This window comes from Streptosporangium sp. NPDC049644 (assembly GCF_040675205.1).
Taxonomy (GTDB): domain Bacteria; phylum Actinomycetota; class Actinomycetes; order Streptosporangiales; family Streptosporangiaceae; genus Streptosporangium; species Streptosporangium fukuiense.
Window position 1 is genome coordinate 57,672 of sequence record NZ_JBFAOJ010000003.1, and the last position, 57,671, is coordinate 115,342.

The following is a 57,671-nucleotide window of genomic DNA, read 5'->3' on the forward strand; positions in this document are numbered from 1 at the left end:
GCGTCGTTGCCCATCGACTCCAGCACCCCGAACAGCACGGTGGAGACGGCGGAGGCGAGCAGGTAGAGGGCGATGACCGAGGCCACGCCCAGACCGCGTCTGGGGGTGAACGAGGCGATGGCGATGCCGAGGCAGGCCAGCAGCAGCGCGTAGCCGGCCGCGCCGGCCATGCCGGTGAGGTATTCGACGGTGTGCGTGTCGCCGGGCAGGTCGATGACCACCTCGCCGATGAACAGCACGGTGAGCGGCACCGCCAGCAGCAGGAACATCGCCGCGGTCATCGCCGCCAGCTTCGCCCCGACGTAGTCCCAGAGCGTCACCGGGCGCGACAGGTAGAGCGGTAGCACCCGGAAGCGCAGGTCGGGGGCGACGGCGTACGGCGACTGCGAGGCCAGGAAGATCGCGAGGACGGCCTGCATGATCACCGCGTACTCGGTGTAGCGCATCCCCTCCTGCTTGATCAGCGCCATGACCGCGATGGACACGACGGCGGGCAGGAGCATGACGCCCACCAGCATGAAGGGAATGATCTTGGAGCGGGCGGTGCGGCCGAGTCCGAAGATCCCGCGCAGGCTGTGCACGGCCAGCGCGGCGGTGGCGTGGCCCCGGCCGAGCCGCGCCCCGTCGTAGTGGCGGTATCCGATGTCGTGGATGACACCCGTGGGTTCAGACATTGGCCGGCTCCCTGAAGACGTCCTCGATGCGCTGGCGCCCCTGCTCCAGGCGGACGAGGCAGAGGTCGAGCTCGCAGACGGCGTCGCGGAGGACGTCGAAGGTCTCCGGTGCGCGGACGTGGACGAGCAGCATCCTGCCGTGCGGGGTCACGGTCTCCCCCAACTCGGTCAGCCGGGCCGCGAGCGCGTCCTGGCCCTCCTCCACCTCGACGGTCACGCTCTGGGTCTGCTGGGTGAACTCCCCGATGGCCGAGGAGCGCAGCAGCTTGCCGCCGTCGATCACGATGACGTGGTCGCAGACCCGCTCAAGCTCGCCCAGCAGGTGGGAGGTGACCAGCACGCTGATGCCGAACTCCGAGCCGATCCTGCGGATCAGCGCGAGCATCTCGTCACGGCCCTGCGGGTCGAGGCCGTTGGTGGGCTCGTCCAGCAGGACCAGGCGCGGGTCGTGCACCAGGGCCTGGGCCAGCTTGACCCGCTGCTTCATGCCGGTGGAGTAGCCGCCCATCGCGCGGTAGCGCTCCTCGTAGAGCCCGACGTGGCGCAGCACGTCGGCGGCGCGCTCGCGGGCCGCGGTGCGCGGCAGGCCGGACATCTGGGCCATGTGCACGGTGAACTCGGTGGCGGACAGATCGGGCGGCAGGCAGTCGTGCTCGGGCATGTAGCCCACGATCCGGCGGATCTCCGCGCCCCTGGTCGCGGTGTCCATGCCCAGTACCTGGGCGCGGCCGGCGCTGGGTTCGAGCAGGCCGAGCAGGATCTTGATCAGCGTGGACTTGCCCGCGCCGTTGGCGCCGACCAGACCGGTCACGCCGGGGCCGACGGTGACGGTGAGCTGGTCGAGCGCCGTCACCCGGGGGAAACGTCTGGTCAGTCCCTCGGTGGCGAGGATAGTCATACCGGGACACTATCCGCCGTCGCGGGCGGGCACCTCAGTCATACGAAGGAGACCCTCTCGTCCAAAAGGGCGGTTCACCGCCTGCCGGGGGGTGCCGGAAGCCGCATGCCGAACCGGGACCAGTAGGCCCTCTGCACGAGGAGCGTCAGCACCCCGGAGATGATCATTCCTGCGACGTTCACCCCGAGCTGGACGGCCGACGCGCCCATGTCACCCCAGCGCGACAGCGCGGCGGCGACCGCGAAGTAGCCCGCGGCCGGGACCGTGGTGACCGAGATGAAGACGCCGACCAGCGCCGAGGACTTGCCGGCGGTCACCGAGAGCACCCCGGCGGCCCCGGCGAGCAGCGCCACGATGAACGACCACCTGTCGGGCTTGACGATGAACTCGATCTCCTCGTGCCCGGTCCGCAGCGAGCCGCTGTCGATCCAGCCCGGCCACCGCCAGGCCAGCGCGCAGGCGAAGGTGATCACGAGGGCGACGGCGAAGCCCACGGCCAGGGTACGGAGCGCGCGGCCGATCAGCAGCCGGTCGGCACGGATCAGGCCGAAGCAGATGGCCGCGATCGCACCGAACTCCGGCCCCAGCACCATCGCGCCGACGATGAGGATCGGCGAGTTGACGATCACCCCGATCGCCGCGATCTGCGTGGCGATCACCAGGAACGCGAGGAAGGCCCAGGTGAGCCGGGAGTCGTCGCCGACCCGCTGGGCGAACTCCGCCCAGACCACCGCGTCGTCCCCGTCGCCGGGCGCCTCCTCCTGGGCGCGCTCGGACACCTCCGAGATCGACAGGTCGACCTCCTCGGCCGCGATCGACCCCTCGGAGTGCAGGCCGAGCCGCTGCAGGTGCTCGATCACCTCGTTGGCGGCCTCGCGGGCGACGTCGAACTGGACGAGGTCTCCGGCGGGGGAGCGCGCGGCGCCGGGAAGCACCACGATGTTGACCACGCCGACGCAGGTTTCGAGCACCTCCAGTACCCCGTCCGACAGTTCCGGCGGACTGATCACGCGCAGATGCAACACGGGCCAACCCTAGGACCTGTGGGCGGCGCACTGAACCCCGGAGAATTCACCCGGCGGACGCGGCGCGGAGCAGACGGAGCTGGCCGATCTCGGCGACGTTCTTCATCAGCTCGGAGTTGACCCAGGCGACCGTGTGGGCGACGGTCAGCCCGGGGCTGTCCGGCCAGGGGAAGGGGGCGACGGCGTCCAGATCGGCGTCGGTGAGCCGGTCCAGCACCGCCAGCCACTCCACGCGCAGGCCGCGCAACCAGTCGACGGTGGCCTGCCCGTCGCCGGGCCACCCGATCTCCTTTCGGTCACGTGGCGTCCGGCCCCGCGCGTGGTCGATGGTCACCGTCCACCACCAGCCGATGTGCCAGGTGACCCACCCGAGGGTGGGGACCGGAATGGGGTCGGGTTCGGCGTCGTCCCAGTCCGGTGTCCACCTCCCGTCGGCGCCGAGGCGTACCGTCCAGTGGTAGGGCACGGGTTCCCAGAGAAAGTCCTCCGGCTTCAGCGCCTCCAGATGGAGTTCGAACAGCGACCAGGTCAGATCGAACTGCCAGCGGAGCAGTTCGGCACGGGAAACAGGCACCGGCCGACCTTGTCACACCGCCGATCCGTTCAGGAAGCCGTTTTCCGGCCGCCGGGAAACGGCCGTCCCCACCGGCGCGCTGTCGACGAGGGCCGGGGCGGCCGCTGATCCTGGGAGGCGGGAGGGGCGGAAGGTCAGATGCGGCGGAGGCGGACCCGGCTGACCGAGTGGTCGGCGCTCTTGTGCAGGACCAGGTCGGCGCGGCCCCTGGTGGGGGCGATGTTCTCCAGGAGGTTGCGCTCGTTGATGTCGCGCCAGATGTCCTCGGCGAACTCGGTCGCCTGCTCCTCGGACAGCTCGGCGAGGTGCCTGAAGTAGGACTTCGGGTCCTCGAAGGCGGTCTGCCGCAGCTTGTGGAAGCGGTCCACGTACCAGTCGCGGATGTGCTCGACCTTGGCGTCCACGTAGATGGAGAAGTCGAAGTAGTCGTTGATCGCCAGCGCGGTGGGCGGGGCGGGCTGCAGCACGTTGAGGCCCTCGACGATGAGGATGTCGGGCCGGCGGATGGTCTGGGTCGCACCGGGCACGATGTCGTACTCCAGGTGGCTGTAGATCGGGGCCGTCACCTCGGGCAGGCCCGCCTTGACGTCGGCGACGAACCTGACCAGGGCCCGCCGGTCGTAGCTCTCCGGGAAACCCTTCCTGTGCATGATGTTCCTGGCGGTGAGGACCTCGTTCGGGAACAGGAAGCTGTCCGTGGTGATCAGGTCCACCCGGGGGTGCTCCGGCCAGCGGGCCAGCAGGGTGTGCAGCAGCCTGGCGGTGGTCGACTTGCCGACCGCGACGCTGCCGGCGATGCCCAGGACGTACGGGGCCGTCCGCCGCTCGCCGCCGAGAAAGGTGTTGAGTGCCGCGCTGCGCTGCCTGACTCCGGTGAAGTGCAGGTTGAGCAGCCGGGTGAGCGGCAGGTAGATGTCGGTGACCTCGGTCAGGTCGATCGGGTCGTCGACGCCGCGCAGCTCCTCCAGCTCGCTCTCGGTGAGCGTCAGGGGGGTGTTCTTCCGCAGGTCGCTCCACTGAGCCCGGCTCAGCTGCACGTACGGTGTCGCGGTGTCCAAACCGTTGGCCATGTTCAGCAAGCCTACTGATCGCCTCCGCGTGCGATCCTGCCGGGTGCCGGGCGGGATTCTTGGGGTGTCTGGGGGGTTCTCCATAGACAAGGTGGCCGATCTCTCAGGGAAGGGGGTAGGTCATGTGCGGCATAGTGGGATATACGGGACAGCGGCAGGCGATCGAGGTCGCCGTCGAGGGACTGGGCCGGCTGGAGTACCGGGGGTACGACTCGGCGGGAATCGCACTGGTCGGACCCGGCGGCCTGGTCGTGGAGAAACGGGCGGGGAAGCTGGCCAACCTGCGCTCGGCACTGCTCTCGCGGCCCGCGCCGCCGTCGACGGTCGGGATCGGGCACACCAGATGGGCCACCCACGGGGCGCCCACCGACCGCAACGCCCACCCGCACGCCGACTGTCACGGGCGGATCGCGGTCATCCACAACGGGATCATCGAGAACTTCGCCGTGCTCAGGAGCGAGCTGGAGGACAAGGGCCACCGGATCGTCTCCGAGACCGACACGGAGGTGGTGGCGCACCTGCTGGAGGAGTTCGCCGCCGGTGGCCTGGCGGAGGCGATGCGCCGGGTCTGCCTGAGGCTGGAGGGGGCGTTCACGCTGCTCGCGGTCTCGGTGGACGAGCCCGAGGTGGTGGTGGGGGCGCGGCGCAACTCGCCGCTGGTGGTCGGCAGGGGAGACGGGGAGAACTTCCTCGGCTCGGACGTGGCGGCCTTCATCGCCTACACGCGCGAGGCGGTGGAGCTGGGGCAGGACCAGGTGGTCGAGCTGCGTCCCTCGAAGATCACGGTCTTCGACTTCCAGGGGGCTCCGGCCGAGACGCGTGACTATCACATCGGCTGGGACGCCTCGGCCGCCGAGAAGGACGGCTACGACCACTTCATGCTCAAGGAGATCGCCGAGCAGCCCAGGGCCGTCGCCGACACGCTGCTCGGCAGGGTCGGCCAGGACGGCCTGCTGGTGCTGGACGAGATGCGCCTGTCCGACCAGGAGCTACGCGACATCAACAAGATCATCCTGGTGGCCTGCGGGACCTCGTACCACGCCGGGCTCATCGCGAAGTACGCCATCGAGCACTGGGCTCAGCTGCCCTGCGAGGTCGAGGTGGCCAGCGAGTTCCGCTACCGCGACCCGATCCTCACCCGGGACACGCTGGTCGTCGTGATCAGCCAGTCGGGCGAGACGATGGACACGCTCATGGCGGTACGGCACGCGCGCGGGCAGCGCTCCCGGGTGCTGGCGGTCTGCAACGTGAACGGCTCCACGATCTCCCGCGAGTCCGACGCCGTCCTCTACACGCACGCGGGCCCGGAGGTCGCGGTGGCCTCCACCAAGGCCTTCCTCACCCAGCTGGTGGCCTGTTACCTGGTGGCGCTCTACCTCGCGCAGGTCCGGGGCACGAAGTTCGGCGACGAGATCACTCAGATCGTCGACCGGCTGGCGGAGATGCCGTCGAAGGTGAGCGAGGTCCTCTCGACGGTCGAACCGGTCCGCGCGCTGGCCAGATCGCTGGCCGACGAGCGGTGCGTGCTCTTCCTCGGGCGGCACGTGGGCTTTCCGGTCGCGCTGGAGGGAGCGCTGAAACTCAAGGAGCTGGCCTACATGCACGCCGAGGGCTTCGCCGCGGGGGAGCTCAAGCACGGCCCGATCGCGCTGATCGACAAGGGGCTCCCGGTCGTGGTCGTCGTCCCCTCGCCGGCCGGCCAGCGGGTGATCCACGACAAGATCGTGTCCAACATCCAGGAGATCAGGGCCAGGGGCGCCAGAACCCTCGTCATCGCCGAGGAGGGCGACGACGTGGTCGAACGGTACGCCGACACGCTGATCCACATTCCGGCCGTGCCGACCCTGCTCCAGCCGCTGGTGGCCACGGTGCCGCTCCAGGTCTTCGCCTGCGAGCTGGCCACCGCCAAGGGGCACGACGTCGACCAGCCCCGCAACCTCGCCAAGTCGGTCACGGTGGAGTGAACCCCGGACGAGGGTTGTCCACAACCTGTGGACAACCCCTATGGATTACCGAGGGGCAGAAGTGGGAATAGGGGCTGCCCGCCTTCTTGCATGATTAATTGTCGATATATGCCATATAGCGGACCACTGGCCGCGGATTAACGTGACGTGAATCCACCGGACCTCAGGGAGTCGCAAGATGGATCGTCGTCGTTTCCTCGCCGGTAGCAGCGCGCTGGCCGCGGCAGGGGTGGCCGGGCCGTTCGCCGGTGTCGCGCGGGCGGGGCTGAACGGGGAGACCCGCCCCGGAGGCGGGTACGGGCCGCTGAAGCCGGTCGCCGACGAGCGGGACGGCGCGATCCGGCTTCACCTGCCCGACGGCTTCCGCTACGCCTCCTTCAGCGTCGCCGGGGACAGGTTCGGCGACGGCTCCGCCGTCCCCTCCAGGCACGACGGCATGGCCGCGTTCCGCGGGCCCGGGAACACCGCGATCCTCGTCCGCAACCACGAGGTCAACGGCCCGGTCGGCGCGTTCGGCGACCCGGCCAGGGCCTACGACCCGGCGGCGGGCGGCGGCACCTCCACGCTCAGGGTCACCCGTTACGGCAAGGTGATCTCCGCGGCCCCCAGCCTGACCGGCACCCAGATGAACTGCTCAGGCGGCCCGATGCCCTGGGGCGCCTGGGTGACCTGCGAGGAGACGGTCAACGGGCCGGACGTGGGCAACGACTTCACCGGCCAGGACAACGGCAAACTCACCCAGAAGCACGGCTACATCTTCGAGGTCCCGATCGACGGCAGGGCCTCGGGGCCGATCAGGAGCGCCGGGCGGTTCGCCCACGAGTCGGCCGCGTTCGACTCGTTCACCGGCGCCGTCTACCTCACCGAGGACAACTTCGCGTTCGCCTCCGGGTTCTACCGCTACCTGCCTCCGAAGAACCCGCTCCGGGCCGGTCGCATCCTCGACGGCGGCAGGCTGCAAATGCTGGCCGTGCAGGGCGCGCCGGGCAAGGACCTCTCGCTCGGCCAGCCCAGGGGAGCCGCTTACCAGACCACCTGGGTGGACATCGACGACCCCGACCCCACCTTCATCGGCACCCCGGTCAACGACCTCGCGGTCCAGGCGGTCGGCAACCAGGGCAGGGCCAAGGGGGCGGCGGTCTTCTCCCGGCTGGAGGGGGCGATCAACCATCACGGCACGATCTACTTCACCTCCACCCAGGGCGGCGCGACCGCGTCCGGCGACACCCCGCCCAGCGGCTTCGGCAAGGGGCGCGGCCAGGTGTGGGCGTACGAGACGTGGAGCGGGAGGCTCAGGCTCGTCTACGAGTCGCCGGGCTCGGTCACCCTCGACCTGCCGGACAACGTCACCGCCAGTCCCCGGGGCACGCTGGTCCTGTGCGAGGACGGCGCGGGCGACAACTACCTGCGCGGTCTCACCAGCCGTGGCGAGATCTTCGACTTCTCCCGGCTGGCCCCCGTCGCCGGGGACTCGGGCGCCGAGTTCGCCGGCTCGACCTTCGGTCCCGGCGGGCACACCCTCTACGTCAACGTCCAGTCGTCGGCGGGGATGAGCTTCGCCATCTGGGGGCCCTGGCAGCGCGGCGGCTTCTGACCTCCCCCGGCCCCCGCCGGCCCCTCGTCGGCCTGCGTGACCCGCTCCGGGGCCGGCCGTACGACGTCCGTGACGACAGGCGGCCGGGGCGGGCGGCCGGCGAAGATCGTCGGTAACCTGGGGAAATGATCGTTGGGATCGGCGTCGACGTCGTGGACGTGGCCAGGTTCGAGGCGACCCTGGTGCGGACGCCCGCGCTGCGGGGGCGCCTGTTCACCGCCGCCGAGAGCGCGCTGGCGACGGAGTCGCTGGCCGCCAGGTTCGCGGCCAAGGAGGCCGTCGCCAAGGCGCTGGGCGCGCCCCCCGGGTTGCGGCACCTGGACGCCGAGGTGCTCACCGGCGAGCACGGGCGGCCCGAGCTGCGGGTGACCGGCAAGGTGGCGGACGTCGCCCTGGCCCTGGGCGTGGTCAGGTGGCACGTCTCCCTGACGCACGACGGGGGTGTCGCCATCGCCTATGTGATCGCCGAGGGATAAATTCGGTGGAATGCGAACCGCGTACACATCCGACCAGATCAGGGCGGCCGAGGCGGCGCTGATGGCGACCCTGCCCGAGGGCACCCTGATGGAGAGGGCGGCCACCGGGCTCGCGGTGGTCTGCGCCAGGATGCTCGGCGGCGTGTACGGCTCCCGCGTCGTACTGCTCGTCGGCGGCGGCGACAACGGCGGCGACACCCTGTACGCCGGGGCACGCCTGGCGGCCAGGGGGGCCGGGGTCGACGCGATCATCGCCGGGAGGCGTGTCCACGAGGCGGGACTCGAGGCCCTGCGCCGCGCGGGCGGCCGGGTGACCGGTCTGCCCGGCGGCGAAGCCGCTACCTCCGCGACCACCCCGAACGGCCGGCCGGTGGCGGGGAGCCTCCCGGGAGTGCCCGGGGACGGTGTGACGGGTGACGACGCGGTGGTGGGCGGGACGGTCCGCGACCTGATCGGCGCGGCGGACCTGATCGTGGACGGGATGCTCGGGATCGGCGGGACCGGGGCGCTCAGGGAGCCGTACGCGACCCTGGCCCGGCTCGCGGGTGACGCGCCCGGCGAGGTCGTCGCGGTGGATCTGCCGAGTGGGGTGGACGCGAGCAGCGGCCAGGTGGAGGGCGCGGCGGTCCGCGCGGACGCCACGGTCACGTTCGGAGCGTGGAAGACCGGGCTGCTGGTGGATCCCGGCGCCGGGCACGCGGGCCGGACGGAACTCGTCGACATCGGTCTCGGCCCTCACCTGCCGGAACCCGACGCGGTCGCGCTGACGGACGCCGACGTGGTCGCCCTGCTGCCCAGGCCCGGCGCCTCCTCCGACAAGTACCGCCGGGGCGTCGTCGGGATCGCGGCGGGCAGCGAGCACTACACCGGCGCGGCGGTGCTGGCGGTGGGCGGGGCACTGCGGGCCGGGGTGGGGATGGTCCGCTACGCGGGAAGCGCCGAGCCGGTGGCCCAGGTGCGGGCCCACTGGCCCGAGGCGGTGATCACCACGCTCGCCCCCGGCGAGGGCGTCGAGGAGGTGGGCCGGGTGCAGGCGTGGGTGCTCGGTCCCGGGCTCGGCACCGGCGACGAGGCGCGCGCCATCGCCCGCTCGGTGCTGGCCGAGGACGTCCCCGTGCTCGTCGACGCCGACGCGCTGACCCTGGTGGCCCAGGAGCGGTCACTGCTCCGCCGCGACGCGCCCGTCCTGATCACCCCGCACGCCGGCGAGCTCTCCCGCCTGACGGGGGTGCCGAGGGAGCTGATCGAGGCACGGAGCCTGGAGAACGTCCGGCGGGCGGCGGCCGAGCTGGAGGTGACCGTACTGCTCAAGGGCTCGACCACGCTGGTCGCGCGGGAGGGGCGGCCGGTCAGGATCAACCCCACCGGAAGTCCCTGGCTCGCGACCGGCGGCACCGGCGACGTGCTGGCCGGCGTGGCGGGCGCACTGCTGGCCGCGGGACTGAGCGGTTACGACGCGGCCTCCTGCGCCGCCTACCTGCACGGAATCGCCGGTCGGCGCGGCCCTCTCGCCGCCTCCGACGTCGCCGAGGCCCTGCCGGAGACGGTGCGGGCGTTGGTCAGCGGGCTCGGGCAGGGCCGCTCACCTGCCAAACTGGACCGATGAGCTTCCCGATGACTCCCGCCGAGGCACGGGTGGACCTCTCGGCGATCCGCGAGAATCTGGCGCTGCTCGGGAGCCACGCTCCCGGCGCCGAGATGATGGCGGTGGTCAAGGCCGACGCCTACGGGCACGGGCTGGTCCCCGCCGCGCGCGGCTGCCTTTCCGGCGGGGCCGGGCGACTGGGCACCGCCTACGTCCGCGAGGCCCTCCAACTGCGGGCCGCCGGGATCACCGCGCCGATCCTTTCGTGGATCCTCCCGCCGGGCGAGCCTCTGCAGCAGGCGGTCGAGCACGACATCGAGTTGTCGGCGGGCTCGGTCGCGGTGGTCGACGCGATCGCCGACGCCGCGGCCCTGGCCGGCCGGACGGCCAGGGTGCATCTGAAGGCCGACACCGGCATGTCACGTGGCGGTGCGACGCCGGACGAGTGGCCCGACCTGCTCGACCGGGCGCTGCGGCGGCGGGCCGAGGGGACCGTCGAGATCGTCGGGCTCTGGTCCCACTTCGCCTGCGCGGACATCCCGGGAGATCCGTCCATCGTGGCCCAGCTGATGGCGTTCGACGAGGCGCTGGCCGTCGCGGAGAAGGCGGGTGCCGGAGGTTCCCACGTCATCAGGCACATCGCCAACTCGGCGGCCACCCTGACGCTGCCGCAGGCGCGCTACGACATGGTCCGGCCCGGGATCGCGACCTTCGGGCTGAGCCCCGTGCCCGAGCTCGGCGACTTCGGGCTGCGCCCGGTGATGACGCTCGTCGCGCGGGTCGCGCTGGTCAAGCGGGTGCCCGCCGGGTCGGGTGTGTCGTACGGCCACCTGTACGTCACGGATCGGGAGACCACGCTTGGTCTCGTCCCGCTCGGGTACGCGGACGGGATCTCGCGGCGCGCCACCAACCTGGCGGAGGTGCTGGCGGGTGACCGCAGGCGGCGGATCGCCGGCCGGGTCTGCATGGACCAGTTCATGATCGACGTAGGGGACGACCGGCTGACGGAGGGCGACGAGGTGATCCTGTTCGGTGACGGATCGCGGGGCGAGCCGACCGCACAGGAATGGGCGGATTCCCTCGGCACGATCACGCATGAGATCGTGACCGGGATCGGTTCGCGGGTCCCACGCGTTTACCGGTGAAAGGAAGCTCAGGGGGGCGCATGAGTATTACCGCACGGCGCAAGGTCGGTATCGCGAGCGCGATCGTCGGTGTCGCGTCCGCGGGAGTGGCCGCCGGGGCCCTCGCCAAGCGGTACGCCGTCGGCCGCATCAGACTCCGTCCCGACCCGGAGGCGAGCGAGCCGCTCGGCGAGCTTCGGGGCCGTCCCACCACGGTCACCACCTCCGACGGCGTTCCGCTGTACGCCGAGGTGGACGGCCTCCAGGACGCCCCGCTGACCGTGGTGTTCTGCCACGGCTACACGCTCAACCTCGACTCCTGGCACTACCAGCGGCGCGATCTGGGTGAGGCCCACCGCCTGGTCCTGTGGGACCAGCGCTCCCACGGGCGCTCGCCGCGCATCCCGACGGAGGACTGCTCGATCGACCGGCTCGGCGACGACCTCGCCGAGATCGTCGAGGCGCTGGTGCCGGGCCCGTGCGTGCTCGTCGGCCACTCCATGGGCGGTATGACGATCATGGCGCTCGCCGACCGGCACCCCGAGCTGTTCGGCGACAAGATCAAGGGTGTCGCGCTGATCTCCACCTCCCCCGGCAAGCTCGGCGAGATCTCCCTCGGCCTGCCCGCGCTGCTGTCCAAGGCGGTGCACAAGGTCACGCCGGGCACGGTGTCGATCCTGAGGCGCGGTGGCGCGCTGGTCGACAAGAGCCGCCAGGTCGGCAATGACGTGGCCTTCCTGGCCCTGCGCCACCTGGGCTTCGGCGATTCCCAGAACGTCAGTCCCACGGTCGTCGACTTCGTCGAGTCGATGATCCGTTCCACCCCTTTCGAGGTGATCGCCGAGTTCTACCCGGCGCTGATGTCGCATGACAAGCTGAGCGCGCTGGGTGTGCTGGACGAGGTGCCCACCTCCATCATGGTCGGCGACAAGGACTGGCTCACCCCCGTCGAGCACAGCAAGGCGATGGCGGCGGCACTGCCGAGCGCCCGGTTCACCGAGATCCCGGAGAGCTCGCACCTGGTCCAGCTGGAGCGGCCGGCGCTCGTCAACAACGCGCTGCACGACCTGCTCAAGCGGGCGATCGCCGACACCGACGCGGGCGACGAGAACCGATGAGCCCGGACACGGGCAGGAGTGGTGACGGGAGTGACGCACCGGTGAGAGTCGTGGCGACCGCCGAGGAGATGCGGGAACTGGGCCGGAGGCTGGCCGGGCTGTTGCGGCCGGGGGACCTGGCGGTGCTGTCGGGCCCGCTCGGCGCGGGCAAGACGACCCTGGTGCAGGGCATCGCCGAGGGGCTCAAGGTGCGCGGGCCGATCACCTCGCCGACCTTCGTCATCGCCCGGGTGCATCCCTCGCTCTCCGGGGGTCCGGCGCTGGTCCACGTCGACGCCTACCGCCTCGGCGGGGACCTGGAGGTCGACGACCTCGACCTGGACGCCTCGCTGGAGGAGTCGGTGACCGTGGTCGAGTGGGGCGAGGGCCTGGTGGAGGGGCTCGCCGAGGACCGGCTGGAGATCCTCATCGGCAGGGGCGCGTCCGGCGAGCCGGGTGAGGAACGGACCGTGACCCTCCGCGGGATCGGACCCCGCTGGGAAGGTGTCATCTGATTTCCCCACGGGGGCCGGGAAATCCTGACAGGCTGGTACCCCGCCCCATTGGTCTAGATCGTCGGGCGCGTTGATCGACTCTGGCGGGTTTGCCCATGTTTAATGGGGAACAGGTGGGACATCGTGCCGGGCGAGGGTCGTCGGCCGGAGGGCGAAGTGGAGTTCGACGGTGCCAAGCGTCAAGCGTGTCGCGGTTGCGGGAGCCATCGTCCTTTTCGGGATGGCCGGGCTGGTCGGGTGTTCGGCGGAGGCCAACTCGGGCAGCCCGACGAGTACGCCCACCTCCGCCCCGCCTGATTCCGGCATCAGCCGGCAGGACATCGAGGTCCAGCTCCAACCGGCCCGCGCCAAGGCCGGGCAGAAGGTGTGGGTCCTGGCGAACTGCCCGATCCCGCAGGGCGGCCCCGAGCACCGCGGCACCGCGTCTTCCCGGATCTTCCGCACCCCGGTGACCCTCGACCCGATCCTCGCGACGCCCACGCCGGCCCCGGCGAACACCGCCAGCCCGACGCCGCGCCCGTGGGTCCGCGGTCAGGCCACCGTCGCCGACGGCGTGGCCGCCGGTGTCTACGAGGTCAACGCCAGGTGCGAGGGGACCAACGACACGGGCAAGACCAACCTCAGGATCGTGGCCGACACCGAGCCGAGCTCCAGCCCGACGTCCAAGCCCACCTCCAAGCCGACCAGGACGATCATCAGCACCGAGGCGCCGGGCACGGGCGGCGGCGGCACCGCGGCGGGAGGCCCCGCCGACTCGGGCGGGCCGATCGGCACGACGGGCGTCCTGCTCGCCCTCGCCCTGGCGGGCGGCATCGGCATCGCGGTCGTGCGTCGCCGCCGCTCGTAGTCCCCGATGGCCGATTCCACCCGCTGGTCCAGGATCGTCCTGGCCGGAGTCGTCACCGGCGCCGTCATGGTCGCGCTCAACAGCAGGGGCGGCGGCGAGGAGAAGCCGCCGGCCCGGGCCTCGGTCGTGCCCAGCCGCATCGACATCCCGTCCCTGGGCATCAAGGCGCCCCTGATGAAGCTCGGCGTGAAGGACGGCCGGATCGAACTGCCGCCGTACGAGAAGCCGGACAGCGCGGGCTGGGTCAAGGACAGCGCGGTCCCCGGGGACGAGGGTTCCGCGGTGATCCTCGGGCACGTGGACACCAAGACCGCGCCCGCCGTCTTCTACAAGCTCAAGGAGATGCGGGAGGGACAGGTCATCAAGGTGGTGCGCAGCGACGGCAAGGTCGCCCAGTACCGGGTGGACACGATCGAGCAGATCAGCAAGAGCCGGTTCCCCGCCGACAAGGTCTACCTTGAGGACGGCCTGCGGCTAATCACCTGCGGCGGGACCTTCGACTGGGACAACCACGAGTACCGCGACAACCTCATCGTCTACGCCACCCTGGTCAAGACCTGAGCCCACCTGCCCGAGGCCCGTGCGGGGAGTGGCGGGCGGGCTCCCGCCCGCGTTCCCCCGCGCCTCACAGGGGTGGCGCTCCTGAGCCCTCCCCGGAAGGACTAGGCTAACTGTTCGTGCTGGTCCTGGCCTTTGACACCGCAACCCCCGCCGTCACAGCAGCGCTGCACGACGGTGCGAGGGTCCTCGCCGAGTCGACGACGGTAGACGCGCGCCGCCACGGCGAGCTGCTCGTACCCACGATCGAGACGGTCCTGAGCGAGGCCGGAGCCTCGCTCCGCGACGTCACCGCGGTCGTCGCGGGCTCCGGCCCCGGCCCCTACACCGGGCTCCGGGTCGGCCTGATGACCGCCCAGGCCCTCGCGACGTCACTGGGCGTCCCGGCGTACGGCGTGTGCACGCTCGACGCGCTCGCCTACGGCAGCGGGCTGACCGAGCCGTTCCTGGTGGCCACCGACGCCCGGCGCAAGGAGGTGTTCTGGGGGCACTACCAGGAGATGCGCACCCGGCTGTCCGGCCCCGCGGTGGACCGGCCCCAGGACCTGCCGGGGGAGCTCCCGCTGGTCGGCGCGGGCGCGCGGATGTACGCCGAGGTCGTCGGGGCCTCCCGGCTGCTGGACGCGCCGGAGTATCCCCACGCGGGCGCGCTGGCGGCGCTGGCCGCCGAGCAGCTCGGCGAGCCGGACGTCGACACGGTCGTCGAGAGCGGCACCCACCCCGTGCTCGGCCTGCCCCACCCGATCTACCTGCGCCGTCCCGACGCCCGGGTGCCCTCGGCGCCCAAGAAGGTCTCCGCATGACGACGGTGCTCCGTCAGATGACCTTCGACGACCTGCCCGCGGTCATGGAGATCGAGCGCAGGACCTTTCCCGCCGACGCCTGGAGCGAGGGCATGCTCCGCGGCGAACTCGACGACCAGCCGAGGACCAGGCACTACGTGGTGGCCCTGGCCGAGGAGGCGATCGTCGGCTACGCGGGCCTCGCCGCGGCGGGGGACCAGGCCGACGTGCAGACCATCGCGGTCCTGGCCGAGTGGCGCCGGAGCGGCATCGGCGGCGCCCTGCTGACCGAGTTGCTGACCGAGGCCGAGCGCAGGGGCGCGGTCTCGGTCTTCCTTGAGGTGCGCGCCGACAACCCGGGCGCGCAGGCGGTCTACGACAGGTTCGGGTTCGAGCGGATCGGCATGCGCCTCCGCTACTACGAGGACGGCACCGACGCGATCATGATGAGAAAGGATCTCCATGCGTGACGAACCGGTGGTCCTGGGCATCGAGACCTCCTGTGACGAGACGGGGGTGGGAATCGTCCGGGGGCACACCATGCTGGCCAACGCCATCGCCTCCAGCGTCGAGCAGCACGCCCGTTTCGGCGGGGTGGTGCCCGAGGTCGCCTCCAGGGCGCACCTGGAGGCGATGGCCCCGACCGTCGAGCGGGCACTGGAACGGGCGGGCCTGCGCCTCGCGGACATCGACGCGATCGCGGTCACCGCCGGGCCGGGGCTGTCCGGTGCGCTGCTCGTCGGCGTCGCCGCCGCCAAGGCGTACTCGCTGGGTCTGGGCGTCCCGCTGTACGGCGTCAACCACCTGGCGGCCCATGTCGCGGTGGATCAGCTGGAGCACGGAGCCCTGCCCAAGCCGTGTATCGCCATGCTGGTCTCCGGTGGGCACTCGTCCCTGCTGCTGGTGCCCGACGTGGCGAGGGAGGTCGTCTCGCTGGGGTCCACCGTGGACGACGCCGCGGGCGAGGCGTTCGACAAGGTGGCCAGGGTGCTCGGCCTGCCCTTCCCCGGCGGGCCGCACATCGACAGGGTGGCCCGCGACGGCTCCGGCGCGGCCATCGCGTTCCCGCGCGGCAAGTACGACGACGGGACGCTCGACTTCTCCTTCTCCGGCCTGAAGACCGCCGTGGCCCGGTGGGTGGAGGCCAGGGAGAAGACGGGCGAGTCGATCCACGTGCCCGACGTGGCGGCGTCCTTCCAGGAGGCCGTCGTCGACGTGCTGACCCGCAAGGCCCTGCGGGCGTGTGCCGAGTACGGCGTCGGTGACCTGCTGATCGGTGGCGGGGTGGCGGCCAACTCCCGGCTGAGGGCGATGGCGCAGGAGCGCTGCGAGGCGGCCGGGGTCCGGCTCCGGGTCCCCAGTCCCGGGCTGTGCACGGACAACGGTGCCATGGTGGCGGCGCTGGGCTCCGATCTGGTGGCGGCAGGTGTCGAACCGTCGCCGCTGGACATCCCCGCCGACTCCTCGCTGCCCGTCACCACGGTTCACGTGTGACGGGCTCACGGCCGTCGAGGGGCCCTTCGAGGCGCTGTCCCGGGCCGCCGCGCCCCCGTGGGCGGCGGCTGTACGGGGGGCCCTTCGAGGCGCTGTCGCACCGCTCCTACGCGGAGTGCAGAGCCAGCACCGGGTAGTCGGTGTAGCCGCGGTGGTCGCCGCCGAAGGCCGAGTTGAAATCGGCCTGGTTGAGCTCGGCGCCGAGACGGAGGCGGACCGGCAGGTCGGGATTGGCCAGGAACGACGCGCCCAGCGAGACCAGGTCGGCGCCGCGCTCCAGCGAGTGCGAGACCCTGGCGGCCGGGTCGCCTATCGACGCGTCGTTGACGATGAGGGCGTTCGGCCAGGACTTGCGGATCTCCAGGCTGAGGTCGTCCGAACCGTTCAGCCCCAGGTGCAGGTAGGCCAGGTCGAGATCGGCGAGCTTGGAGACCAGCGCCGGGTAGACCTCGTGCCGGTCCTCCTCGACCAGGTCACCCGCCCCGTTGCCGGGCGAGAGCCGGATGCCGACCCGGGACGGGCCGATCCGGTCGGCGGCCGCCCGCGCGGTCTCCACGGCGAAGCGGATCCTGTTGTCCACCGAGCCGCCGAAGCGGTCCTCGCGCAGGTTGGCGTTCTGCGACAGGAACTGGTGGATGAGATAGCCGTTGGCGCCGTGCAGCTCGACCCCGTCGAAGCCCGCGTCCACGGCGCGGGCGGCGGCGTCCGCGAAGTCCTGGATGGTCGTCTCCGCCTCGGCGGTGGTCAGCTCCCGGGGGGTGGGGTGGTCCTGCAGGCCGCTGGGCGTGAAGATCTGCCCCGCGGGCCGCACCACGGACGGCCCGACGGGCAGCGCGCCGGTGTTGTCGGGGTGGCCGATCCGGCCGGAGTGCATGATCTGGGCGAAGATCCTGCCGCCCGCCGCGTGGACGGCGTCGGTGACCTCCCGCCATCCCGCCACCTGTTCGTCGGTGTGCAGTCCCGGGGTGTCCATGTACCCCTTTCCGGCCTGGCTGGGTTGCACCCCCTCGGTGATGATCAGGCCCGCGGAGGCTCGCTGGGCGTAGTAGAGGGCGGTCAGCGACGAGGGGATCCCGTCGAGGTAGGACCGCGAGCGGGTCATGGGTGCCATGACCAGGCGGTTGGGCAACTGGAGGCCGGCCAGCGTGAACGGTGAGAACGGCATGACGATCCCTTTCTTGGCTGGCCAATTTGGCTAGCCAATAAGCAGTTCTACAACTTGGTCGGCCAACATGCAAGCGATAGTCTCGGAGAGGACGGAAGGACCTGAACATGGCGGAGCCGCTGTTCGACGAGAGGTGCGAAGCGACCAGGGAGTGCGGTGAGTACGACGCCGACCTCAACTGCCTGATGGCCTACGCCGCCCGGGGGCACCGGGTCCTGCTCGCCAGCCTCCTCGGGGAGATCGATCTCTACCCCGGTCAGGAGCGCGTGCTGGGCGCCCTGTGGGACAACGGCCCCCAGTCGCAGAACGCGCTGGCGAAGATCGTCGGCATCGACGTGTCCACCATGACCAAGACCCTGCAGCGCCTGGAGCGCAGCGGCTTCGTCAGCCGCAGGCCCGACCCGGCCAACCGGCGGATCAGCATCGTCGAGATCACCCCCAGGGGGCACGCGCTCCGCCCCGAGGTGGACCGGGTCCTCGCCGAGATGCACCGCCGGATGACCCGGGGGCTGACGGAGGAGCAGACGGAGGAGCTGACCTCCCTGCTCGGCGTGGTCAGGGGCAACCTGTGCCGCGAGGCGGGTGCGGGAGGCCCGGCCGGGGACCAGGCCCTCGACGCCGCCGGGACCTGCTGACGGCACCCGTACCGATCGGCGAGGAGCGGATCCGGACCGGTCGGGCGTGTGGGTCCTCGCCGGGAACGGTCAGTCCCTGGTGGGACGGAGCAGTGCCTCGGCCAGGGCCAGCATGGTCTCCTCCAGGGCGCCCAGCCGGCGGGTGAGGTCCGCGTGCGCGGGCTCCACGGTCTCGTTCAGGGCGTCGGAGAGCTGGTCGCGGTCGGGCTGGGCGCGGAGCATCTCGGCCAGCGGTGTCAGCGCGGCCTCGGCCCGGATGACGCGCTCGTCCAGGGAGTCGAAGCGCTCGCGCTGCTCGTCGGTCTGGGCGCCGATGAGCGCGCTGACGCCGGTACCGACGCCGAGGACGGAGGGCAGCGCCTCAAGGCGCTCGTCCAGGCTCTCCAGGCGCTCGCCGGACTTCTCCGCGCGGCCGTCCAGGGTGGACAGGCGGGAGTCGATGACGTCCATCCGGCCGGTGAGGCGGCCCTCGATGTCGTCGAGGCGCTCGTCGAGGGTGTCGAAACGGCCGCCCGCCGCCATGCGATGGCCGGTCAGCCGGTCGACGCGGCTCTCCACGGCTGCGGCGCGCTCGTCGATCCTGGGCACCACCAGATCGACCCCGGCCCCCACCCGCTCGACCCTGCCGTTGACCTGTTCGACGGCGGCGAGCACCCGGTCGGCGGCCGTGCCGACCGCCTGCTGGACGCTCGCGGACAGGCCGAGCATCCCCGCCTCGATGCGCCCGGCACGCTGGGAGAGGTCGGCCAGAGCCCTGTCCAGGCGGCCGAACCGGTGCGCCGCGATGCCCATGTCGGCCTGGAGCCGGCCGAGGTGCTCGGCCAGCTGCCGCACCTGCTCGTCGATGCCCTGGGTGCCGTCGGAGATCGCCCGGAGGCGGGTGAGCGCCTCGTCCACGCTCTCGCCCACGGTGCCCAGATCGGTCCACAGGCTCGGCAGCTCGCCCAGGGGGGTGACCCGGTCGCGGACGGCGTCGACCCGCCTGCCGAAGGACTCGACCCGCTCGCCGACGGCGTCGACGTGGTCGCGGACCGCCTCGACGTGCTGGGCCAGGCCCTCGGCCCAGGAGGGCGGGCGGGCGGCGATGTCGTCCAGGCGCCCGTTGACGGATTCGAGCGTGCCGTTCAGCCCGCCGATCTCGCGCTCCCTGACCTCGCGCAGCAGCCACTCCATGCCCTCCAGGCGCTGCCGGATCTCGTCGAGCACGGCGCCCTGGGTCCGCTGCTCGTAGACGTGGTCCTGAGCCGCCCGGGCGAGTAGCTCACGCATCCGGTCGGAGATGGCGGTCTGACTGCCCGTCTGGAGCAGGGTGTGGTCAGAGTGATCCACCGAGAGCTCCTTCGCTCGCCGACGCTCAGCCGCGCGGTTGGATTGGGTCGGTTCTGCCGATGAACGGGATGAAATCGGAGGCGAGAGAGAACTCCCGCCCGGCAACCTTAGCCTCTGGATCAAGGTTTTCCGGGGGCGAGGTTAAAAGACAGGAATTGTCGGTTTGCTGGAATAATCAACCATTTTGGCTGGTCAGCTGGGGCTGCATATGAAAGCAAATGGCCTGTCACCTATTCGGGTGAGAATGACCGTCGCGGATTCACTCCCGGGCAGCCGGAGATCTTTCCTGAGACGGTCGACGTCCACCGCGGAGCCACGTTTCTTGATCGTCACATTGCCGGCCCCGCGCTCGCGGAGCGCCGCCCGCAGCCGCTTGAGCGAGAACGGCAGCGTCTCGTGGACCTCGTACCGGGACGCCCACGGCGTCGGCGCCGCGACGTCGCCGGTGATGTAGGCGATCTGCGGGTCGAGCAGGCGCCCGCCGACCGACGCGGCGATCTCGGCGACCAGGTGGGCGCGGATCGCCGCGCCGTCAGGCTCGTAGATGTAGCGGCCCGCCGGGCCGGTGCCGGGGTCGCCGAGGGTGGGGTCGGGCGTCATCGTGACGCCCGACGGCAGGATCGTGGCCCTGCGCGCCGTCTCGCCCGCCAGCGTGCCGCACCAGATCACGGCCTCCTTGACGTCGCCCCGGTAGGAGACCCACTCGGCCTCCGCGCCGGCGGGGACGAACTCGTAGGGGATCCCGGGGGCGACCTTCAGGCAGGCGGCCCCGGCCCTGGCCACCATCTCCAGTACGGCGGGCCAGGCGGGCGAGTAGGCCATCGGGTCGAAGGTCCTGCCCCGCGCCGTACGGCGCGCGGGGTCGGCGAACAGGACGTCGAAGGCGGCCGGGTCCAGGGCGGAGGCGTCGGCGGCGCGGACCGAGACCCGGTCGCCGAAGCCCAGGGCGTCGGCGTTGGCCGCCGCGATCGCGGCGGTGAGCGGATCGGCGTCGACCGCCTCGACGACGCATCCGGCCCTGGCCAGGGCGAGGAGGTCTCCGCCGATACCGCAGCAGACGTCGGCGACCCGGGAACCCGCGGGGACGCGCCGCGCCCGGTGGTCGGCCACCTCGCGGCGGGTGGCCTGCTCCAGGCCGGGCCGGGTGAAGTACATGAGATCGGCGTCGGCGCCGAACTTCTCCCTCGCGCGCAGCCGGAGTTCGGCCTGGGTGAGCGCCGCCGAGGTCAGGTCCGCGTCGTAGATCTTTCTTAACCTTGTCACCGCCGCCACCGGGTCGTCGCCGATGGCCTCGGCCGCCGCGCCCAGCGCCTCCTGGCCGCGCGGGGTCAGGAGTTCGCGGAATGCGTCGAGATTCACACCACCCGACGCTACCGCCTCCACCGTGGGGCTTCGCGAGGGGCTTCCACCTGGTTTGACGTTCGCCCGAAGCGCAGACGGGCGCTCCGTGTTGACTGTCAAGCCCTCCTTGCATACTGTTCCGTATTGGCACTCTCCCGGTGAGAGTGCCAAATACATGCGACGAGGCAGGTCTGACACCCGCGACGGCAGACCGCTGGTCGCCTCTTCTAGATCATTCAAATCTGAAGGGGAGGTCCGACGTGACGACCGCCACCAAGGTTCCCGTTAAGCCGCTTGGCGACCGCATTGTGGTCCAGCCGCTTGAGGCCGAGCAGACCACCGCTTCCGGTCTGGTCATCCCGGACACCGCCAAGGAGAAGCCGCAGGAGGGCAAGGTCCTCGCGGTGGGTCCGGGCAACTGGGACGACGAGGGCGAGAAGCGGATTCCGCTCGACGTCAAGGAGGGCGACGTGGTCCTCTACAGCAAGTACGGCGGCACCGAGGTGAAGTACAACGGCGAGGAGTACCTCGTGCTCTCCGCCCGTGACGTGCTCGCCATCATCGAGAAGTAGTTCTCGCTTCACAAAGATGACGTATCGAGCCCCGGGTCGCGAGAGCGCCCGGGGCTTTGATGCGCCGACGTACTTACAGAGAGGACTGTCATGCCGAAGATCCTGTCGTTCGAGGAGGACGCACGCCGAGCTCTCGAGCGCGGCGTGAACGCTCTCGCGGACGCGGTCAAGGTGACGCTGGGCCCGCGTGGCCGCAATGTCGTCATCGACAAGAAGTTCGGTGCGCCGACCATCACCAACGACGGTGTCACCATCGCCCGCGAGGTCGAGCTGGAGACGCCGTACGAGAACCTCGGCGCGCAGCTGGCCAAGGAAGTGGCGACCAAGACCAACGACGTCGCCGGTGACGGCACCACCACCGCGACCGTCCTGGCCCAGGCCATGGTCCGCGAGGGCCTGCGCAACGTGGCCGCCGGAGCCCAGCCGCTCTCCCTCAAGCGCGGCATCGACGTCGCGGCCAAGACCGTCAGCGACAGGCTGATCGAGTCGGCGCGCCCGGTCGAGGACAAGAAGGAGATCGCGAATGTGGCGACGATCTCCGCGCAGGACGCCAAGATCGGTGAGCTGATCGCCGAGGCGTTCGACAAGGTGGGCAAGGACGGTGTCATCACCGTCGAAGAGTCCAACAGCATGGGCCTGGAGCTCGAGTTCACCGAGGGCCTCCAGTTCGACAAGGGCTACCTGTCGCCCTACATGGTGACCGACCAGGAGCGCATGGAGGCGGTCCTGGAGGACCCCTACATCCTGATCACCCAGAACAAGATCTCCTCTGTCGCCGACTTCCTGCCGCTGCTGGAGAAGATCGCGCAGACGAAGAAGGCCCTGCTGGTCATCGCCGAGGACGTCGAGGGCGAGGCCCTCGCGGTGCTCGTCACGAACAAGATCCGTGGCACCTTCACCTCGGTCGCCGTCAAGGCGCCGGGCTTCGGTGACCGCCGCAAGGCCATGCTGCAGGACATCGCCATCCTCACCGGTGGTCAGGTGGTCAGCGAGGAGATCGGCCTCAAGCTGGAGCACGTCGGCCTGGAGGTGCTGGGCACCGCCCGGCGCGTCGTCATCACCAAGGACTCCACCACCGTCGTCGACGGTGCCGGCGAGGCCTCGGCGATCGCCGACCGGGTCAAGGAGATCAAGCTCGCCATCGAGCAGTCCGACTCCGACTGGGACCGCGAGAAGCTCCAGGAGCGTCTCGCCAAGCTCTCCGGCGGTGTCTGCGTGCTGAAGGTCGGCGCGGCCACCGAGGTGGAGCTGAAGGAGAAGAAGCACCGCCTGGAGGACGCCATCTCGGCGACCCGCGCGGCGATCGAGGAGGGCATCGTCTCCGGCGGTGGCTCCGCGCTCGTGCACGTCTCCAAGGTCCTCGACGACCTGGGCCTGACCGGCGACGAGGCGACCGGTGTCGCCATCGTCCGCAAGGCGCTCGTCGAGCCGGCCCGCTGGATCGCGGAGAACGCCGGCCTCGAGGGCTACGTCGTGACCTCCAAGGTCTCCGACCTGCCCGTCGGCCACGGCCTCAACGCCGCCAGCGGCGAGTACGGCGACCTGATCGCCCAGGGTGTCATCGACCCGGTCAAGGTCACCCGCTCGGCCGTCCAGAACGCGGCCTCCATCGCCGGCATGCTGCTGACGACCGAGGCGCTCGTGGTGGACAAGCCCGAGGAGGAGGCTCCGGCCGCCGCCGGCCACGGCCACGGCCACGGCCACTGATCTCACCGGTTCCGAACGGCTCGCGTCTCTCCGGAGGCGCGAGCCGTTCGCGTTTTGCGGTAAACCAAATGTGCCCGCGGCGCGTCATGGCGCGTCACCGGTAAGGGCAAACGCGGTTCCTCCGAATAGTCGATGTATTTGGCAATCGAATGAAATATTCGTACATACCATAGCCGCTGCAGTCACTGTATGATTACGCACCGTTATCTCCGCCTCAATGTGACCAATCCGTAGCCGTTTGCTATGACGACAGGCACTATCAGGGCGGGCATCATGCCTAACGTGACCGAGGGATGCGTCGCCGACGCCAAAAATGGGGTGAGGCTTGCGACGAGGTCCGAAGGGGGCGTCCATAGGGACGATCTCAAGGATCTGACAAGCCTCGCCGTTCAGGGGGATCGCACCGCGATCGAATCTCTGATCGCGCAACTGCGGCCGATGGTCGTCCGTTATTGCCGTGGTCGTCTGGGCCGGGTCTCCGGTCAGTATCACATCGCGGACGACGTGGCCCAGGAAGTATGTATCGCGGTGCTGTCCGCGCTGCCCCGTTACCGTGACATGGGGCGCCCGTTCGCGTCCTTCGTCTTCGGCATCGCGTCGCACAAGGTGGCCGACGCGCTGCGCAGCTCCGTACGGTCCGCCGTGCCCACCCAGGACCTTCCTGACGGGCCCGACGAGGGGCCGGGGCCGGAGGAGACCGTGGTGCGCTACATCGAGGCCGAACACGCGCGCCGGCTGTTGTCCAGGCTGCCGGACAACCAGCGCGAGCTCCTCATGCTCCGAGTGGTGTCGGGCCTTTCCGCCGAGGAGACCGGTAATGTACTCGGTATGTCACCAGGTGCGGTCCGGGTCGCCCAGCACAGGGCGCTGGCCCGGCTACGAGCGATGGCGGAGCTGGAGTCGATAGCTTGACCGCCGAGCCGTCGAGCAGGGGCCGCGAGGAGCCGCCCGAACCGCGGGACGGGGCTCGCGACGACCCGGAGCGAGAACGATCATGACAACGGTTCACCCGCGACGTCCGGCTCGAAGGTATGGGCCGGACGAGGATCCGGCCGTGGCCGAGACCGACGCCCTCGTGGAGGCGCTCTCGGGCAGGACGCCCGTCTCCACGTCGGACGCCGCGATCGCCCTGCTGGCCGCCTTGATCGACGACGTGGATCAGCGGTGTTCCTCGGTGTCGATCACGCCGTCCGGATGACCTCGGGCGTGTTCGCGGCGCACGGTGGGCGGGCCGGGGCGACCGGCGACGTGGGTCAGTGGTGTTCTTCGGTGTCGATCACGCCGTCCACGTAGCCCCGGGCGTACTCCCAGCTCACATAGTCGGTGGGGTTGGGCTGGTAGGCGGGCTCGTGCACCTGGGGCTGGCCGTTTTCGATCATCTGGCGCAGGTTGCCGCGCAGCAACTCCCAGTCGAAGTAGTGCTGCTCCCCGCATTCGGGGCAGTCGAGCACCAGACCGAGCACACCCTGGGGCTCCAGCAGTGAGCGGAAAACCTCCACGTCGGCGAGGTCGGTCATGGCCTCGTCGCGCTCGTCCGTGGTCAGCGGCTCGGGATCGTCGGGATCGCCCAGCGCCGCCGCCGGGTCGTCGGGGTCATCCGCGAACGGGTCGCGAGGGACATCGTCGAGCACGATCCCACCTTATGGCCTGGATGTGACAGACAGGCCCCGAACCGGTACGAGTATGACGGTCCGGGGCGGTACGGGCAGGCGATCGCTGTGGCCGGGAGGTCCTGGACGCGGGAACCTGAAGATCTCCGACCAGTACTGGAAACCCGGCTGCTTCCAGTATGCGACTTCTGTGGGAGATCCGGGCCTCCGGCTTTTCCCCCGGGTCCACCAGGTTTGGCGCCAGACTCTAAACTGTGACCCGGGGGTCGGCGCCTTTCCCCTTCATGAGAGCGCCGCGGCAGGAGGGTTGCAGATGGCCAAGTTCACCGATCGGGGGCTCACGTTCGACGACGTGCTGCTGGTGCCCGCGTATTCGGACCTGCAACCCGGGGAGGCCGAGACCACCACGCGGCTGTCAAGGGGCATCACCCTGCGGATCCCGTTGATCTCCGCGGCGATGGACACGGTGACCGAGGCCCGCATGGCGGTGGCGATGGCGCGCCAGGGCGGCATCGGCATCCTGCACCGCAACCTGTCGATCGAGGACCAGGCCCAGCAGGCCGACCTCGTCAAGCGCTCCGAGGCCGGGATGGTCACCAACCCGATCACCTGCTCTCCCGACGAGACGCTCGCCGACGTCGAGCGCCTCTGCGCCACCTACCGGATCTCCGGCGTGCCGGTGACCGACGCGAGCGGCGTGCTCGTCGGCATCGTCACCAACCGTGACATGCGCTTCGAGAGCGACCACAGCCGTCCGGTGCGCGAGGTCATGACCCCGATGCCGCTGGTCACCGCGCCGGTCGGGGTCTCCACCGACGACGCGTTCGACCTGCTCAGGAAGAACAAGATCGAGAAGCTCCCGCTGGTCGACGCCGGGGGGCGGCTGCGCGGGCTGATCACCGTCAAGGACTTCACCAAGAGCGAGAAGTACCCGCTCTCGACCAAGGACGCCAACGGCCGGCTCGTCGTGGGGGCGGCCGTCGGTGTCGGCGGTGACGCGGACAAGCGGGCGAGCGCGCTGATCGAGGCCGGGGTCGACGTGATCGTGGTGGACGTCGCGCACGGCCACTCCAAGGGCCTCGCCGACATGATCGCCAAGATCAAGGCCAACAGCAGGGTCGACGTGATCGGCGGCAACATCGCCACCCGCGGGGGTGCCCAGATGCTGGTCGACGCCGGGGTCGACGCGGTCAAGGTCGGTGTCGGGCCCGGCTCCATCTGCACCACCCGGGTGGTCGCCGGCGTCGGAGCCCCGCAGGTGACGGCCATCCACGAGGCGTCCCTCGCCGCCGGCCCCGCGGGGGTTCCGGTGATCGGCGACGGCGGCCTGCAGTATTCGGGCGACATCGTCAAGGCCATCGCGGCCGGGGCCGACTCGGTCATGCTCGGATCGCTCCTGGCGGGCTGCGAGGAGTCCCCGGGCGAACTGATCTTCATTAACGGCAAGCAGTTCAAGTCGTACCGGGGGATGGGCTCGCTCGGTGCGGTCCGCAACCGTGAGCGCGGCGGCGCCTCGTTCAGCAAGGACCGCTACGCCCAGGCCGATGTCGGCACCGAGGACAAGTTCATCCCCGAGGGCATCGAGGGACAGGTCCCCTACCGTGGCCCGGTCGCCGCGGTGGCCCACCAGCTCGTCGGCGGCCTGCGCCAGGGCATGTGGTACTCCGGATGCCGCACGATCCCCGAGATGCACGTACGGTGCGAGCTGATGCCGATCACGTCGGCGGGCCTCAAGGAGAGCCACCCGCACGACATCCAGATGACGGTCGAGGCCCCCAACTACCACGGTCGCTAGAGCGGCGCGCAGCGCGCACGCCGTGAAAGCGTGGCGTGCGCCATGCCCGCCACGGAACGGAAAAGACAGACATATGACTCAGGTGGAGATCGGCCGCGGCAAGAACGGCCGTCGTGCCTACGCGCTCGACGATATCGGCATCGTTCCGTCCCGTCGTACCCGCGACCCGGAGGAGGTCTCGATCGCCTGGCAGATCGACGCCTACCGCTTCGAGCTGCCCGTCGTGGTGAGCCCGATGGACAGCGTGGTCTCGCCGAAGACCGCCATCGAGGTCGGCAGGCTCGGCGGTCTCGCCGTGCTCGACCTCGAAGGGCTGTGGACCCGGTACGAGGACCCGATGCCGCTGCTGCAGGAGGTGGCCGAGCTCAAGGGAGAGCCCGCCACCAGGCGGCTGCAGGAGATCTACAACGCGCCGATCAAGGAAGAGCTGATCGGCCGCCGCATCGAGGAGATCCGCGCGGCCGGGGTGGCCACGGCGGTCCGGCTCTCCCCGCAGCGCACGGTCCAGTACCACAAGGCGGTCATCGACGCGGGCGTGGACATCTTCGTGATCCGCGGTACCACGGTCTCCGCCGAGCACGTCTCGGGCAGGGCCGAGCCGCTCAACCTCAAGCAGTTCATCTACGAGCTCGACGTCCCCGTGGTCGTCGGGGGGTGCGCCACCTACACCGCGGCGCTTCACCTGATGCGGACCGGCGCGGCCGGGGTGCTCGTCGGCTTCGGCGGCGGCGCCTCGCACACCACCCGCACGGTGCTGGGCGTGGCGGTGCCGATGGCCACCGCGATCTCCGACGTGGCCGCCGCCCGCCGTGACTACATGGACGAGTCCGGCGGCCGTTACGTCCACGTCATCGCCGACGGCGGCATGGGCACCTCTGGCGACATCGCCAAGGCGATCGCGGTGGGCGCGGACGCGGTCATGGTCGGCTCGCCGCTGGCGAGGGCCGTCGAGGCCCCCGGCCAGGGCTTCCACTGGGGGTCGGAGGCGCAGCACCCCGAGCTGCCCAGGGGCAAGCGGGTCGAGTTCGGCACGATCGGCACGCTGGAGCAGATCCTGCACGGACCCTCCTCGGTGGCCGACGGCTCGATGAACCTGATGGGCGCGCTCAGGCGCACGATGGCCACCGCCGGATACTCCGACCTCAAGGAGTTCCAGCGGGTCGAGGTGGTCGTCGCCCCGCAGGCCGGCTGAGCTCTCGCGCGAATGCCCGGCCGACCGGCCGGGCATTCGCCGTTTCTCACGCGCCGCCGGGCAGTGATCGGTTCAGCGGGGTTCGACGATCCAGGAACCCCTGCGCATCACGCCGGAGACCTCCAGCTCCTCGGTGAGCACCACCAGGTCGGCCTGCTTGCCGACCGAGACGGACCCCAGGCGGTCGGCGAGGCCGAGCACCCTGGCGGGGGTCAGAGAGGCGATCTCGGACGCCTCGGACAGTGACAGGCCCACCTCGTGCACGGCCCGCCGGAACGCGACGTCCATGGTCAGGGTGCTGCCGGCGATGGAGCCGCCTTCGGCCAGCCGGGCCACCCCGTCCACCACGTCCACCTTCATCGGGCCGAGCCCGTAGACGCCGTCGCCCATGCCCGCCGCCGCCATCGCGTCGGTGATCAGCGCGGTCCTGCCGCGACCGGCGACCTCGAAGGCCAGGCGCGTCATGGCAGGGTGCAGGTGCACGCCGTCGTTGATCAGCTCGACCGTGACACGCTCGTCCTGGAGCAGCGCGGCGATCGGCCCCGGGTCGCGGTGGTGCAGCGGCGGCATCGCGTTGTAGAGGTGGGTCGCGACGCTGCCGCCCGCCTCGATCCCGGCGATCGTCTGGGTGTAGGTGGCGTCGCTGTGGCCGAGGGCGGCGATCACGCCGCTCGCCGTCGCCTCCCGTACGGTGTCCAGCGCGCCGGGCAGTTCGGCGGCGATGGTGACCATCCGCACCTGGCCGCGCCCGGCCTTGATCAGTCCGGCGAGCTCCTGGGGCGAGGGCTCGCGGAGCAGCGCCGGGTTGTGCGCGCCGCATCGGGCCGTGGAGATGTAGGGGCCCTCAAGGTGGATCCCGGCCAGCAGGCCGTCCTCGCACAGGTCGGCGAGGGCGGCGGCGGCCCTGGCCAGGTCGTCCAGGGAGGCGGTGACCAGGCTGGCCATCAGCGTGGTGGTGCCGTGCCGGGCGTGCAACTCGACGGCCCGGCTCGCCTGCTCCGGATCGCCGGTGGGAAAGGAACCGCCCGCCCCGCCGTGGTTGTGGATGTCGACGAAGCCGGGCACGACGTACCGTCCGCCGAGGGCGAGCCCGGACCCTGGCGCGGAGCCCTGGCCCACGTGGGTGATGCGGCCGTCTTCGATGGTGAGCCAGCCCCCGTGGACACCTTCGGGGGTCACGATGCGTGCGTCAGCGAGTGTGATGCTCATGGTCCCCATCCTCTCGGGTTCCCGGGAGAAGCCGTTCCCGACGCGACCGTGGGGTGGCGCCGGTCTGATTTATCGACGATGAGAGTGAGGCTCTCCGCTGATAAGGTAGTCGGTCGGTAACGGCGGAACGGAATATGACATGGCAGGCGAAGAAGACATCTCCGGGTGATACCGGCCCCCATCGCCATCGGTGACGCGCGCATCGCGGGACCGCCGATCGGTGATGTCTTCGTGTCCTGATCATTTCGCCGGGCGGGTCTCACCGTGCCGGCCGAACGCGGAAGCGATTTGATGTCCGACGCCCTGATCGTGGTTTCCAACCTGTCCTTTTCCTGGCCCGACGACACCCCGGTGTTCGAGGACCTCTCGTTCACCGTCCCCGCCGGACACACCGGCCTGGTCGCGCCCAACGGCGCCGGCAAGAGCACGCTGCTCAGGCTGATCGCCGGTGAACTCCGCCCGACCGCCGGCTCGGTCACGGTACGGGGGGTGCCGGGCTATCTACCCCAGACGCTGCCCCTGGTCGGCGACCTGACCGTGGCCGAGGTCCTGGGGATCGCCCCGGTGATCAGCGCGCTGGACGCCATCGAGTCCGGGGACGCGAGCGAGGAGCACTTCACCACGGTCGGCGACGACTGGGACATCGAGGAGCGCACCCGCGCCCAGCTGGACCGGCTCGGCCTCGGGGACGTCTCCCTCACCCGGCACCTGCGCACCCTCAGCGGTGGCCAGGTCGTCTCCCTCGGCCTGGCCGCGCAGCTGCTGAAGCGGCCCGACGTGCTGCTGCTCGACGAGCCGACCAACAACCTCGACCTCGACGCGCGCAGGCGGCTCTACGACGTGCTCGCCGACTGGAACGGCTGCCTGCTGCTGGTCAGCCACGACCGGGCGCTGCTCGACCGGATGGACCGCATCGCCGAACTCGACCGGGGTGAGATCCGCTCCTACGGCGGGAACTTCGCCTTCTACGAGGAGGCCGTGCGCGCCGCACGGGAGATCGCCGAGAAGAACGTCCGTAATGCCGAGCAGGAGGTCAGGCGGGAGAAGCGGGAGATGCAGCAGGCCCGGGAGCGGGCCGCGCGCCGGGCCGGCAACGCCGCCCGCACCCTCAAGGACGCCGGTCTGCCGAAGATCTTCGCCGGGACGATGAAGCGGAACGCCCAGGAGTCGGCGGGGAAGGCGAACGAGACGCACGCCGCGCGGGTCAGCGGAGCCAGGGCCCGGCTCGACGAGGCGGGCCGCGCCCTGCGCGACGAGCAGCGGATCTCGCTGGAGCTGCCCGGGACCAACGTCCCGGCCGGCCGTACGGTCTTCCTCGGCGAGCGGATGAGGGTCAGTCACGGTGAGCGGGCCCTCTTCGCCGGGCAGGGCGTCGACCTGACGATCCGGGGGCCCGAGCGGATCGCGCTGACCGGCCCCAACGGCGCCGGAAAGTCCACCCTGCTGCGGATGATCAACGGTGAGCTGGAGTCGGAGGGGGGCGGGACCAGGCGGGCCGATGGCCGGGTCGCCTACCTGTCCCAGCGGCTGGACCTGCTGGACCTGGACCGCAGTGTGGCGGAGAACCTGGCCGCGTTCGCGCCGGGGCTGCCGGAGGCGGAGCGGATGAACCTGCTCGCCCGCTTCCTGTTCCGGGGCTCCCGCGTTCACCTCCCGGTCGGGGTGCTGTCCGGCGGCGAGCGGCTGCGTGCCACCCTGGCCTGCGTCCTGTACGCCGAACCGGCGCCCCGGCTGCTGCTGCTGGACGAGCCGACCAACAACCTCGACCTGGTCAGCGTCGCCCAGCTGGAAGGTGCCCTGCGCTCCTACGAGGGCGCCTTCGTGGTGGTCAGCCACGACGAGCGGTTCCTCGCCGAGATCGGCGTGAACCGCTGGCTACGGCTGTCCGAGGGCCGCCTCCTCGAAACGAGCGCACCTGACGCGTGAGGTGACCTTGACTGCCTGGTCGCCGCCGGTCGGTTATCCGGTGCCTGGCAGGCAGGTCGCGGAGATCGACAACGAATCGGGCAACGGAGTCCTTCGGGGTGGGGTGGGCCGCTAGGGCGCCGGTGACTCGGGGCGCCCGAGGAACTCGCGGGCGAGTTCCTCGGGAAGGTCGTCCTCATGCTCCGTGCCGGGCGCCCGGTCACGGCTACCGGGAGGATCCTCCGTTCGGCCAGCGGACGCGGGTGTGGGCCAGGGCGTTGTCCTGGCGGGCCTGCTCGCGGCGGTCGCCGGTGACGCAGACCTGGTCACCGATGAAGGCCTCGCGCCAGACGTAGCCGGACACGCAGGTGCGCGGGCCGTGGGGGCCGTCGGTCCACCTGCTCGCCGCGGCGGCGTTGTCCTCCAGGATCTGCAGGCGGGTTTCCATGGTCACGCAGACGTAGTCGCTCGCGTCGGCCTGGCGCCAGACGTAGTCGCCGGCGCAGGCGTTCGGTCCCCATACGTTGCGGACGGGGTTGGTCCGGGAGGGGGCGGCCTGGTTGTCGGCGATGATCTGCTGTTCGGTCTCGGGGGTGATGCACACCTTGTCGGTGGGGGTGATCAGCCGCCAGCGCCGGGCGAGCAGGCAGCCTCCTGTTTCGTAGTCCACCCACCTGGGCGCGTCCTGGTTGTCGACCCGCGCCTGCTCGCGGGCGGCGGGCGTCACGCACACCTTGTCACCGGCCACGGCCTCGCGGTGGTCGTAGCCCTCCAGGCACTTGGTGGTGGCGTCGGTGCTGACGGTGACGGTCGCGGAGTCCGAGGCGACCGAGTCGACGGTCACGGTCACGCCGTCGGCGTCGATCGCCTGCATCGGCTCTTTGTCGCTCAACTTCTTGGTCAGGTATGGCCTGCCGCCGATGTACTTGTGGATGAGCACGGTGTCGTTGGGGATGCCGGCACTCTGCCCGGTCTTCTTGCGGAACTCCACCGTGTAGTACTGCGACGGGTCCGAGTCGTGGGGAACGCGGACCAGCAGCGTTCCCGGCAGGTCGGGCCGCTCCAGGGGGGCGAGCCTGACGGTCCGGGTGGTCACCCCGTCCTTGGCCAGGGTGACGACCCGGTCGCCGGGCAGCCAGCCGAGTTCGTCCAGGTGCGGGCCGCTGAGCCCGACCGTGCCGCGGCCGAACCGCGCCGAGGGGGCGGCGTGGACGTTCGGGTTGCTCAGCGCGTCCCACTGGTCGTCGTACTGCCCCGGAGCGGTCCAGATGGGCCACGACGGGCTACGCCAGAGCGTCGACCTGGGATAGGACAGGCCAGATCGGTTCAGCACGTGTGCGGTGACCGTGGCGAGGTCCCACAGCGGCGGGTCCAGCACGACCGGCGCGGTGGTCTCGTCCAGCGGGACCTTGGCGTCGAGTCCGACGGAGGCGTTGACCATCACGGCCAGGCGGTGGCCGGCGGGCACGCCGTATCCGCCGACGCCCGCCGCGTTCGTGCAGCTCTTGACCCTCGCCTCGGGGCTCTGTGCCTTCCACTGTTCGGCGGTGACGGACATCGGGAACCAGCCCTTGACGACCGAGCCGGCCATCGAGGCCCGGCCGCGTGACTGCTCGGCGACGAAGTCGGCGAGCCCGCCCTTGCCCAGGCCCTCGGTGGTGAACAGGTCCTCGAAGTGCTGCGGATTCTTGGGCTCTTCGAAATGGTCGGCGAACTTGCACAGCAGCACCGACCAGGGGGTCTGTCCCTGTACGGGCGCGGCGAGCGCGGGTTGGGCGGGAAGCCAGGTCAGGGCCACCGCCGAGGCCAGAACGGCCAGGGATGCTCTTTTTAAGCGCACGGGTTCTCCTCTGCGGGGCGGCAGACGACCCGAGAGTCCAGATCGGTCTTGCGGGCCCCTTTGATCTTGCTGGGACGGACGAGTGCCCGCTGTTGAGCCCAGGGGTGCGGCTGGGACTAACCGTGAGATTAGGCAACGCCTTCATCCCGCGTCGTCCGCCGTGGGACTGATCGACGCTCCATCGCGCAGTTGATTCCCGCCTCCCGCGAATCGACCGGACGGTGTGCCAGTGCGGGGCGGGAGTGTGCCGCCGGACCCGGGGCGGGTCACCCCTGGCGCCTATCGCCGACGAACCGGGAGGGCAACGGGGCGGACGGGGTTTTTGTGAAAGTAGAATGTGGCGGTTTCCAGCTAATGTCCGTGATGCTAGTTTTTGATCGCTTTGGTATCCGGCGCGCTGGAGACGAGACAGGTGGGCTTGCAGCCAGACACGGCCGAGTGGGCGAGCCTCCGGTCGGCGGTCCCCGCGGTGCTCCGGCTGGTGGCACGGAGGCGGCACGTGGTCGCCCTGACCGCGCTGGTCCTCTCGGCCACCGGGGTCTACTGCCTGCTGGGGCTGGTCAGGTACGACCTGTTCCGGGCGACCAGCATGGACCTGACGCTGTTCGACCAGGCGGTGCGGGGCTTCGCCTCCTTCGATGCCCCGACCAGTCCGGTACGCGGCGTCAACCTCGGTCTGGGCATGGACTTCGTGCAGCTGGGCGAGCACTTCTCGCCGATCCTGGCGGTGCTGGCCCCGCTGTACTGGCTGCATGACGGCCCCGAGACGCTGATCGTGGCCCAGGCGGCGCTGTTCGCGCTGGCCATACCGCCGCTGTGGCTGTTCACCCGGCGGACGCTCGGCACCCGCCCCGCCTACCTGGTCGCCGTCGCCTACGCGGTGTCCTGGCCGATCGCGAGGGCGGTGAACTTCGACTTCCACGAGGCCGCGTTCGCCCCGCTGCTCACCGCCGTCATGATCGAGCGCTTCAGCGCCGGCAGACACGGCCACACCGCGCTGGCGGCGGCGGCCCTGCTGCTGGTCAAGGAGGACATGGGGCTGATGCTCGTCGGGTTCGGCGGGTACGTCCTGCTCCAGGTGCGACGCCGGCACGGGACCTTGCACGGGCTCGTGTACGGGGTCATGTACATGGGGGTCGGTCTGGCGTACACCGGTCTCGTCCTCGCCGTCCTCATCCCGTCCGTGGGCGGCGACTCCACCATGTACTGGGCGTACGGCCACCTCGGTGGCGACATGTCCGCGGTGGCCGTGCACGCCCTCAGCGACCCGCTGGGCGTCCTCGGCAGCCTCTTCAGCCCGCAGGTCAAGCTCGACACGCTGGCCTTCCTGCTGTGGCCGACCCTGCTGGCCTGCCTGTTCTCCCCGCTGACGCTGTTCGCCCTCCCCCAGTTGCTGGAGCGCATGCTCTCGGACCGCGCGCAGTGGTGGGTGACCGACTTCCACCACAGCGCCATCACGGTGGCCGTCCTGTTCTGCGCGGGAGTCGACGGAGCCGCCAGGGTGATCCGCTGGGCCCGAGATCGCGAACCCGGCCTGAGCGAGCGCGGCGCGTCGCTGCTCTGGGCGGCCGCCGTCTGCGCCGTCGCGCTCACCCTCGTCCCGCGATTCCCCCTCGACCAGCTCATCAGGCCCTCCTTCTACGAGAAACAGCCAGATGTGGTCGCGGCCGAGCAGGCGGTCGCGGCCGTACCCTCCGGCGTGGTCGTCGCGGCCGTCAACCACGTGGGCCCCCACCTGTCCGCCCGCACCACCGTCCTGCTGTGGGAGGACAGACCCCCCACCGCCCCCTGGATCGTCGCCGACACCGCCCGTGTCGCCTACCCCTGGATCTCACTCGACCGCCAGCGCCAGCACGTCGACGAACTGAGGAGCCAGGGCTACCAGGTCGTCTACGACCGCGAGGGCTACGTGGTCCTGCACCGCGCCTGATCTTCTGGACCACGTCCGCCGGGGCAGGTGTCCCGGATGTGCCGACCATGGACGTCGGTGACGGCGGCACGGCCCAACGATCTTTCAGCGGGTGTGGCGTGAGTCGACCAGGATGCACAGTCCCGGCGGTATCCCCACGGCGTCGGCCCCAGGTCCACTTCGGGGCATAAAGGCAGTGGGGGAGATGAGATCTATGCCTGCGGATCCGGGGGGTAGGCGGCGCATGGGGGGCGGCGGCCTGGTGCGTGCCGTGGTCGACCGGGCCGCGCGGCGGATGATGGCCGTGGTGGGAGGCCCCGCGCGGTTCCAGGTCATTGTCCTGCTGGCCTGCGTTCTCGGACTTGTCGCCGCCGACCAGGCGGCCCTCGGGGCGGTGGGGGTGGAGGTCAAACAGAGCCTGGGCATCACGAACACCGAACTCGGGTCCCTGTCCGCGGTGTCGTCGGGGGCCGGTGCCCTGGCCGTCCTGCCCGTCGGTGTGCTGACCGACCGGGTGCGGCGGGTGCGGATCCTGGTCGTGAGCATCGCCGTGTGGAGCCTGGCCATGATGGTCGGCGGTCTGGCCGACTCGTTCTTGTGGCTCCTGCTCTCCCGGCTGGCGCTCGGAGCCGTGACGGCCGCGGCCGGGCCGACGATCGCCTCGCTCGTCGGTGATTTCTTCCCGGCCGCCGAACGGGGCCGGATCTACGGTTTCATCCTGAGCGGCGAGATGCTCGGTGCCGGATCCGGGCTGCTGGTGGGCGGTAATCTCGGGTATTTCCTGTCGTGGCGTTCCACCTTCTGGTTCCTCGGACTGCTCGGGATCGTCCTGATGTTCGTCATCGTTCGAAAACTGCCCGAGCCCGAACGCGGCGGCCAGAGCCGGCTGCTCGCCGGAACGGCCGGCCTGGCCTCCGGACCGGGCGACAGCGGTGAGGACGGCGGCGGGGGAGCGCGAAATCCGGGCGACGCGGCGCGTTCCGCGGTGCGGGATCTCGGGATCGAACCCGATCCGGCGTTGGTGCTCCACCGTGACCCGGTACGGATGTCGATGTGGCAGGCGGCGCGGTATGTGCTGAGGATCCGGACGAATGTCGTCTTGATCATCGCCTCGGCGGTCGGCTACTTCTTTTTCGCCGGTCTGCGGATCTTCGGTGTCGTCTTCGTCCACCAGCAGTACGGCCTCAGCCAGGCCGCGGTGACGGGTCTGGTGCCGCTCGTCGGGTTCGGTGCCCTGCTGGGGGTGCTCTGTGGCGGGCGGATCGCCGACTGGTTCGCCCGCCGCGGGCGGGTCAGCGCCCGCCTGGTGGTCCCCGCGGTCGCGTACCTGACCGGTGCGGCCTTCTGCCTCCCGGGCCTGCTCACCACGTCGATGGCGATCGCACTGCCGTTCCTCTTCGTCTCGGCCGGCTCGTTGTCGGCGGCCAACCCTCCGCTGGACGCCGCCCGCCTCGACGTCGTCCACTTCCGGCTCTGGGGACGCGCGGAGAGCATCCGCACATTCCTTCGCACGGGTGCGGAGACCGCCGCTCCGGTGACCTTCGGCTTCCTGGCCGACGTCCTCGACCCGGGCGGGACGAGTAGCGCGCAGGGCTTGCAGTACACCTTCCTGATCATGCTGGTGCCGCTGATCGCGAACGCGATCGTTCTCCTGTACGGCCGGCGCACATATCCCCGCGACGTCGCGACGGCGACCGCCTCCGAACGAATGACGGACACGGGTCGTGGAAGGACTCACTGATCCGAGATCGGATCCGGCCCGGCGTGTGTTCAGGAGGTGATCGCGGGTCTCAGCGAGCCCGTTCGAGGGGCGAGGTCCGGATCACTGAGCGGGGCGCGGCCCAGCGGATCACCGGCTACCGGCCGAAGGTGTCGCGGCCGGGGTCGTAGCCGGATCCGGCGACCGGAGCTCGGGTCCGAGTGAAAGTCCGGCAGGTCGGATACGGTGCCGGAGTTCGGGGAAAGGCTTGGTCGGGGGTCCGTTCAGCACCAGCCTGCCGGGCCGGATCACTCACGTAGTGGGCACTGGTGGTCAGGGTGCGGGGAACGCCCGCACCGCCCGGTGTCCTTCTGCCGGACCGGACATCGAAACAGGTCACCGCTTGTGATCATCGTGATCTCGCTGGGTGCGGCGTGCCTTCTCGGCCTCGGTTTCGTCGCGCAGCAGCACGCGGCGTACCGCCGGCCGTTGGAGGACATGCTGCACCTGCGCCTGCTGCTGGACCTCATCCGCACGCCGTTGTGGCTGGGCGGGATCGGGCTGATGCTCTGCGGCCAGATCCTCGGCGCTCTCGCGTTGCGGGAGGCGGACGTGGCGAAGGTGGCGCCGCTGCTGGCGATGAACCTGCTGTTCGCGCTGACCGCGGCCCATGTCGTCTACCAGGAGCCGTTCGGACGCGTGCTGCAGCTGGGCGCGGTGCTGGTGGGCGGAGGAGTGGCGCTGTTCCTGTACGGCGGCCGGCCCCATGGCGGGACTCTGCCTGGATCGGGTTCCATGCGGTGGCTGGCGGTGCTTTCGGTGGTCGTGGTGGCGGGTGTGCTGGTCCTGGTCGGCCGGCGGCGCTCCCTGCAGGTCAGGGCGATGTTGCTGGCGGCCGCCGCCGGGGTGCTGTACGGGCTGCAGGACGTGCTGACGCGCAGCTCCCTGCTCACACTGGACAGCGGGCTGAACCTGGCCGGTACCTGGCAGCCGTACCTGCTGCCCTGCGTCGCCGTGGTGGGGCTGCTGCTCAACCAGAGCGCGTTCGACGCCGCCCCGCTCCGGATCTCGTTGCCGGCCACCACGGCCGCCGAGCCGATCACCGGGATCGTGCTGGGCGTGGCGATCTTCTCCGAGCGGCTGCGGGTCACTCCGGAGGCGCTCGCGGCGGAGGTGGTCGGCTTGATCGCGATGGTGACCGGCATCATCATCCTCGGCCGGTCCTCGTTTCTGGCCAAGCCGACACGGAACGCCCTTCGGCGCCCTGACGGGGAGTGGCAGTGATCCGCTCGCGACAACCGGCGATGCTCCGGCTCCGGTCCCACCGAAGGGGCGGCTCCTGCTGCTCTCGGGAAGGTAAGGACATCCGCGAGAGTGGGGACATCCAGTAGGGCTTCTCTCGCGGCGAGATCCCGATCGTGTCGGCTAACGCGGCGAGCGGCCGCGGCAGCGGCTTCGCCCGCGCCTGCGCGACCGGCTCCGCTGACCGCGGTCCGGCCGCGCTTGTTCACCTACTCCGAGGAACAGAGCGTCAGCGGCCGGTTTCCATCAGGGCCAGGTAGCCGTCCTCCAGGGTCGGTTCGGCCGGGCGGGCGTAGGGGTCGGGGGCGGTGGGGGCGATGAGGCGGTAGCGCATTCCGGTGCCCTCGGGGACGGCGGCCACGACCCTGCCGTGCGAGGGGGCGGGGCCGGGGGTGGTCAGGGTCCACACCCGGTGGTCGGCCTGGGAGACCAGTCCGCCGACGTCCCCGGTGAAGGCCAGGCGTCCCTTAGTGAGCACCGCGAGGAGGCGGCAGGTCTGGGCCACGTCCTCGACGATGTGCGTGCTGAGCAGGACCGTGCGGTCACCGGCGAGCTGGGAGAGCAGGGTGCGGAACCGGATCCGCTCCTCGGGGTCCAGGCCGGTGGTCGGTTCGTCCACGATGAGCAGGCGGGGGTCGGCGAGCAGCGCCTGCGCGATGCCGGCCCGGCGCAGCATGCCGCCGGAGAAGCCCTTGAGCCTGCGGTCGGCGTCCTGGGTGAGCGCGACCACTTCGAGCAGTTCGCCGATCCGGCGTCGCCGGGTGGCGCGGGAGTCGATCCCCTTGAGCAGGGCGATGTAGTCCAGGAACTGCCGCGCGGTCAGGTCGGGGTAGACGCCGAGGTCCTGGGGGAGGTAGCCGAGCGCCCGCTGCACGGCGAGGCGGCCGTCGGCGGTGGCGATGTCGTGCCCGCCGATGCGGACCGTCCCCGAGGTGGGCTTGAGCAGCCCGGCCAGGATGCGCATGAGCGTGGTCTTGCCCGCCCCGTTGGAGCCGAGCAGCCCGTACATGCCGGTCGGCACGTCGAGGTCGAGCCCGTCGAGGGCGTGCACGCCGCCCCGGTAGGTCTTGGTCAGGCGGGAGATCTCGATGCGCATGTCAGGACTCCGTCCGGGTGGTGTGGAGACGGGCGAGGGAGAGGACGAAGACCGCGAGCACGAGCATCACGCCGATCCACAGGAGGGCGACGGGCGCGTCGGCCATGGGCCGCAGGAAATCCAGCGAGGCACCTCCGGGCGTGGGGCCGCCGTAGGTGTAGTAGTCGGGGCCTATGATCAGGTGCGTTTCCGTCGGGCCCGGCGGTGCCGGCGTGTAGCCGAGGAGGCCGTAGGCCACGTACTGGCTGTTGGGCGAGAGGATGGTGTCGGCCAGGGTGGGCATCATACTGGGATAGATGAGGTTCCCCCAGAACCAGTAGACGACGAACAGCACCTGGAACAGCATCGGCGGCATCAGTAGCGGACCGGCCAGGCCGAGCGCCCCCACGAAGAGCAGCGCGGGGACGGTGGTCGTCACGAAGACCACCACCGCCCAGCCCAATGCGGAAGGCTCGCCCTCGACGATCGCGTAGACCACGGCCCGGCCGAAATAGGCGAGCGTGAACGGTACGGCGGTGGCCGCGCATGTGCCGAGGTATTTGCCGATCAACCGGGTGGTGTGAGCGGTCGGGGTCGCGTCCAGAACCCCGACGACGCCGAGCCGCCGGTCACGGACGAGCCGGTCGGCGAGCAGGCACCCGTAGACGATGGGCAGCAGGGACATGAGCAGGTCGGCCGACACGATCATGGCTGTCATCGGGTCGTCCCTGTCGTTGCTCCGCTGCAGATCCACATACGCCGGGTTGAGGGTGATGACGATCACCGCGAAGGTCAGCCCGTAGACGATCCACAGGACGGGGCGGCGGATCTGCATGCGGAACTCGTAACGGAAGGTCGCGATCATGCGGCCTCACCTCCGAGGATCCGTTCGGCGTTGCCGAGCAGCGGCCAGGCCGCAGCGGCGAGCAGCGAAGCGGTCGCCAGCAGGGTCAGCCGGTTGGGCAGCCAGTCGCCGGGCACCGTCCCGTGCGTGGTGGCGAACAGGTGGAGCAGCCGGAGCATCTGGTTCTCCTGGAAGAGGTATGCGAGCATTTGTTCGAATAACCAGACGAACGAGATGATCGCGGCGGCGGCGGAGGCGCTGCGGAGCGTGGCCGCGACGAGCAGGCCCAGGGCCGTCAGCCAGAGCATGGGGGACAGCCAGGCGAGCTGCCCGGCCAGGCCGTGGGAGGCGGCGGGCAGCAGGTCCCACCAGCCGGTGACGATCAGCAGCGCCGAGGCGATCAGGGCGCAGAGGGCCGTCCACCCGACCATCACGGCCAGGCGGCGCAGCATGGTCGAGCGGTATCCCCTGGGCAGGGTGAGCTGTAGCTCCACCGCGTGGTCCCTGCCGATCAGCGAGGCGGCGGCGATGCCGGGCAGCAGCGGGATCCCTGTTTCCAGGATCGTCATCAGGAACAGCACGGTGTTCCCCTCCCGGGAGCCGAGCCGCGTGCCGAAGGCGACGAGAAGCACGATGAGCAGAACGAGGACCGGTGGGGCCAGCAGGGCCGCGGGACCGGCCCTTCTTATCTCGTGCGACCAGAGGTCGAGTGATCTCATGACTGGTGAGTTGCGCGGGCGCGCCGGATCGGTTCACCCGTGCCCGAGGCGATCACGGCGGCGAGTGTCAGGGCGATGGCGAGGGTGATCGTGGCGGGGCTGGTCGTCCAGAGGTGGCGCAGGCCGTCCGGGACGGGCACGTCGGTGGCGGTCAGCGCGTAGAGGGCCCACACCGACAGCCCGCCGCCCATCGCGGCGGCGGGGTTCCAGCACACCGACAGCAGCAGGCTGAGCCCCGCGAGCACCGCCATGGGCCCCAGCCACGCCATGATCAGTGATGCCAGCCCGGCGGGGGCGGCGTTCAGCGGTGCCAGCACCGCCGAGGCGAGCAGCGCCAGGAGCAGGTCGTAGCCGAACACCAGCGTCATCCGGGCCATCATGATGACGCGCGGTGACATCGGCGTGACGGCGACCAGTTCGAAGGCGTCGTCATGCTCGGGGCCGCACGATCCGGCGACACCGGCCATGGCGATCAGCGGGGCGGCGAGGGCGAGCATGAACTCCGCGAGATTTCCGGCTCTATTGTTCTCGGCCAGGATGAAAATCACGCTGAATACCATGATCAGTACGGAGGCCAGCAGGATCGCCGGATTCAGCAGCCGGGCCTCCATCGCCAGCAGGGCCCGCGCCCTGTGCAGCCCCCGTACGGCCGCTGCCAGGTGTGGTGACGAGGTCCTCCACGACAACAGTGACCGCGGTGAGGGCTCCGGCGCGGCCGGGACCTCCAGGCCGTCGAGAGCGGCCCTCATCAGGGCGGCGCGCACGATCTCGGGGCCGGGCGGAGGCGGGATACCGTCGCGGATCTCCCGCAGCTCGGGCCAGTCGTGGGGTTCTGGTGGCTCGGGTCGGCCATGGACTCCCGGAGTCTCGGGTTGGTCGTGGATCTTTGGTGGTTCGGGCCACTCGCGGGGTTCTGCTGGCTCAAGACGGTTGTTCATCGAGGCACCCCCTCAGGGTCGCTCGGGCGTGGTGCAGACGGCTTTTCACCGTGCCGACCGGGATTTCCAGCACTTCGGCGATCTCCCGGTGGCTCAGGTCGTCGAGGAAGGCGAGTACCACCACCTCGCGTTGGGTCAGCGGCAGCCGGGCCAGCGCCGCCCGCACCCGGTCGTCGCTCACGGCCAGCTCCTCGGGGCCCGGCAGCGGATCGGCCCCGTCGGACGGTTCGGCCGCCAGGGGAGGCGGGACGCCGCGGAGTCGGTTGTGCGCCTGCCTGCGCGCCACCCCGAACAGCCAGGTGCTGACGCTGGAGCGATTCTGGTAGGTGCCCGCCGAGCGCCACACGGCCAGCAGCGTGTCCTGGAGGATCTCCTCGGCCGTGCCTCGATCCCCGGCGAGCCGGTAGATGAAGGCGAACAGCGGCTTGGCGTACCGCTCGTACAGCTCGGTCAGCGCGCCCGCGTCGCCGTCGGCCACCCTGGCCAGCACGCGGGTGTCGTCCTCCCGGGTGCCGGCACGCCGGCGCGCGGCGCCGAACCAGCGCGGTGCCATCCTCTCGGTTCCCCCGTCCACGCCAGGTGGGTAGCGTCAGCCTCGGCCCGGGGTTCAATCGAACTTTGAGGATCGTTTTCCCAACGTAAATGGGGATATAGCGTGAATCTCGTCCGCCGCTTCCTACTGGTCAGTAATGGTGCCTAGGGTAGATGGGTAGATATACCGCGTAAGGCGACAAGTCGCACCCCAGGGGGTTGCAAATGACGGCGCGAATGGGCACCGCACGGCTCGGTCCTGCCGAGCGGTCCGCCGCACTGGCGCAGATGAGCGCCGAGGAACTCGATGTGGTGGTGATCGGAGGCGGAGTCGTCGGAGCGGGGGTCGCGCTGGACGCGGCGACCCGGGGGTTGTCGGTCGGGCTGCTGGAGGCGCGCGACTTCGCCTCGGGTACCTCGTCCAGATCCTCCAAGCTCATCCACGGGGGGTTGCGCTACCTGGAACAGCTCAACTTCGAGCTGGTCAGGGAGGCGCTCCAGGAGCGGGCCCTGCTGCTGCAGCGGATCGCCCCGCACCTGGTGAGGCCGGTGCCCTTCCTGTTCCCGCTCAAGCACATGGGCTGGGAGCGGCCCTATGTCGGCGCGGGCCTGGTGCTGTACGACACGATGGGCTTCTCCACCGGCCTCACCCGGGGTGTGCCCGGCCATCGGCACCTGTCGCGTACCAGGGCGTTGCGGCTCGCGCCCGCACTGCGGAAGTCGGCGTTCTCCGGCGCGGTGCAGTACTGGGACGCCCAGGTCGACGATGCCCGCTACGTGATGACCATGCTGCGGACCGCGTCCACGTACGGGGCCCATGTCGCCTCGCGGGCGCAGGTGGTGGGCTTCCTCCGCGAGGGGGAGCGGGTCACCGGCGTCCGGGTGCGTGATCTGGAGAGCGGCCGTGAGCTGGACGTGCGGGCCCGCCAGGTGGTCAACGCCACCGGTGTGTGGACCGACGACATCCAGGAGCTGGTCGGCGGGCGCGGGCAGATCCACGTGCGCGCCTCCAAGGGCATCCACCTGGTGGTGCCGCGCGACCGGATCCACTCGCTCACCGGGATCATCCTGCGCACCGAGAAGTCGGTGCTGTTCGTCATCCCCTGGGGCCGTCACTGGATCATCGGCACCACCGACACCGCGTGGGAGCTGGACCGGGCGCATCCGGCGGCGTCGCGGTCGGACATCGACTACATCCTCGACCACGTGAACGAGGTGCTCTCGGTGCCGCTCACCCACGAGGACGTCGAGGGCGTCTACGCGGGGCTGCGCCCGCTGCTGTCGGGGGAGTCCGAGGAGACCTCCAAGCTCTCCCGCGAGCACGTGGTGGCCCACCCGGTCCCGGGGCTGGTGATGGTGGCCGGAGGAAAATACACGACATATCGTGTTATGGCGAAGGATGCGGTGGACGCGGTGGCGCACGGTCTGGACCAGCGGGTCCCGCCCTCCTGCACCGACCGCGTCCCGCTGGCCGGGGCCGAGGGCTACCAGGCGCTGTGGAACTCCAGGCAGCGGCTGGCCCACTCCTCCGGGCTGCACGTGGCCAGGATCGAGCACCTGCTCCAGCGGTACGGCTCGATGATCGACGAGGTGCTGGAGCTGATCGAGCGGGACCCGTCGCTGGCCAAACCGCTGACCGGAGCGGACGACTACCTCCGGGCGGAGGTGGTCTACGCGGCCACCCACGAGGGGGCCAGGCACGTGAACGACGTGCTGACCCGGCGCACGCACATCTCGATCGAGACCTTCCACCGTGGCGTGGCCGTGGTCGAGGAGGCCGCCCAGCTGCTCGCCGGGCCGCTGGGCTGGGACGACGAGCAGGTCAAGCGCGAGGTGGGCTACTACACCAAGCGCGTCGAGTCGGAGCGCCTCTCCCAGGAGCAGGACACCGACCAGGAGGCCGACGCCATCCGCCTCGGTGCCCCGGAGATCGTCCCGGTGGCCGGACCGGACGTCCAGCCGGTCCACCCGATCTAAGCCGGTGTGACCGTCCGGAGCGCGTCTCAAGGCCGGACACCGGCCCTCGGGCCGCGCGGATCCGGGCCGGCACGGGTGCAGATCGGGCGAAGCCCTCAGTAGATCGTTCACACGCGCGTAGAGCGCGGTTGCCAGGGTGTCCGTCTCGGCTGTCACGAACTGGGCGCACACCCCTCGTCTTCTCTCCGCGGCTATGCCTTTGTGCCGCCACCTCTTGAAATCAATCACCTGGAGGGTCGCGGGCGGACCCGTGCCGACGCGTCGGCAGACCTTCGCGCGGGGGCTCGGCCTGCACGGCCGATCGACGCGGTTCCGGCGACGCTCACCGGGGCCGTCGCGGTCACCGCCGGACCACATCCGGTCGTGATCCATGTCACAGTCCAACCGGATGAGAACCCACGGCGGTCCCGCCGGCTACTCACCGAGTAGATCCCGAAACGACAAGGGATCATCACGGTCGTACGGGCCGGAGAGACTTTCACAAAGGAGCCACTGTGAACAAGAAAATGATCGCTGCGATCGTCGGGGCGAGCTTGACGGTCGGGGTTCTCGGACTGGGTGCCGGCAGCGCGTTCGCCAGCGACAAGGTCGGCGCGACCGGCAAGATCGCAGCTGAGGCGGCGGCGCCGAAGCCGCCGAAGGGGGCCAGGGCCGTCGTCCAGGTCAGCCCCAACCCCACCGCCAAGCGAGGCGAGGAGCTGACGATCACCGGCCACTGCGGCGGGGGTAAGGGGCTCAAGGCCGTGGTCAGCGGTGCGTATGGCGGCGTACCGTCGCTGGAGAACATCCGTATCATCGACGACAACCCGAAGAAGTTCGTGGCCAAGGCGACCCTTTCCCACAAGATCGGCAACGGTGTCGGTCCCGTCTTCGTCGACTGCGGCGGCGAGGTCGGTGTGACCCTCCTGGTCACCCACGTCTGATCCGATCCTTCCCGCACGGGTCGGTGAGCAGGAGACGAACCATGGACTCGTCGCGGCCTGGGTAGCCCCAGTACCCGGGCTTGTCAGCCGGCGCTCCGGCTTCTTCGGTGGTGATCCGTCGCGGCCCGCCCGCGAGGACGAACCTTCGCGGGCGGGCCCCGGTCGTGCACACCGTTGCGTCAGGTCGAGCCGGTCGATCAGACCGTGAAGGGCCGACTCGACCTGGAACGCCACAGTGGTCGTACTCCTGAGGGAGTGATCATCCGCATCCCGCGGTGTTCTCTCGCGCTGACCGCCGTTTCGTGGCACGACCACACCGGCGGCCAGGCCGCACCGCGCTCATGGACCGCCTACGATCACTGATTCCCCCTGGACTCGATCACTTAGCGGGTGAAGGCCTGGAACTCGGCGGCGCGCAGCTGGTCCCTGGCGGGGCTGGCGGTGCCGCAGTCGGTGGCGGAGTTGGGGTCGGCGTCCTGCTCGCCGGCGTAGAGCGGGTTGCCGGTGCACTGGGTGGAGACGGCCCGCAGGGTCAGGTGGGTCGCGGTGGTCATCGGGATCTTGAAGGACTTGATCAGCAGGTCGGCGCCCCGGGGGCGCGGCAGGCGGGTCTGGAAGGCGTCGGCGGGACTGGTGTAGACGACCGAGAAGGACGCGGGCGAGGCGCAGTCCTTCTTCGTGGCGTCGCAGGCCAGGACCTCGAAGGCGCGCAGGGCGCTGAAGCGGTTCTGGCCGCCGGGGTCGGCCGGGTCGTTGACGCTGGGCCGGAGCATGGCGCTGACCTGCACCCGGCGGACCTTCACCGGGGTGGTCCCGGCCAGGTCCACGGTGACGGATTTGCCGCCGACCGGCCCGGTGAGCGAGGCCCAGTTCGTCGCCTCGGTCTCGTCGATCAGCTTGCCGTGGTTGACGCCGTCACCCGCCGCGGTGGCGCCGAGCGCCGCCGAGGCGACGTTCTTCGCCAGCGGCAGCGGCAGCGGCAGCTTCACACCGGGCAGCACCGCGAACTTCACCCGGGTGTGCCCGAACCCGTTGCCCGCGACCACGAAGTCGTAGACCCCCGGGGTCATCTCGACGGTGTCGCCGAGCTCGGTCGCCGGGTCGGTGTCGGCCACCGGCACGACGCGGCCCTCGTAGTCGCCGACGTACAGCCGAAGCGCCGCGTCCTTGGCCTCAAGCAACGGCTTGAGCTGGAGCCTCCCGTTCTTCCCCGCGGGGTCGACGAAGCTCGGCGTCGGATCGGGGTCGTTCGGCCCGGTGCTCGCCGCACCCTGGCCGAGACCGTGCTCGGCGAACGCCCGCCACATGATCGCCTGGTTGGCGCCGCCGAACCGGATGGCGTCGGCAGCGAGCAGCGCGTCGCGGTGGTCGACGTAGCTGACCGCGCCGGAGGCCATCAGCAGCAGCGCGTCGAAGGAGACCTGCGCCCAGCGGCGGTTACCGGGACACTGGTCGAGCGGGGTCTGGCCGTCGGCGCACGCCTTCTGCTTGGCCGGGGTGCCCTCGCCGTACTTCTTCAGGAACGCCTTGCGCACGTCGTACTGGGTCGCCGACCAGATCTCGCCGTCGGCGTGCACCTGCTGGCCGACGAGGTCGTAGGCGATGTCGCTGTAGTTCAGCGGTGAGGTGGCCATGTCGTAGTTGCGGATGCCCGCCTTCTTGTCGCCGGTGACGTAGCCGCCGGTGACGGAAGGGGTGTCGCCCGCGGGGCGGAAGCCGTACTCGGCGAGGTACTCCATCGCGAACAGGTCGGAGGTGCTCTCGTTCATGGCCCCGGCCTGGGCGCCGCTCCACCCGGCGTTCGGGCCGGCGATCATCCGGCCGGAGATCGCGTGGGTGTACTCGTGCCCGATCACCGACATGTCGTAGTCGCCGTCCACGCAGGGGGCGTAGAACGAGCCCGCGATCGGCTGCCACAGGTACATGTTGGTGATGGGGGCGATCCCGTCGGGACCGGTGATCTGGTTGGCGTTGTCGCGCACGCTGAGTACCCGGGCACCCGCCTGCGCGTTGCCCTGCTCGGGGTCGCCGCCGAGACCGCCGCGCCCGCCGTTGTCGTTCTGCATGTTCCAGGCGGTCTCGGTGAACCCGAGCCGGTAGGACCAGTCGTGCATGCGGTTGTGCATGACGTGCAGGTTGGTCATGGCGGCTTCGAGGTCGGCCTCGCCGGGCTCGTCCAGCGCCGCCGGGTCACACTTGGCGGTGTACCACCTGTTGGTCCACGGATAGGCGTACTGGCGGCTCGGCGTGGCCACGTTGCTCCGGGTGCCCACCGAGAACGCGTCGCCGCTGGCGCGGTTCTCCACGGTCTTGGCGGCGTTGCCGACGCTGGTGTTCGTCGAGGCGTCCGTGGCGTGGGTCAGGTCCCAGGCCTTGCCGGTGGCCGGGTCGGCCCCGACCAGGTCGCAACCGGGGCCCGCGGCTGGGCACCAGGTCTTGCGGGTGTCGGTGGAGGAGTAGTCGCCCGGCGGGTTGGCGGGGAACGCCTTCCAGGTGGGGTCGTCGGGCGCGCCGTGGTGGTCCACCAGGTTCTCGCGGGTCAGGATCTCGCCGCTGACCGCGTCGACGTGGGTGGTGTACGCGGCCGGTTCACCGTCGCCGCCGCCGATCAGGACGACCTGGAACGCGTTGTGCGTCCCGTCGGGGGCGGGCACCGCCGTGGCGGTGGCCTTCTTGACGGTGGCCGTGGCCAGGTCGATCCCGCCGTCCCTGGCCGCGATCTCCAGCGCCTGCCGCTCGGTGAGCCTGGCGGCGGGCGGGGCCTCGGAGGAGCGGGAGAGCGTCGAGGTGACGTGCAGGACCTTGCCGTCCTTCACGCCGACCACGACCTGCCCGTCCACGCCCGCGGGCAGGTCGCCGAACCTCTGCCTGAGCAGTACGGCGTGCCCGCCACCTATCGGGTTGACGGCGATCTTCTCCAGCGCGTCCACCGCCTCGCCGGAGAGGCCGAAGAGGTTCTCGTTCGCTTTGAGATAGGCCCGCGCGGCCTGTTCGGGGTCGCTGCCGAGGCCCTCGGCCAGGGGAGCGGAGCCGGTGACGACGGCGGGGGTGCCGAGGGAGTTCCACCTGATCGTCGCGGTGCTCGCCGCCGATCTGGAGAGCGAGGCCGGGGGCGCGACGCTGCCGCGCCGGTTGTCCAGGTCGGGCTTGGCGCCCTGTTCGGCCTGGAAGTCGTGGGCCTTGGGGGGCTGGGCGCCGGGTTCGCTCTGCGCGATTCCCGGCAGGGGAAGGGCGAGCGCCGCCGTCGCGGCGGCGATGACGGTGATGCGTAACCAGGGTCTGGTCGACACCGATCCTCCTGCGGAGAGATGGCCGTCGTTGGCCATGCCACACGCGGATCACGTGTGTTGCGCAAGAGGTAACACTTATTCAAGTGTCATGACAAGATCTTGTAAAGGCTGATATGTCGGTGTAATAGGAGGTTCTGTAGAGCGCCCGAGTGCGGTGACGGGCGCGCCCCCGGCGGCGGGCCGGGGGCGCGGGACGGGGGCGCGGGACGGGGGTTCGGAAGGCTCAGGAGAAGGAGATCCAGGCCTGGTCGGCCAGGTCCTTCAGGTCGCTGACCTTGAGGCCGAGATCGGAGACCGTCCACAGGCTGTCGCCGATCACGACCGAGCGGCGGATGCCCGGGTCGTAGGGGGCGAGGCGGGTGTCGTTCACCGGCTTGGGCTTGGGGTGGACGATAGTGCCGGTCCTGGTGACGGCGGAATCACCGATGTCGAGGACCAGGGCGACCCCGTTGGTCTGCTCGGTGCCCGTCCAGGAGTTCAGTGGGAGGACCGCCGTCCCGGTCTTGGCCCAGTACAGGAAGGCGTGCGGGTCCCACTCCGCCTCGGAGCCCGAGTCCTTCTGGAACATCTGCGACAGGCGGCGCGGGTTGGCCGGATCGCTGACGTCGAACAGGGAGACCTGGGTGCCGAGCGTGCGGCCCTTCTCGCTGGCCTCCTGGCCCACGCCGATCAGCCGCCCGTCACCCGCCGGGTGCAGGTAGGCCGAGTAGCCGGTGATCTTCAGCTCGCCGGTCTTCCTCGGCGCCGCCGGGTCGCGCAGGTCGAGCGTGTAGAGCGGGTCCACCTGCTTGAACGTCACCACGTAGCCGACGGGACCGATGAAGCGGACCGAGTAGATCCGCTCGCCCAGCCCCAGATCGCCGACCCTGCCCCTCTCGGCCAGGGTGCCGGAGTCGAGCACGTAGACGGCGCTGGAGCTGTGCTGCCCGGCGGTCGAGGTGGTGGCGACCCGCAGGTGCCCCTCGTGCTCGGACAGGGAGTACTGGTTGAGCAGCCTGCCCGGCACCTTGCCCGAGGCGACGTAGCGGGGCGCTCCGGCCGCGGTGATGTCGAACCGGTGGACCTCGGTCTCCTCCGCAGGCTCCTCCGGTGTCGCCGCCGGCGTCGGCGAGACGGTGTCACTCGGCGGCGGGGTGTCACTCGGCGTGGGGGTCGGGGCCGGCTCCGGGAGCAGGGTCGGAGCGGGGTCGAGGCCCGAGGCGGCGGCGGCCGGGGTCGCGGCGACCGTGGGAGTGGTGGCCGGGGCCTCCTCGACGATCGGCGGCTCGATCGACCTGGGCCACCACCAGTGCGGGTTGCTGGTCACGTACAGGCTGGAGCCCGTCCCGTAGACGGTGTCGCCGTCGGCGGCCACGCTGATCGGGGTCGTCTCGGCGAGCGCCTGCGACAGGTCGAGGGTGTGCACGGTCAGCATCGACGTCCCGGTGTACTCCGCCGGGTGGCTGACCCGCTCGCAGTCGACGGCGCGGTCCGAGGTCACGCCGGTCGCGGACGTCAGCTCGTACTTCGGCAGCCACGCCTCGATCGGCGCCGCCGTGACGACCTCCGTGTTCCGCCGGGTGCGCTCGTTGTCCGACAGATCGGGCCCGAGGTCGGGGAAGTCGATCCGCGGCTGGCTGCGGACCACGATCCGCACCGTCGAGCCGACCATCCTGGCGTCCACGTGGGAGCCGTCCGGGGTGAGCGCGCCGATCACCTTCGGCTCCCCGGACAGGTCGACGAGGACGTAGCGCGGTCCCGGGCTCGGCGCGCGCTTGGCCACCGCGCCGTACGGGATGATCCCGCCGCCGGAGAAGAGCACCAGCGCCCTGTCCCCGCTGACCAGCAGGTCGGCCGGGGCCCACGCCTGCTCGGCGTCCACCAGCTTGAGCGTGCCGGTGACCTTCCTGGTCGCGGTGTCCACCACCCTCAGCACGCCGCGGTTGACGGTGATCACCCGGTCGCCGTCGGTCTTCACCAGGTCGGGCTCGTCGACCCCGGCCTCGTGCGTGTTCGTGGTGGAGTGCTCGGGCGGCGCCGCGCCGCCGACCTTGGCGGCGGCGTCCGACCGCGCCTCCGCGTACAGGATCGGCGGGCCGCCGAGGCCCCACGGGCCGACGTTCTTCGCCGTCGCCGCGCGCAGCCCGGCCAGCATGTCGTCGCAGCCGCTGTAGGAGACCAGCCTGATGTTCCCCAGCGTGACCGGTGCCGCGGGTCCGGCGCCGCTCCTCGTCTCCGTAGAACTGCACGCCGTGGCGAGCAGGGCCGCGGCGAGGGTGACCGCGCCGGCTGTACGAATCGATGTCCTCATGCCACTACGACGGATCCGAAAGGGGTGTGGTTCAACACTTCGCTACCGGTGAGTAGCCACGGCCCGCCTCCCGCGATTACCCTGCGAACATGGCCGTTCCCCCTGAAATGACACGGGCCCTCGACCCCCGCATGATCGAACGTGTCGTACCGTACGTGACCTCCGCCGGCAAGACGCAGGAGATCACGGCACCGTTCACCGGCGAGGTGCTCGCCGAGCTGCCTGTTTCCACAGCCGACGACGTCCGCGCCGCGCACGCCGCGGCGCGGGAGGCGCAGCGGGCGTGGGCGGCGCTGCCCGTGAGGGAGCGGGCCGAGCCCTTCCTCCGCCTGCACAACGCCATCCTCGACCGCCGCGAGGAGATCCTCGACGTGGTCCAGTGGGAGACCGGCAAGGCGCGCAGGCACGCCTTCGAGGAGGTGCTCGACGTAGCGGGCTGCACCCTCTACTACGCGCGGCGGGCCCCCGGCCTGCTGGAGACCAGATCGCGGGCCGGGATACTGCCCGTCGCCACCAGGACCGCCGAGGCGCACCGGCCCCGGGGAACGGTGGCCCTGATCTCGCCGTGGAACTACCCGCTCTCGCTCGGTGTCACCGACGCCGTACCCGCGCTGCTCGCGGGGAACGCGGTGGTCCACAAGCCCGACACCCGGACCGCGCTGTCCACGCTGTGGACCATCGATCTGCTGGTCTCCCTCGGGATGCCCCGCGAGATCTGGCAGGTCGTCCTCGGCGAACCCGACGAGGTGAGCGATCCGCTGCTCGACGGCGCCGACTACGTCGCGTTCACCGGCTCCACCCGGGCCGGCCGGAAGATCGCCGAGGAGGCCGCCAGGCGACTGATCGGCTGCTCGCTGGAGCTCGGCGGCAAGAACCCGATGCTGGTACTCGACGACGCCGACCTCGACATCGCGACCCAGGGCGCGCTGCGCGCCTGCTTCACCAACGCGGGGCAGCTCTGCCTGTCCATCGAGCGGCTCTACGTCCACGACTCGGTGTACGACGCCTTCGTGGAGAAGTTCGTCCGGCAGGTCAGGAACATGCGGCTCGGCGCGGGACTCGACTGGAACGTGCAGATGGGCTCACTCTCCTCGCAGCGGCAGCTGGAGGCGGTCGGCGCCCAGGTGGACGACGCCGTCGCGAAGGGCGCCAGGGTGCTGGCCGGCGGGAAGGCCCGTCCCGACCTCGGCCCGCTGTTCTACGAGCCCACCGTCCTGACCGACGTCGACGAGAGCATGGAGCTCTGCCGCGCCGAGACCTTCGGCCCGGTGGTCGCGGTCTACCGCTTCGGCGACGACGACGAGGCGGTCGAGAAGGCGAACGACACCTCCTACGGGCTCAACGCCTCCATCTGGACCCGCGACCTGTCCCGCGGGCGCGCGCTGGCCTCCCGGATCAAGGCGGGCACCGTCAACATCAACGAGGGGTACGCCTCGGCCTACGCCTCCTACGACGCGCCCATGGGCGGGATGAAGTCCTCGGGGCTCGGCCGCCGGCACGGTGCCGAAGGGCTGCTGAGGTACACCGAGGCGCAGACCGTCTCCAGCCAGGCGCCCTGGCTGGGTTTCGAGCCGATCCTCGGCATGGCGTACGAGAAGTACGCCGACACCCTCGCGGGCGCGCTCAGGGTCATGAAGGCGCTCCACCTGAAGTGAGGCATGGATCTTCGAGTGCGACGACCGTGGTCTGAGAGGGAGACGCCGTGTTCGACCATGACGTGCTGGTGATCGGCTCCGGCTTCGGCGGGAGCGTCTCCGCGCTGCGGCTGACCGAGAAGGGTTACCGGGTCGCGGTGCTGGAGGCGGGGCGCCGCTTCGACGAGGGCACGTTCCCCAAGACCTCCTGGCGGGCCCGCGACTTCCTGTGGGCGCCGGGGCTGGGCATGAAGGGCATCCAGCGCATCCACCTGCTCCGCGGCCAGAAGGGCACCGGCGTCATGGTCCTGGCGGGCGCCGGGGTCGGCGGGGGCTCACTGGTCTACGCCAATACCCTCTACGAGCCGCCGGAGGTGTTCTTCCAGGATGCCCAGTGGTCGGGCATCACCGACTGGAAGGCCGAGCTCGCCCCCTACTACGACCAGGCCAGGCGCATGCTGGGTGTGGTGATCAATCCGACGGTCACCAGGGCCGACGAGGTGATGCGCACCGTCGCCGAGCGGATGGGCGTGGGCGACACCTTCCACCTGGCCCCGGTCGGCGTCTTCTTCGGCCCTCCGGGCGTCGAGGTGGACGACCCCTACTTCGGCGGTGCGGGGCCGCGCCGCAGGGGCTGCACCGAGTGCGGCGAGTGCATGACGGGCTGCCGCCACGGGGCCAAGAACATGCTGATCAAGAACTACCTCTACCTCGCCGAGCGGGCCGGGGCCGAGGTCCTCCCCGAGACCACGGTCACCTCGGTCGTGCCGGTGGACGGCGGCTACCGGATCGAGACGCACCGGACCGGCGCCCCCTGGCGCCGCCGCGTATTCACCGCCGAGCAGGTGATCTTCGCGGCGGGGACGTACGGCACCCAGCGCCTGCTGCACCGGCTCAAGGCCGCGGGGACCCTGCCCCGGCTCTCCGACCGGCTGGGCACCCTCACCAGGACCAACTCCGAGGCACTGCTCGGGTTCGAACGCCCGTCGGCCAAGGGGGAGAAGCTCAACAGGGGGCTGGCGATCACCTCCTCGATCCATCCTGACGCGTACACGCACATCGAGCCGGTCCGCTACGGCGACGGTTCCAACGCGATGGGCCTGCTCCGCACCCTGCTCATCGACGGCGGCGGAGCGCCGCGCTGGCTCAAGTTCCTCGGCGAGGCCCTGCGCAGGCCCCACCTGGTGCCGAGGCTGTTCAACCACCGCCGCTGGTCGGAGCGCACGATCATCGCGCTGGTCATGCAGGCCAAGGACAACTCGATCACCCTGTCCATGCGCAGGGGACTCCTCGGCCGCAGGCTCCGCTCAGGGCGGGGCCACGGCGAGCCCAACCCCACCTGGCTGCCCGCCGGTCACGAGTTCGTCCGGCACGCGGCCGAGGAGGTCGGCGGCATGCCGGGTGGCACCTGGCTCGACCTGTTCGACATCCCGGCCACCGCGCACTTCCTGGGCGGCTGCGCCATCGGCGCCGGGCCCCAGACCGGGGTGATCGACCCCTACCACCGCGTCCACGGCTATCCGGGCCTGCACGTCGTCGACGGCTCCGCGATCTCCGCCAATCTCGGCGTCAACCCCTCCCTCACCATCACCGCCCAGGCCGAGCGCGCCATGGCCTTCTGGCCCAACCGGGGAGAGACCGACCCGCGCCCCGCCCAGGGCTCCCCGTACGCCCGCCTGACCCCCGTCGCCCCCGCCGACCCCGCCGTCCCCGCCACCGCCCCCGGCGCCCTCCGCCTCCCCATCGTCGGCATCACCTGAGCGGCACTTCGCGCGGCGCGCGTTCGGCCCGGTTGGCGGGGTGTCGTGGATTCGACCAGGATTCCTATGTGATGTGGAACGTTGAGGAGTTCGTTCGCGCGGCCGGGGTGACCGTCGATGAGCTGGCCGCCTACGTGGCGGAGAGCCAGGCGGGGGCGGTGCCGGTCATCCGGCGCAGGCCCCCGGGCGAGCTGGCCGAGCGGCTCGGGCTGGCCCGGTGGATCCGCGAGGGCGGGATGACCGCGGAGGCGTACGGGGAGTTCCTGCGCGGCTACCTCGCCGAGGGCACCCGGATGCACCACCCGGCCTACCTGGGACATCAGATCGCCGCGCCCGACTTCCCCGCCGCGCTCGCCGACTTCGTGCACGGCGCGGCCAACAACCCGATGGCGGTCTACGAGATGGGCGCCTCGGCGGCGACCGTCGAGTTCGAGGTGCTGCGCTGGATGCTGGACACGGTCGGGTTCGGCGAGGCGGGCGGCGGGGTCCTCACCCACGGCGGCTCGCTGGCCAACCTCACCGCGCTGCTGGCCGCACGGGCGGCGGCCGCCCCCGGCGCGTGGACCGACGGCGTCCCCGGTGACCTCGCCCTGCTCGCCCCCGCCTCGGCGCACTACTCGCTCAGCCGCGCGGCCGCGATCCTCGGGCTGGGGGAGCGCGCGGTCATGCCGCTGGACGTGGACGGGCTCGGCAGGGTCGACGTCGCCCGCCTGCCGGATGCCCTGGAACGGGTACGCCAGGCCGGGCGGCGGCCGATGGCCCTGGTGGCGAACGCCTGCGCGACCGGGACCGGGCTCTACGACGACCTGCGCGGGATCGGCGAGTTCTGCGCCGCCGCCGGTGTCTGGTTCCACGTGGACGGCGCCCACGGCGCCTCGGCGCTGCTGGCCGCCGAGCACCGCCACCTGCTCGACGGGATCGAACTCGCCGACTCGCTGATCTGGGACGCGCACAAGATGCTGCGCACCTCCAGCCTGGCCGCCGCGGTGCTGACCCGGCGCGAGGGCGACCTGGACGCGGCCTTCCAGCAGCGGGCCAGCTACCTGTTCTACGGGGAGCAGGGCTTCGACCTCATCGGCAGGACCGTGGAGTGCAGCAAGGCCGAGCTGGGCCTGAAGATCTTCCTCAACCTGGCCTGGCGGGGCGAGCGCGGCCTGGGCGAGCACGTCGCGCGGCGGTACGCCACCGCGCACCGCTTCTGGGAGCTGGCCCGCGAGCGGCCGGGCTTCGAGTGCCCGTACGAGCCGGAGAGCAACATCGTCTGCTTCAGGTACGGCACCGCCGACCCGGTGGACGTCCGCGAGCGCCTGATGGCGGACGGCGCCTTCCAGCTGACCTCGGCGGAGATCGGCGGGGTCCGCCACCTGCGGGTGACCGTCATGGCCCCGGCCACCGACGACAAGACGCTGGAGGCGCTGCTCGACCGGATCGCCGAGCTGGGGAATCCCCGAATCCAGGAGGGCCAGTGAACCGGTGAATTCCGGAAAGAAACGCTGAATCGGGGCTGGCCGCCGGATCCGGGGTCGAGATGGTTTTGCGGGCTTGCCATGGGATTTCGGGGCCTGGCCTGGTGGCAAAGGTGAGGTTGCCTCGCGGGCTGATCGTGGGCTGTCGTGCCAGGTCCCCCGGAGCCCGTACTGATATAGCGTCGCGACCATGACCGAACTCGACGGGCGCCTCCGGGCGGTATGCGATCTCAATGTGTCCGGTGTCCGGGAAATGGCCGGGCGGCACGAGTACGACGGCCTGATCCAGGACCTGTCGCCGGCGGGGGTGCGCGCCGGGCTGGCCGCGCTGGGTCAGGGGCCGCTGCCCGAGGACCCCTGTGACGCGGCGCACCTGCAGATCTTCGAGCAGGCCGCGCGGGTGCAGTTCGCCGAGCTGGAGCTGCACCGGCGCAGCCCCATGGAGCACGTGGGCAACCTGGACCTGGCCACCTACGACCGCGAGTACGCCCCCGAGGCCGAGCGGAACGCCGCCAAGCAGGCTCACCTCGCCCGTTGGCCGGAGGCGGTGGACAACGCGGTCGCCTCGCTCGACCTGCTCAGCGCCCCCGTCGCGACCGCGCTGCTCGGCGCGGTACGCGGCCTGGCCGCCGGGGTGCCCCGCGACGCGAAGGAGAGCGTGCGCGAGGCGGCGTTCCGGGCGCACGCCCGGCTGGTGGAGCACGTCGAGAAGGCCGCGCGCTCCGGCGACCCGGACGCCTCGCTCGGTGCCGAGGGGCTCGCCCGGCTGATGAGCGCCGCCGAAGGGCTCCCGGTCGACCTGGGACGGCTCGCCGAGCGCTCCGACGCCGAGCGTGACCGGCTGATGGGCCGGCTGACGGAGTCCTGCGCCGCGCTGGGGTTCGCCGACCGCAAGCCGCTGGAGGTCGCGCGTGAGCTCGTCAGGCAGCACCCTGGTCCCGAGGGCGTGATCGAGGCGGCCAGGATCGGCACCGAGAGCGCGATCGCCTTCACCCGGGAGAAGGACCTGGTGCCCTACCACGACGGGGAGTGCCTGGTCGGCCTCGCGCCCGAGTCGCGCCGGTGGGGTATGGCCATGATGAGCTGGTCGGCGCCCGGCGAGCCCGACGGCCCCTCGTGGTACCACGTCACCCCGCCCGACCTCTCGTGGCCGCCGGGCGATGTCGAGGAGTGGCTGGAGGTCTTCAGCGAGACCACGCTGCCCGCGATCAACGTGCACGAGGTCGCCCCCGGACACTTCTCACACGGCCGGGCGCTCCGCCACGCCCCTTCCGACGTGCGGCGGACGCTGATGTCGCTCTCCTTCGCCGAGGGCTGGGCGCACTACGCGGAGGAGCTCTGCGTCGAGGAGGGTTTCGCGCCGGAGGATCCGCGCTTCGAGATCGGTGTGTGGTTGGAGGCCCTGATCAGGGTGACCCGGCTGGCCTGCGCGATCGGCGTGCACTCCGGTGCGATGACCGTCGAGGAGGGCGCCCGCCGCTTCGCCGCCGACACCCACATCGTCGGCCCGGCCGCGCTCTCCGAGGCGGCGCGGGCCACCTTCGACCCCACCTACGGCCGTTACACCTGGGGCAAGCTGGAGATCCTCGACCTCCGGGACCGCGCCAGGACCGCCTGGGGTTCGGACTTCGGCCTCAAACGCTTCCACACCGCGATGTTCGACCTCGGCTCCCCACCCCTCGGCCTCCTCGACCACGCCCTTCACCTCCGCCCCGGTGACCGTCGGCCAGAACCGTGACCTCGGTGCCAGGCCGGAGCGCGCCTTCCTCACACGGCCGCGCTCCGGTGAGGTCGAGCGGCCTCCCGGGCACGCCCGTACCGGGACGGCCCGCCGGGAGATCGACGACCGATCGCCCAGGCCGCCGCTCCCGCCGGGTCGAACGGCGTACCGAACCGCGCTGCCGGCGGGATCAGCGGTCGACGGCCGTGGCGCCGCCGTCGACGACCAGGTGGGTGCCGGTGATGAAGGACGCCTCGTCGCTCAGCAGGAACCGTACGGCCGCGGCGACCTCCCCGGGGCGGCCGAGGCGGTGGAAGAGGGACTTGCGTTCGAAGGACTCCATGAAGCTCTGGTCGCCGCCGGTGGCCTTGACCAGCATGGGGGTGTCGATGTAGCCGGGGCAGACGGCGTTGATCCGGATCGGCGCCAGCTCGTGGGCCATGGAGCGGGTCAGGCCGAGCATGCCCGCCTTGGAAGAGCAGTAGGCCGGGATGAACGCCTGCCCGACCAGGCCCTCGACCGAGGAGATGCCGACGACCGCGGAGCCCTCGTGCCTGCGCAGGTCCGGAAGCAGGGCCTTGACCAGCAGGGCGTGGGCGCGCAGGTTGACGTTGAGCACCGCGTCCCAGGCCGCCTCGGTCAGCTCGCCGACGCCCAGGGGGGCCGCGATCCCGGCCGCGTGCACGAGGCCGCCGATCGCCCCCAGGGCGTCGCGGCTGGTGGCGACCGTGGCGGGAAAGGACGAGGCGTCGGTGACGTCGACGGTGACGGCGATCGCCGGGGCGCCGTTCATGGCGACGAAGGAGGCGGTCTCCTTGGCACCCGTCTCGTCGAGATCCCAGATCGCGACCGGGCGCCCGGCCTCGGCGAGCGCGAGCGCGCAGGCCCTGCCGATCCCTGACGCTCCGCCGGTGACGACGACTCCGGTACCTGTCATGGCCTGCCTCCTCGACTGGTGGTGAGCCACACGTTAGCTTTGTGGCCAAGCGGCCGCTAGGTATGGTGCGGCCGGAGACG

Annotated in this window: 48 protein-coding genes (1 of these 48 only partly in view); 29 read left to right on the forward strand and 19 right to left on the reverse strand. The window is 70.8% G+C overall.

The genetic code is table 11. The features are described 5' to 3' along the window. The 5 genes from AB0J58_RS02355 to coaA form a co-directional block, all read right to left on the reverse strand. Positions 1-674 carry the 5' portion of an ABC transporter permease gene (locus AB0J58_RS02355; RefSeq protein ID WP_364209098.1) on the reverse strand. 205 nt of this gene lie to the left of the window's left edge, so the window shows 674 of its 879 coding nt (coding positions 1-674); its start codon is at positions 672-674; the stop codon falls past the left edge of the window. Next, positions 667-1,572 (reverse strand): ABC transporter ATP-binding protein, encoded by a 906-nt coding sequence (locus tag AB0J58_RS02360; protein ID WP_364146939.1) that lies wholly within the window; start codon positions 1,570-1,572, stop codon positions 667-669. The genes AB0J58_RS02355 and AB0J58_RS02360 overlap by 8 nt, the downstream gene beginning before the upstream one ends. 74 nt (positions 1,573-1,646) lie before the next feature. Beyond that, positions 1,647-2,597 (reverse strand): DUF389 domain-containing protein, encoded by a 951-nt coding sequence (locus AB0J58_RS02365; protein WP_364209101.1) that lies wholly within the window; start codon positions 2,595-2,597, stop codon positions 1,647-1,649. Between the two features lie 46 nt (positions 2,598-2,643). Further along, complete coding sequence (locus AB0J58_RS02370) at positions 2,644-3,171, reverse strand: DinB family protein (protein WP_364209104.1); 528 nt, start codon at positions 3,169-3,171, stop codon at positions 2,644-2,646. 134 nt (positions 3,172-3,305) lie between these two features. Then, positions 3,306-4,241 (reverse strand): type I pantothenate kinase, encoded by a 936-nt coding sequence (gene coaA, locus AB0J58_RS02375; RefSeq protein WP_364209107.1) that lies wholly within the window; start codon positions 4,239-4,241, stop codon positions 3,306-3,308. Between the two features lie 122 nt (positions 4,242-4,363). Here coaA and glmS point away from each other — a divergent pair, with 122 nt between their 5' ends. The 12 genes from glmS (at position 4,364) to tsaD (ending at position 16,277) form a co-directional block, all read left to right on the forward strand. Beyond that, positions 4,364-6,205, forward strand: coding sequence for a glutamine--fructose-6-phosphate transaminase (isomerizing) (glmS, locus tag AB0J58_RS02380; protein ID WP_364209110.1), 1,842 nt, complete (start codon positions 4,364-4,366; stop codon positions 6,203-6,205). A 178-nt stretch (positions 6,206-6,383) separates the two neighbouring features. Beyond that, complete coding sequence (locus AB0J58_RS02385; RefSeq protein WP_364209113.1) at positions 6,384-7,799, forward strand: alkaline phosphatase PhoX; 1,416 nt, start codon at positions 6,384-6,386, stop codon at positions 7,797-7,799. 125 nt (positions 7,800-7,924) lie between these two features. Next, entirely contained in the window at positions 7,925-8,275 is a 351-nt protein-coding gene (locus AB0J58_RS02390) for a holo-ACP synthase (protein ID WP_030912838.1), read from the forward strand. Positions 8,276-8,285: 10 nt separating this feature from the next. Further along, positions 8,286-9,881 carry an NAD(P)H-hydrate dehydratase gene (locus tag AB0J58_RS02395; RefSeq protein ID WP_364209116.1) on the forward strand — a complete coding sequence of 532 codons (1,596 nt, stop codon included), beginning with the start codon at positions 8,286-8,288 and terminating at the stop codon, positions 9,879-9,881. Continuing rightward, on the forward strand, positions 9,878-11,005 hold the full coding sequence (gene alr / locus AB0J58_RS02400; RefSeq protein ID WP_364209119.1) for an alanine racemase: 1,128 nt from the start codon (positions 9,878-9,880) through the stop codon (positions 11,003-11,005). The genes AB0J58_RS02395 and alr overlap by 4 nt, the downstream gene beginning before the upstream one ends. A 20-nt stretch (positions 11,006-11,025) precedes the next feature. Beyond that, positions 11,026-12,102, forward strand: a complete 1,077-nt coding sequence (locus AB0J58_RS02405) for an alpha/beta hydrolase (RefSeq protein ID WP_364209122.1) — start codon at positions 11,026-11,028, stop codon at positions 12,100-12,102. Further along, positions 12,099-12,596, forward strand: a complete 498-nt coding sequence (gene tsaE, locus AB0J58_RS02410; protein WP_343968253.1) for a tRNA (adenosine(37)-N6)-threonylcarbamoyltransferase complex ATPase subunit type 1 TsaE — start codon at positions 12,099-12,101, stop codon at positions 12,594-12,596. The genes AB0J58_RS02405 and tsaE overlap by 4 nt, the downstream gene beginning before the upstream one ends. Before the next feature lie 169 nt (positions 12,597-12,765). After that, positions 12,766-13,443 (forward strand): hypothetical protein, encoded by a 678-nt coding sequence (locus tag AB0J58_RS02415; protein ID WP_364146952.1) that lies wholly within the window; start codon positions 12,766-12,768, stop codon positions 13,441-13,443. Between the two features lie 6 nt (positions 13,444-13,449). Further along, on the forward strand, positions 13,450-14,004 hold the full coding sequence (locus tag AB0J58_RS02420; protein ID WP_364209125.1) for a class F sortase: 555 nt from the start codon (positions 13,450-13,452) through the stop codon (positions 14,002-14,004). Positions 14,005-14,120: 116 nt separating this feature from the next. Continuing rightward, complete coding sequence (tsaB, locus tag AB0J58_RS02425) at positions 14,121-14,804, forward strand: tRNA (adenosine(37)-N6)-threonylcarbamoyltransferase complex dimerization subunit type 1 TsaB (RefSeq protein ID WP_343968246.1); 684 nt, start codon at positions 14,121-14,123, stop codon at positions 14,802-14,804. Beyond that, a complete protein-coding gene (rimI, locus tag AB0J58_RS02430; protein ID WP_030912820.1) occupies positions 14,801-15,253 on the forward strand; it encodes a ribosomal protein S18-alanine N-acetyltransferase in 453 nt (150 codons plus the stop codon). The genes tsaB and rimI overlap by 4 nt, the downstream gene beginning before the upstream one ends. After that, positions 15,246-16,277: a tRNA (adenosine(37)-N6)-threonylcarbamoyltransferase complex transferase subunit TsaD gene (tsaD, locus tag AB0J58_RS02435; RefSeq protein WP_343968241.1), complete on the forward strand. Its 1,032-nt coding sequence runs from the start codon at positions 15,246-15,248 to the stop codon at positions 16,275-16,277. Before rimI ends, tsaD begins: the two co-directional genes overlap by 8 nt. Positions 16,278-16,383: 106 nt before the next feature. Here tsaD and AB0J58_RS02440 read toward each other — a convergent pair whose 3' ends face one another. Then, complete coding sequence (locus AB0J58_RS02440; protein ID WP_364209129.1) at positions 16,384-17,442, reverse strand: alkene reductase; 1,059 nt, start codon at positions 17,440-17,442, stop codon at positions 16,384-16,386. A 107-nt stretch (positions 17,443-17,549) separates the two neighbouring features. Here AB0J58_RS02440 and AB0J58_RS02445 point away from each other — a divergent pair, with 107 nt between their 5' ends. Next, a complete protein-coding gene (locus AB0J58_RS02445; RefSeq protein WP_364209132.1) occupies positions 17,550-18,077 on the forward strand; it encodes a MarR family transcriptional regulator in 528 nt (175 codons plus the stop codon). Positions 18,078-18,146: 69 nt separating this feature from the next. Here the strand turns inward: AB0J58_RS02445 and AB0J58_RS02450 are convergent, their stop codons facing one another. Both AB0J58_RS02450 and AB0J58_RS02455 read right to left on the reverse strand, forming a co-directional pair. Next, positions 18,147-19,406, reverse strand: coding sequence for a hypothetical protein (locus tag AB0J58_RS02450; RefSeq protein WP_364209135.1), 1,260 nt, complete (start codon positions 19,404-19,406; stop codon positions 18,147-18,149). A 192-nt stretch (positions 19,407-19,598) separates the two neighbouring features. Further along, positions 19,599-20,765 (reverse strand): class I SAM-dependent methyltransferase, encoded by a 1,167-nt coding sequence (locus AB0J58_RS02455; protein ID WP_364209138.1) that lies wholly within the window; start codon positions 20,763-20,765, stop codon positions 19,599-19,601. A 242-nt stretch (positions 20,766-21,007) separates the two neighbouring features. Here AB0J58_RS02455 and groES point away from each other — a divergent pair, with 242 nt between their 5' ends. The 4 genes from groES (at position 21,008) to AB0J58_RS02475 (ending at position 24,224) form a co-directional block, all read left to right on the forward strand. Beyond that, complete coding sequence (gene groES, locus AB0J58_RS02460; protein ID WP_030912806.1) at positions 21,008-21,319, forward strand: co-chaperone GroES; 312 nt, start codon at positions 21,008-21,010, stop codon at positions 21,317-21,319. Between the two features lie 90 nt (positions 21,320-21,409). Further along, positions 21,410-23,026, forward strand: coding sequence for a chaperonin GroEL (groL, locus tag AB0J58_RS02465; protein ID WP_364209141.1), 1,617 nt, complete (start codon positions 21,410-21,412; stop codon positions 23,024-23,026). Between the two features lie 273 nt (positions 23,027-23,299). Continuing rightward, positions 23,300-23,938, forward strand: coding sequence for a sigma-70 family RNA polymerase sigma factor (locus AB0J58_RS02470; RefSeq protein WP_030912801.1), 639 nt, complete (start codon positions 23,300-23,302; stop codon positions 23,936-23,938). 142 nt (positions 23,939-24,080) lie between these two features. Beyond that, positions 24,081-24,224 carry a hypothetical protein gene (locus AB0J58_RS02475; RefSeq protein ID WP_364209144.1) on the forward strand — a complete coding sequence of 48 codons (144 nt, stop codon included), beginning with the start codon at positions 24,081-24,083 and terminating at the stop codon, positions 24,222-24,224. Between the two features lie 55 nt (positions 24,225-24,279). Here AB0J58_RS02475 and AB0J58_RS02480 read toward each other — a convergent pair whose 3' ends face one another. Then, a complete protein-coding gene (locus AB0J58_RS02480; protein ID WP_030912798.1) occupies positions 24,280-24,657 on the reverse strand; it encodes a DUF5319 family protein in 378 nt (125 codons plus the stop codon). A 292-nt stretch (positions 24,658-24,949) separates the two neighbouring features. Between AB0J58_RS02480 and guaB the strand changes: the two genes are divergently transcribed. Together guaB and AB0J58_RS02490 are read left to right on the forward strand one after the other, a co-directional pair. After that, positions 24,950-26,431, forward strand: a complete 1,482-nt coding sequence (guaB, locus tag AB0J58_RS02485; protein ID WP_364209147.1) for an IMP dehydrogenase — start codon at positions 24,950-24,952, stop codon at positions 26,429-26,431. Positions 26,432-26,504: 73 nt separating this feature from the next. Then, complete coding sequence (locus AB0J58_RS02490) at positions 26,505-27,623, forward strand: GuaB3 family IMP dehydrogenase-related protein (protein ID WP_355551611.1); 1,119 nt, start codon at positions 26,505-26,507, stop codon at positions 27,621-27,623. Between the two features lie 72 nt (positions 27,624-27,695). Here the strand turns inward: AB0J58_RS02490 and nagA are convergent, their stop codons facing one another. Further along, the gene (nagA, locus tag AB0J58_RS02495; RefSeq protein ID WP_364209151.1) at positions 27,696-28,832 is read right to left on the reverse strand and encodes an N-acetylglucosamine-6-phosphate deacetylase; all 1,137 of its coding nucleotides are present in this window, start codon (positions 28,830-28,832) and stop codon (positions 27,696-27,698) included. Positions 28,833-29,123: 291 nt separating this feature from the next. Here nagA and abc-f point away from each other — a divergent pair, with 291 nt between their 5' ends. Further along, entirely contained in the window at positions 29,124-30,758 is a 1,635-nt protein-coding gene (gene abc-f / locus AB0J58_RS02500) for a ribosomal protection-like ABC-F family protein (protein ID WP_364209154.1), read from the forward strand. Positions 30,759-30,963: 205 nt separating this feature from the next. Here the strand turns inward: abc-f and AB0J58_RS02505 are convergent, their stop codons facing one another. Continuing rightward, positions 30,964-32,577: a hypothetical protein gene (locus AB0J58_RS02505; RefSeq protein WP_364209157.1), complete on the reverse strand. Its 1,614-nt coding sequence runs from the start codon at positions 32,575-32,577 to the stop codon at positions 30,964-30,966. A gap of 412 nt (positions 32,578-32,989) precedes the next feature. Here AB0J58_RS02505 and AB0J58_RS02510 point away from each other — a divergent pair, with 412 nt between their 5' ends. From AB0J58_RS02510 to AB0J58_RS02520, 3 genes are all read left to right on the forward strand, one after another. Continuing rightward, the gene (locus tag AB0J58_RS02510) at positions 32,990-34,507 is read left to right on the forward strand and encodes a DUF2079 domain-containing protein (protein ID WP_364209160.1); all 1,518 of its coding nucleotides are present in this window, start codon (positions 32,990-32,992) and stop codon (positions 34,505-34,507) included. Between the two features lie 193 nt (positions 34,508-34,700). Then, positions 34,701-36,227 carry an MFS transporter gene (locus tag AB0J58_RS02515; RefSeq protein ID WP_364209163.1) on the forward strand — a complete coding sequence of 509 codons (1,527 nt, stop codon included), beginning with the start codon at positions 34,701-34,703 and terminating at the stop codon, positions 36,225-36,227. Between the two features lie 363 nt (positions 36,228-36,590). Continuing rightward, positions 36,591-37,469 (forward strand): DMT family transporter, encoded by an 879-nt coding sequence (locus AB0J58_RS02520; RefSeq protein ID WP_364209166.1) that lies wholly within the window; start codon positions 36,591-36,593, stop codon positions 37,467-37,469. A 247-nt stretch (positions 37,470-37,716) separates the two neighbouring features. Here AB0J58_RS02520 and AB0J58_RS02525 read toward each other — a convergent pair whose 3' ends face one another. From AB0J58_RS02525 to AB0J58_RS02545, 5 genes are read right to left on the reverse strand one after another with little or no spacing between them, the layout of a single operon-like run. Further along, the gene (locus tag AB0J58_RS02525) at positions 37,717-38,583 is read right to left on the reverse strand and encodes an ABC transporter ATP-binding protein (protein ID WP_364209169.1); all 867 of its coding nucleotides are present in this window, start codon (positions 38,581-38,583) and stop codon (positions 37,717-37,719) included. Position 38,584: 1 nt separating this feature from the next. Further along, positions 38,585-39,427, reverse strand: coding sequence for a hypothetical protein (locus AB0J58_RS02530; RefSeq protein ID WP_364209172.1), 843 nt, complete (start codon positions 39,425-39,427; stop codon positions 38,585-38,587). Further along, on the reverse strand, positions 39,424-40,125 hold the full coding sequence (locus tag AB0J58_RS02535) for a hypothetical protein (protein ID WP_364209175.1): 702 nt from the start codon (positions 40,123-40,125) through the stop codon (positions 39,424-39,426). Before AB0J58_RS02535 ends, AB0J58_RS02530 begins: the two co-directional genes overlap by 4 nt. Then, positions 40,122-41,063: a hypothetical protein gene (locus AB0J58_RS02540; RefSeq protein ID WP_364209178.1), complete on the reverse strand. Its 942-nt coding sequence runs from the start codon at positions 41,061-41,063 to the stop codon at positions 40,122-40,124. Before AB0J58_RS02540 ends, AB0J58_RS02535 begins: the two co-directional genes overlap by 4 nt. Further along, positions 41,047-41,637 (reverse strand): sigma-70 family RNA polymerase sigma factor, encoded by a 591-nt coding sequence (locus tag AB0J58_RS02545; RefSeq protein ID WP_364209181.1) that lies wholly within the window; start codon positions 41,635-41,637, stop codon positions 41,047-41,049. The genes AB0J58_RS02540 and AB0J58_RS02545 overlap by 17 nt, the downstream gene beginning before the upstream one ends. Positions 41,638-41,819: 182 nt before the next feature. Between AB0J58_RS02545 and AB0J58_RS02550 the strand changes: the two genes are divergently transcribed. Together AB0J58_RS02550 and AB0J58_RS02555 are read left to right on the forward strand one after the other, a co-directional pair. Continuing rightward, a complete protein-coding gene (locus AB0J58_RS02550; protein WP_364209184.1) occupies positions 41,820-43,571 on the forward strand; it encodes a glycerol-3-phosphate dehydrogenase/oxidase in 1,752 nt (583 codons plus the stop codon). 494 nt (positions 43,572-44,065) lie between these two features. Further along, positions 44,066-44,494 (forward strand): hypothetical protein, encoded by a 429-nt coding sequence (locus AB0J58_RS02555; protein WP_364209187.1) that lies wholly within the window; start codon positions 44,066-44,068, stop codon positions 44,492-44,494. A 383-nt stretch (positions 44,495-44,877) separates the two neighbouring features. Here the strand turns inward: AB0J58_RS02555 and AB0J58_RS02560 are convergent, their stop codons facing one another. Next, a complete protein-coding gene (locus AB0J58_RS02560; RefSeq protein ID WP_364209190.1) occupies positions 44,878-47,784 on the reverse strand; it encodes a M36 family metallopeptidase in 2,907 nt (968 codons plus the stop codon). Positions 47,785-48,007: 223 nt separating this feature from the next. Further along, complete coding sequence (locus AB0J58_RS02565) at positions 48,008-50,074, reverse strand: beta-propeller domain-containing protein (protein ID WP_364209193.1); 2,067 nt, start codon at positions 50,072-50,074, stop codon at positions 48,008-48,010. A gap of 89 nt (positions 50,075-50,163) precedes the next feature. Between AB0J58_RS02565 and AB0J58_RS02570 the strand changes: the two genes are divergently transcribed. From AB0J58_RS02570 to AB0J58_RS02585, 4 genes are all read left to right on the forward strand, one after another. Then, positions 50,164-51,729, forward strand: a complete 1,566-nt coding sequence (locus AB0J58_RS02570) for a succinic semialdehyde dehydrogenase (protein ID WP_364209196.1) — start codon at positions 50,164-50,166, stop codon at positions 51,727-51,729. A gap of 47 nt (positions 51,730-51,776) precedes the next feature. Further along, a complete protein-coding gene (locus AB0J58_RS02575) occupies positions 51,777-53,468 on the forward strand; it encodes a GMC family oxidoreductase (RefSeq protein WP_364209199.1) in 1,692 nt (563 codons plus the stop codon). 71 nt (positions 53,469-53,539) lie between these two features. Then, complete coding sequence (locus AB0J58_RS02580) at positions 53,540-54,937, forward strand: pyridoxal-dependent decarboxylase (RefSeq protein ID WP_364209397.1); 1,398 nt, start codon at positions 53,540-53,542, stop codon at positions 54,935-54,937. Between the two features lie 187 nt (positions 54,938-55,124). Beyond that, the gene (locus tag AB0J58_RS02585; RefSeq protein WP_364209202.1) at positions 55,125-56,672 is read left to right on the forward strand and encodes a DUF885 family protein; all 1,548 of its coding nucleotides are present in this window, start codon (positions 55,125-55,127) and stop codon (positions 56,670-56,672) included. Positions 56,673-56,844: 172 nt separating this feature from the next. On the opposite strand, the gene AB0J58_RS02590 is transcribed toward AB0J58_RS02585, so the two are convergent. After that, positions 56,845-57,591, reverse strand: a complete 747-nt coding sequence (locus AB0J58_RS02590) for an SDR family oxidoreductase (protein WP_364209205.1) — start codon at positions 57,589-57,591, stop codon at positions 56,845-56,847. Positions 57,592-57,671 lie beyond the last annotated feature (80 nt).

Coding starts and splice junctions, on each gene's coding strand:
- glmS (WP_364209110.1), top strand. CDS start 4,364: ATGTGCGGCATAGTGGGATATACGGGACAGCGGCAGGCGATCGAGGTC.
- AB0J58_RS02490 (WP_355551611.1), top strand. CDS start 26,505: ATGACTCAGGTGGAGATCGGCCGCGGCAAGAACGGCCGTCGTGCCTAC.
- coaA (WP_364209107.1), bottom strand. CDS start 4,241: ATGGCCAACGGTTTGGACACCGCGACACCGTACGTGCAGCTGAGCCGG.
- rimI (WP_030912820.1), top strand. CDS start 14,801: ATGACGACGGTGCTCCGTCAGATGACCTTCGACGACCTGCCCGCGGTC.
- AB0J58_RS02530 (WP_364209172.1), bottom strand. CDS start 39,427: ATGATCGCGACCTTCCGTTACGAGTTCCGCATGCAGATCCGCCGCCCC.
- AB0J58_RS02515 (WP_364209163.1), top strand. CDS start 34,701: ATGCCTGCGGATCCGGGGGGTAGGCGGCGCATGGGGGGCGGCGGCCTG.
- AB0J58_RS02390 (WP_030912838.1), top strand. CDS start 7,925: ATGATCGTTGGGATCGGCGTCGACGTCGTGGACGTGGCCAGGTTCGAG.
- AB0J58_RS02580 (WP_364209397.1), top strand. CDS start 53,540: ATGTGGAACGTTGAGGAGTTCGTTCGCGCGGCCGGGGTGACCGTCGAT.
- AB0J58_RS02585 (WP_364209202.1), top strand. CDS start 55,125: ATGACCGAACTCGACGGGCGCCTCCGGGCGGTATGCGATCTCAATGTG.
- alr (WP_364209119.1), top strand. CDS start 9,878: ATGAGCTTCCCGATGACTCCCGCCGAGGCACGGGTGGACCTCTCGGCG.
- AB0J58_RS02405 (WP_364209122.1), top strand. CDS start 11,026: ATGAGTATTACCGCACGGCGCAAGGTCGGTATCGCGAGCGCGATCGTC.
- AB0J58_RS02570 (WP_364209196.1), top strand. CDS start 50,164: ATGGCCGTTCCCCCTGAAATGACACGGGCCCTCGACCCCCGCATGATC.
- AB0J58_RS02565 (WP_364209193.1), bottom strand. CDS start 50,074: ATGAGGACATCGATTCGTACAGCCGGCGCGGTCACCCTCGCCGCGGCC.
- AB0J58_RS02525 (WP_364209169.1), bottom strand. CDS start 38,583: ATGCGCATCGAGATCTCCCGCCTGACCAAGACCTACCGGGGCGGCGTG.
- AB0J58_RS02360 (WP_364146939.1), bottom strand. CDS start 1,572: ATGACTATCCTCGCCACCGAGGGACTGACCAGACGTTTCCCCCGGGTG.
- guaB (WP_364209147.1), top strand. CDS start 24,950: ATGGCCAAGTTCACCGATCGGGGGCTCACGTTCGACGACGTGCTGCTG.
- AB0J58_RS02445 (WP_364209132.1), top strand. CDS start 17,550: ATGGCGGAGCCGCTGTTCGACGAGAGGTGCGAAGCGACCAGGGAGTGC.
- nagA (WP_364209151.1), bottom strand. CDS start 28,832: ATGAGCATCACACTCGCTGACGCACGCATCGTGACCCCCGAAGGTGTC.
- groL (WP_364209141.1), top strand. CDS start 21,410: ATGCCGAAGATCCTGTCGTTCGAGGAGGACGCACGCCGAGCTCTCGAG.
- AB0J58_RS02470 (WP_030912801.1), top strand. CDS start 23,300: ATGCCTAACGTGACCGAGGGATGCGTCGCCGACGCCAAAAATGGGGTG.
- abc-f (WP_364209154.1), top strand. CDS start 29,124: ATGTCCGACGCCCTGATCGTGGTTTCCAACCTGTCCTTTTCCTGGCCC.
- AB0J58_RS02590 (WP_364209205.1), bottom strand. CDS start 57,591: ATGACAGGTACCGGAGTCGTCGTCACCGGCGGAGCGTCAGGGATCGGC.
- AB0J58_RS02535 (WP_364209175.1), bottom strand. CDS start 40,125: ATGAGATCACTCGACCTCTGGTCGCACGAGATAAGAAGGGCCGGTCCC.
- AB0J58_RS02395 (WP_364209116.1), top strand. CDS start 8,286: ATGCGAACCGCGTACACATCCGACCAGATCAGGGCGGCCGAGGCGGCG.
- AB0J58_RS02440 (WP_364209129.1), bottom strand. CDS start 17,442: ATGCCGTTCTCACCGTTCACGCTGGCCGGCCTCCAGTTGCCCAACCGC.
- tsaE (WP_343968253.1), top strand. CDS start 12,099: ATGAGCCCGGACACGGGCAGGAGTGGTGACGGGAGTGACGCACCGGTG.
- AB0J58_RS02550 (WP_364209184.1), top strand. CDS start 41,820: ATGACGGCGCGAATGGGCACCGCACGGCTCGGTCCTGCCGAGCGGTCC.
- tsaD (WP_343968241.1), top strand. CDS start 15,246: ATGCGTGACGAACCGGTGGTCCTGGGCATCGAGACCTCCTGTGACGAG.
- AB0J58_RS02385 (WP_364209113.1), top strand. CDS start 6,384: ATGGATCGTCGTCGTTTCCTCGCCGGTAGCAGCGCGCTGGCCGCGGCA.
- AB0J58_RS02420 (WP_364209125.1), top strand. CDS start 13,450: ATGGCCGATTCCACCCGCTGGTCCAGGATCGTCCTGGCCGGAGTCGTC.
- AB0J58_RS02540 (WP_364209178.1), bottom strand. CDS start 41,063: ATGAACAACCGTCTTGAGCCAGCAGAACCCCGCGAGTGGCCCGAACCA.